Here is a 54558-nt window from a genome sequence, read left to right on the forward strand (position 1 = left end):
TAGGTGTTCTCAAAAAAAGCATAAGGATAGCTACCCTGCTGCCAGTAATACTTATCGCCCAGGCCCGGCACATCCTTATAGGTAGCAAAGTGCTGCATAGCGCCACCGGCACATACCACGCTGGTGGAATAATAGGTGGTGGTAGTGGTGCCATACCCGCCGCTGATACCATCCATCAAAGCCTTGCTGAACATATATTCAGGCAGGGCTGAGGGGGAGGCATCGGGGTTCACGTTCATTTCCTCAAATCCCTTATCACAGGCCTGTAATGCAAACACACCCATTACAGCAACATATATCAGTTTGTTTATTCTCCTTAACATATCTCTTGGTGTAAAGTGTGAAGAATTAGAATTTCACCATCAGGTTAAAACCATAGCTCCGGGTCCGGGGTACTGCAAAGGCTTCAAAGCCCTGCGCGTTACCGCTGGTATAGCTGGATTCAGGATCAAAGTTGTCTGTTTTCTTATAGATGGTCCATAGGTTACGTGCTACGAAAGACACATCTACAGACTGCATTTTCAGTTTCCAGATATGATCCAGCGGCACCTGGTAGCTTAATATTACCTGGCGCAGTTTTACAAAACTGCCATCCTGTATAAAGTGATCGGTGAAGTTTTTCCAGTTATCATAATACTGGCGCAGGTTAGCTACCGGTATGGTGTGCGGGTAAGGATTGCCGTTCTGGTCTACCCCATCCAGCTCCAAACCTTCATCCCTGCCGGGCAGCGTTTGTTTGTGCAAGCCAAAACGGGTGCCATATACATCCATAGTAGAAAACACCTTGTTACCAAACTTACCATCCACCAAAAATTCCAGCGACATACGTTTGTAGTTGAAGGTATTGGTAATACCCATGGTCAGCGGCGGTACGCCTTTACCCAATTCTACCAGGTCGCTCTTTACCTCGTACCCGTTAGGGCCGTAGATCTTTTGTCCTTTTTCATTCACCGCCATTTTATAACCCTTGATAATACCGTAAGGGCTGCCTACGGTGTTATGCACAAAGGCCCATCCGCCTACGCTGCTGGCCATTTGTATGGTGTTCAATCCTTCGGCCAGCTTTACTACCTCACTTTTATTATAGGCCACGTTATAGCTTACATTCCAGGAAAAATCCTTGCCTTTTACAGGAGTGCCGGTCAGTAACAGCTCAACGCCTTTGTTATCCAGCTCGCCCACATTCAGCAACGCATCATTATAACCGGATGCGCGGGAGATAGCGGTACGCACAATATCATTTGTTGTTTTACGGTCGTAGAATGTAAGGTCAATGCCTAAACGGTTGTTCAGGAACTGCGCTTCCAAACCTGCCTCATAGGTAGTAGAGGTTAATGGTTTCAGCGATGAATTGGTTACCAGGTTTACGTTATTGGAAGTGGTAACCTGCTGTACCGGCTGGCCCAGGTGGCCGCCCTGTACGCTGGTATAGGTTTGGTTCAGGATGTAAGGATCCGGTGTGGCGCCGCCCACCTGCGCCCAGGAGGCGCGGAGCTTGGCAAAGTTTACGAAAGAAGGCAGCTTCACGGCATCAGACAGTATAAAGCTGGTACCGATGGCCGGGTAAAAAATGCTGTTGTTGGCAGGGCTTAAAGTAGAGAACCAGTCGTTACGGCCGGTCAGGGTCAGGAAGATGATAGATTTGTAATCCAGGTCTACTGATCCGAACACGGAGTTGGTAGCGGTACGGTTACGTATAGGCTTTGTAGTTACTGTTGACAGGTTGGTGTAGCTGTAAAAGAACGGTATTACAAACTGCGCGCCGTCAATATCCGTTTCATCACTGCTGTATTTACGCTTGTTGCCGCCTGCCAGCACATTCAACCCAAAGTTGCGGATCTTGGCATTGTAGTTTAAGGTAAGCATGGCATTGGTTTCTGCTACGGATACTCTTTTGCCGCTGTAAATACCGCTGCCGGCTGTTCCCTGGGAGTATACGGTACCGGTAGGAATAATACCTACGAAATCATAGTTAAAGAAATCGCGGCTTACATTTCCTTTCACGAACAGGTTGGGCAAAATGTCGTAGCGGATGCTGGCCTGGCCTATAAAACGGTTCTTGGTATCGTTATTCTTAAACCGGTTAATTACAAAGTAAGAGTTGGACGCATAGGGCGTTTCATTCCACTGTGTCTCCCGGCCGGTTGAATCATATCCCGGGGCCAGGGAGCGGATGTCTACCGTATTGGCAACCATGTACACGGCCCAGTTAGGGTTACCGGGTGCATCACCGGCGCTGGGTCTATTCTTGGCATTTTCTACGTTATACTGTGCTACGGCTTCAATGCTGATCTTTTTACCCAGGAAGGCATTCACATTCAGGTTAGCGATCTTCTTATTAATGGAAGAATTAGGTAAAATGCTTTTGCTGTCGGTATTGGATAAAGAGAAACGGTAGTTGATAGCTTCTGTGCCGCCGTTAAATGCCAGTGTATTAATGAAGGTAGTACCGGTGTTATAGAAGTTCTTGATATTATCTTTTTGCGGAGAATAAGGATGTTGCTTACCATCAAACGCGGTGTATAGCTGGCCATCCATGGGAGCACCAAATGAATGGCGCCCCCAGTCAATGGCCTGCTGCTGCGTCGCCGGTTTCATTCTTCCATTTCCCTGGCCATATTCATATTGCCAGTCCGGAACAACGGAAGGGGTTTCCAGTGTAAGCGTGGTGTTATAGTCAACCCCTATACCTTTCCTTGCGCGACCTTTCTTTGTAGTAATCAGGATAACACCGTTGGCTGCACGGGAACCGTATAGCGCAGCGGCTGGTCCCCCTTTCAATACGCTCATGGTTTCTATATCATCCGGGTTAATGCCTCCAATACCATCGCCCCTGTCCACGTTCAAACCTCCGTCGCCGGTAGTTGGGCTGCCGCCGGGCGTGGTATTGTCTATAGGCATACCGTTGACCACATATAATGGTTGGTTATCGCCATTCAGTGAGCCGTTACCGCGTATGATCACGCGGCTGGAGCTACCCGGGCCACTGGCCAGGCTGGTAGCGTTCACCCCTGCTACCTTACCGCTCAAAGCATTGGCTACGTTAATTTCCCGCGCACGGGTAAATTCACTGCCGTTCACTTCTGTTACAGCAAAAGCCAATGCTTTCTTTTCTTTTCGTATGCCCAACGCCGTTACCACTACTTCGGAGAGTGATTTATTGGAATCCTGCATAGTTACCGTGATAGTGGCATTAGGGTCGGAAACAGTGATCTCCTGTTGTGCAAATCCTATGGAAGATATTATGAGCACCAGGGTAGCGCCTTTCTGGTTCTCCTTTAATGTGAGCACAAAGTTACCTTCACCATCCGCCATAGTTGCAGTGGAAGGATCACCTTTCACATAAATGGTAGCGCCGGGTATGGCACCGCTGTCTTTGGCAGACACAATGCGGCCCTTTATCTTATCTGCCCGCATATAAAGGCTTACCATACTATATAAGCTATCGGTGGCGCTTACCGGGTTGAAGATGGAAAATTGTTTGTTGTTAATACGTTTGTATTCGAGATGCTGATCTGACAGCAATTGTTTCAGCGCGGCTTCCGGATCCATTTTCTCTGTTTTGTCCAGCAGGGCTGCAGGAATGGTTTTTCCATCCAGCAGGCCTTCGCGGTATGCAATACGGATATTGTGGAATTTCCGGAGACGGTCCAGCCCTTCCTTTAAGGAAACGGTAGCCCGGTTAGTACCTCCTCCCTGGGAAGAGGACATGTGGAATAGATTAGATTGTCTGGATGCATACACTTTACCTATTTGTGTTTGTGCAATTACAGGAGTTCCCATACCAAACATGAGGGCATAGCAGAGTAGCCCCAAAAAGAGATTTTGGTCTGTTCGTTGCATGTCTTTTTTTTTAGCAGATATTCCCGCTATCTACCTAAATAAAACACCAGATGTTTTTCTGAAGATTTGTTCACTTTTACGTTTAACGTGGTAGAGATAACAGCCAGGAGCTCATCAACATTGGCCACATTGATCTCGCCTTCGATCTTCATGCGCCGGATGTTGTCGCCCTTTGTTTCAATAGTATAGCCATAGTTATCCTGGAGCGTTTCAATAATGTCCTCCAGTGCGGCATCGGTAAAGATTATTTCCTTTCTGGTCCAGTCCTTTAGCTTTTCTGGCCTTTCTAGCTTTTGGTTGCGCAGCAGCGATTGGCCGCCGTACTCTACGTAGTCGCCTGGTAACATCACAATAGCCGGCCTATTGGTTGTACCTGCGTAGTCTACTTTTATTTTACCTGTTACGAGTCCTATATTAGTTTTTCCGTGGCGGCTCTTCACATTAAAGGAAGTGCCTAATACTTCTATTGTTAAACCTTTGCTATGTACAAGAAATCTTTCGTGGGGGCGAATGTGCCCTGCATCTTTATTAATATGTGCTACATCAAAAAAAGCTTCTCCCTCTATCCACACTTCACGCGGTGCGCTGGTATCCCATTGGCGGGCATAGTGCAGGCTTGAGTTGGCATTTAATATTACTACGGAGTTATCCGGTAAGGTTATAGTACGCTTCTCTCCATACTCCGTGTCCACTACCTGTTTACGGTAAGTGTTCAGCAACAGCGTGCCGGTGGCTATAATTACCAGCATAGCAGCAGCTACTTTCATCCAGGGGCGCAGCCATTTTACTTTGGCAGGGGCAGCCGGCTGCTCCTGTATGGTTTGCGTGATCTGCTGCCAGAGCTGCGCTTTGCGGTCGGCCCCTGTTATTACCTCCTGCGTACGGTAGGTTTGTATGAACTGCAATGCCTGCCGGAAGTTATCCGCCTGCTGCGGGTATACAATTGTAAAAGAACTCCAGAACGTATCGGTGTCAGCATCTGTTGCTGCACCGGTTGCCCATTTGACAAATACATCATCATCCAGGAAATCCTGTAAAGTATATGTTATGTATTTGTCGCTATACATGTAATTAATGGGCGGTTTATTACTATTAGACAAAAAGAGGAAAAATTATCCCTCCGTTTTCAGGAAATTTTTAAAAAATATTTCTCCTTGTAGTAAAAGGCTGCACAGCAGGGCAAAAGAGCGCTTATTTAAAATTTGCTGCAGGCTGTCCAGGGCCTTATATAATAGCTTATAAGCGGAATTAGTGCTGATGCCCATTATGTCCGCTATCTCATCATAAGAGGCGCCTTCATAAAAACGGAGGAAAACTATTTCCTGCTGCCGGTCTGAGAGCTGGCTTACCATGGCAGCTACCTGCATGCGCAGCTCCTGTTCTTCCACCTTATGGGTTTGCTCCTGTTTAAAGGTTACGTGAAAACCATTGCTGCTGGCGGCGCCATCCAGGTTCACCACCTTTGCCTGGGATTGGATACGCCTGAACAATAAGGTGCGCAGGGATTTGTAGAGGTAATTTTTTACAGAGGCAGGCATACCAAGGTTCTGGCGGCTGGTCCATAGCTGCACAAACAGATCGTGGATGGCATCCTGCACCAGATCCGCATCTGCAGTGAACTTAGCTCCATAATTGTTTAACGGCGTATAAAAAGCTTCGTACAATGATGTATAAGCACTCCAATCGCCCTGTTTAAACGCGTTCCACCATATTAAATGGTTTTCACCTTGCATGCACCGGCTGTTAGATTTTAGTATGAATAAAGGAGGATGGGTTAATAATACAAAAAAAATCTAAATTAACACCATGTCTTCATACGCACTTATTACAGGAGCCAGCAGGGGAATAGGCCGTTCACTGGCGCAGCAGCTTGCTCAAAAACAATACAACCTGTTGCTGGTATCCCGCTCTGAGAGCGAGTTGCAGGCATTAGCAGCCAGCCTGGCCGGCCAGTATAAAGTAAGCGTTCATTACCTGGCTGCAGACCTTTCTGCGCCAGGCGCCGCACTGCAGGTATATGACTGGTGCATACAACATAAGTGGGACATCAGCCTGCTGATTAACAATGCCGGATATGGCATCTGGGGATATTTTGATGAACTGTCCCTGGATGAACAACGTAACATGCTGCAGCTGAACATGCAGGCGCCCCTGGAGCTAACCTATTATATGATCCCCCTGCTAAAACAACATCCGCAGGCTTATATACTGAATGTAAGCAGCACGGCTGCTTACCAGGCCGTACCCGGCATGACGCTGTACGCAGCCTCCAAATCCTTTATGCTGGGCTTTACCCGGGGATTACGGCACGAGCTGAAACGTACACACATCAGCGTAAGCTGCCTGTGCCCCGGGCCGGTGAACACCAATTTCCTGGAACGTGCGGGCATGCAGGATATTAAAACCATTAAAGCTGCTGCTGAAAAATATGGTATGCACCCCGACCAGGTAGCGAAGGCAGCCCTGAAAGGCCTGTTTGCAAAGAAAGCAGAGATCATACCCGGCGCGCTGAATATGCTGTCGGCCATCGGCACACGGCTGCTGCCCAAGGCATTGATAGAGCATATTGCGGCAGGGTTGTATAAGGATAAGTAACCTGGAATATAAAATGCAAAATGTAAAAGTTGGTGGAGCGTAACCGCTGCATTCACCTTTTACATTTTGCATTTGAGATTTAAAATTTTACATTTTTACATTTTTATGCCCACTGCACTACCACACAAAAATTTTTTCTGCAGTTGCGTTCTATTTCCGGATTAATCCCTATCTTTAGTCTACTAAATTGATGGACAAATAGCATTTATCATGTCTTCTGTACCCAACAACCGCTTTCTTACCTTCTGTGCCAGGATCCACTGCAGCACGGGTTGTTGTTGTTGTTGCTAATCTCCCTCCTATATTATTATCCTCATTACGCCGGCGCCTATACGCACCGGATGCAACAACCTGTCTTTTACATTTAAACGATCATTATCATGCACAACCAATATCCCGTGTTCACATTAAACGGAACACTCACTGACGAGCAACAGGCTTTTTTTGCCGCCAACGGTTTTATACATTTTAAGCAATTCCTCTCCCCTGCTGATGTGCAGGACATTATAAATGCAGCAGATGCCGTACAGCAAAAATGGATCAGCGAAGGCATAGAGAAAGTGAATGGCGTACCTATTAAATATGGTAAGGACCTGAACGGCCAATCCATTGTACAACGCTTTGCTTTTATTAACCAGCACTCCTCCATATTAGCGGACCTGCTGCGTGATCCGCGCTTAAACGCCCTGCTGGACCTGATTGGCCCCGGCTCACGCATAGGTACTGATGAAAAAGATGGGATGGTATTTAACCATTACGTAAACGGACCTTTGAGTAAATTCACGAAGATGGGCTGGCATACGGATGGTTTGCGCGACCTGTTTTATGGCACCCGCCTGAATCCCATGCTGAATGTAGGCATTCACCTGAGCACCCAGCAACGGGAAAACGGCGGCCTGCGTATTATACCGGGCACCCATCAGCAAAACCTCTTCAATTTCCTGTTCCGCAAGCTCTATTTCCTTGATCATAGCACTGACCCTGATGAGGTAGCTATTTTACCTACTGCCGGCGACCTTACTGTGCATGATGGGCGGTTATGGCATCGCGTAGCGCAGTCACAGCGCAGCGGGGAAGAAAGCCGCCGCCGCGTGATCTATGTACCTTTAATTGCCGGCAAATATGCGCCCAGGAATGAGTACAGCCCAACATTGTTTTACCAGCGCTTTGCGGGGTTGGTGAAGTAGGGCCGCCTGCGGTTGCGGGCTATGATCATTGTCTGCTGTGTTGAAATACCGCACGGATTGGAAATGGAATAGCTATAGATCAATGCCTATCATAAATAATGGTATATAAATTGTTGCTTAACGCTGTTTACAAATAGATAAACAGCAAGGAAACTATATCTGGTCCATGATCAATAGCCATATGATCTATGTTATGGACTATCGACTATTAAATGGTCAATAACCTAACGATTTACGCCATGGACCATCGGCTATAGACCATGCACTATTGTTAAAAAACTACTAAAACGCTTCCATACCCGCCCAAAAAGCAGTATTATTGAAAGCGTAAAAAGGCATGTGATTGATGAATTATCCGGGTAACAGTTCTTTTACACGATCCGTAAAAGGGAAGGTGGTGATTGCCTTCCTGGCGGGGTGTATTGCCCTGGGACTGGCCTGGGTAGTGAGCCGCACCGCTTTCCGTGAAATGCTGCGCACCGTAAAAAGCCTTTCCGAACCCAATGAAAAGCTGCGCATTGTAAACACCCTTTTCCGGGATATTACCCAGCTGGATCAGCTACAGAAAAGACAGGCATTGCTGAAAGCCAACTCCTACCAAAGCTTCCTGAACGAATCTAAAATGCTGCGCGTGGCTATGGATAGCCTGCAGCTGCTGTATGGCGATAACCCGGCCCAGCGCCAGCGCGTGGATTCCATGAAACACCTGCTGCTGGAAAGGGATAAGCTGTTCCTGAATTATTTACAGGTGCGGCAGGGGCTGGTAAACAATAATGATCTTACCAAACAGATCCAGACCCTTTCAGAGCTGATCCTGAACAGCGCACCACAGATAGACAGTACCGTGATCACTACGGAAAAAAAGATCTCCACCACCTTCATTTACCCCTCTGACTCTGCTGCAGCCGCCGCAGAAAAGGCAGAAGAAGAAGCTCCGCCTGTAAAAAGCGGATTTTTCAGCCGCCTGTTTGGCCGCAAAAAACCAGAAGCACCGCCGCCGTCAGAACAGGAAGCAGAAGTAGCGCCTACCTCCCAGGCCCCTACCCGCATGGTAAAGGAAGAGGTGAACGTGAAAATAGATACGCTGGCCCTGGCTAAACAGGACAGCATTATGTGGGAGGTGGAAAAGGCCATGCAGGATTATGAAAAGGAGCGCCGACTGCAAAGCAGCCGTTTTGTGAACCGGGAAATAGAGCTGGCCAATGCCAGTAATGTACTCACCAGCCAAATGCTCTCCATTCTGCAGGAAGTAGAAAAAGAAGTAGTAAAACAGGAGGAACAAAACAATTACCAGGCCCGCAACGTGGTAAGCACCAGCGTATGGCGTATCAGCATTATCATGTGTGTGTTCCTGCTGCTAATGGCTATACTGGTATACCTCATTCTTACAGATATTACTAAAAGTAACGCTTACCGGCAGCAGCTGGAAATTGCCAAGGAAGAAGCAGAATACCATGGCGCTGCCAAACAGCGCTTCCTGGCTAATATGAGCCCCGAGATCCGCACGCCGCTGCAGTCCATTATTGGTTATGCCGACCTGTTGCGGCAGCAGGACAAACCTTCCAAAAAACACCTGGAAGCTATTTTCCACTCCTCCGAGCACCTGTTGCATATTGTAAACGAGGTGCTGGATTACAGCCGCATTATATCCGGTAAGTTCACTTTTGAGCGCCGCGATTTTGACCTGCGCCAGCTGCTGGAAGAGGTAATGGCCGTGATACGCCCGCAGGCAGAAAAGAAGGCTTTGGCCCTGGTGTTAAACAACACGCTCCATAGCGGCGTTTTTGTGAACGGGGACCCTTTCCGCCTGAAACAGCTGCTCTATAACCTGATGGGCAATGCCGTTAAGTTCACAGACGAAGGGCAGGTAACACTTACCGTAGAGAGCGCGCCCTCTGCCGAGGATAATAGGCAGCTGCTCACCTTTACCGTGGCCGATACCGGTAAAGGCATTGCTGAAAAAGACGTGCAACGCATCTTTAACCAGTTTGAACAGGCTGGCGACAGCTCTCACCAGAACGGTACCGGCCTGGGGTTAAGTATTGTAAAAGCCTTAACAGAAGCGCAGAACGGCAGCATTGAAGTAACCAGCGAACCGGGGGTAGGCTCCCGCTTTGCCGTGCAGCTGCCCTTTGCAATGGCTGTCATGCATAATGCCCTGCCCAATACAGAAGCCGTACATTTCCATGGCCATTATGAAGGCAAGGTATGGGTGGTGGATGATGATCCGTTTATTTTGCATTTATGCGCCTCTATTTTTGAGAAACATGCCATTCCGCACATTTGCTTCCATTTGCCGGAAGCCATGCTGGAAATGCCCTGGGATGATGATGTAACACTGATACTGGCGGATATGCGTATGCCGGGCCTGAACGGGGCGGAACTCTGCCGCCGCCTGCGCCGGTATATTCCGGAAACCGTGAAGATCTACGCCCTTACCGCGCAGGCACTGCCGGAAGAAAGGGAAGCTGTGCTGCAGGAAGGCGGTTTTGACGGGCTGCTGATGAAACCTTTCCGGGAATCAGAACTATTATCCCTGTTAGATGAGCAGTACGTACCTGAAGCAGATAACGAGGATTATGAAAGCGAGGCGGAAGAGGATAATGAAATAGACCTGGCTGCACTGGAAAAGCTCACCTTTGGCGATAAGACCATGATCCAGAAAATACTGGAACGTTTTAGTAATGATAACCGTTATGACCTGGACCAGCTTTGTATGGCGGCAAAGGGTGAGGATATGGAGCAGGTGTCTTTACTGCTGCACCGCATGGCCGGCAGAACCGCGCAGATAGGCGCCGGTGAGCTGGCAGCCCGCTTCCGCATGCTGGAAATAGCCTTACAACAAAATACTGTATTACCGGGAGATGCAGTGGCGCAGGTAGATGAGCTGTCCGTAGGCATGAAAGCCTTATTGTACAAGGTAGATTCCCTGTTTATCCCTCAATCTGATACTTCTCCATCTTTTTATAAAGCGTCTTTCGATCAATATTAAGCAGCCGGGCGGCCTTGCTTTTATTGTTCTTTACCTGGCGCAGTATTTCCTTGATCAATTCTTTTTCATTCCCTTCATTCAGCGCCTTCAGGTCTGTGCTTTGGGTTTTAGGCATCTGGTTCACAGAAAAGGTCATTTCATCCGGCAGGCTTTCCATGCCCGCGGTTTCACTTTCCGTTAACAGCACCATGCGGCGTATCACGTTCTTTAGCTCCCGCAGGTTACCCGGCCAGTCGTACTGGCGGAACACCGTCATAGCGCCGGATGACAGGCGTTTGATCTGGCGGCCCAGCTCCTGGTTAGCCAGTTTTATAAAGTGCTGGGTAAATATTTCCAGGTCTTCTTCCCGTTCCCGCAGGGGCGGTACATCCATTTTAAATTCATTCAGGCGATGGTACAGGTCTTCCCGGAAATTGCCGTTGGCAGAGGGCAGGTCTTCATTGGTGGCGGTAATGATCCGCACATCCACCCGTATCTGCTGGGTGCTGCCAATGGGCTGTATCACGCGCTCCTGCAGGGCGCGCAGCAGCTCCACCTGCACTTCGTAGCTCAGGTTCCCTACCTCATCCAGGAAAAGAGTGCCGCCGTTAGCGGCCTCAAACAAACCTTTTTTGTTCTGCAATGCGCCGGTATAAGCGCCTTTTACATGTCCAAACAGCTCACTGGCGGCCAGCTCTTTGGAAAGGGCGCCGCAGTCCACTGCAATAAAAGGTTTATCGGCCCGCTTGCTCAGGCTGTGAATGGAGCGGGCTACATATTCCTTACCGGTACCGCTTTCTCCCAATATGATCACAGACATATCGGTAGGCGCTACCAGCTTAATGTATTCATATAGTTTTCTGGAAATTTCGCTATTACCCTCAATAAAACCGGATAACACATTTTGCTGCTGGGTGGCAGGGGCGGTAGTAGTGGTTTTACGGTTCAGCGCTTCGTTCAGCACCAGCAGCATCTCATCTGCATTCACAGGTTTGGTAATATAGTCAAAGGCGCCGGAGCGCATGGCCTGCACTGCGGTACGCACATCATTAAAGCTGGTCATAATGATGGCGGGTATATGCATGCCCCTTTCCTTGGTAGCATTCAACACTTCCAGTCCGTTCCCGTCCGTAAGCCGGTAATCCAGCAACAGCAGGTCATATTCTTTTTTTTCCAGTGATCTTATTCCGTTCTTTACGTTATACACTGCATCCACCTCATGGCCGTGTTTCTTGAGAAAACCTTCCAGGATCTGTGAAAATGTAGTGTCGTCCTCTACTAACAATATATTGGCCATGGCATCAGAATATATTTACGATTTTAGATTTACGATTTTAGACCTGGATTGATGCGAATAAGAATCGCGCTGATCAAATCTAAAATCGTAAATCTAAGATCTAAAATTGCTCGACTGTAATATTAGTTAACAATACCGGATAAAACAAAAATAGAGAAGTCCCCCCGTCCGGGGAGACTTCCCATTTTTATTCTACTGCATGTCCAGGGCTTTCTGATCAGGCAACCACCTTACCGTCTTTATCTAACTTTACGGTTTTGGCTTCTTCTCCTTTCTTCAGCTCAACTTCGTAATACTCCATACCTGTAGCGGGTTTTACCCAGAAAGCTTTGTCCGCTTTCCATTCTTTGTAATCATCAGAAGCCAGGGTTGCCTTTACTGCATCGGGTAACTCTTCTACCTTAACAGGTTTCTTTTCATCCTGCAGCTGCACTTTTGCAATTACAGGTTTGTGTGCGTTGGCATTTACGGTAACTGCGCCTGATAGTGCTACTACTACCAGTGAGAGCATCAAGTTTTTCATTGTTCAGTGTTTTTATAAAGTGGAGGAATTCTAAAGTCCAACTATATAATGTGAAAAACGTGCCATGCTTTTTAGCAAAGTTTAGCAACCCGCATCTCGTTGACAGTAAGCATTTTATGCGTATAGGATTGCGTACCCTCCACACATTACAGTTGAGGACGTATTCCCAAAGTTGAGTACAAAGTCAGCAGTTTTTTTACGCAATCTTTGCGTTCACAGCAACTTCCTGCACCAGCTGTATGCTCATGTGCAGCTTTACTTCATCTCCCAGTATCAGGCCACCGGCATCAGTGGTAGCGCTCCAGCGCAGGCCGTAGTCGGAGCGGTGCAGTCTTCCGTTCAGCTCAAAACCAGCTTTGGTTTGTCCCCATGCATCTTGTGTGGTGCCGTAATAAGTAACGGAAAGCTCAATGCTATGCGTTTGATCCCGTATGGTCAGGTCGCCGATCAGGCGGTAATGGTCATCGTCTACCTTCTTAACCTGTTTGGATTCAAAGAATATCCTGGGAAATTGTGCGCCGTCGAAGAAATCGGCAGTCCTCAGGTGTTCGTCACGCTGGTCATTGTTGGTTGTTACACTGTTAACATCCGCCTCAAAGGTAATGCGTGCATCATGAAAGTCCGCGCTGTTGGTATGTAAGGTGCCTTCAAAGTTGGTAAAGTGGCCGCTTACGTTTGTGATCATCAGGTGTTTTACTTTAAATCCTACCTCGCTGTGTGATGCATCGATTTTCCAGGTTGTCATAATTGTAATGTTTTTTAAATCCTAGGTTCCTGAAAGTATACGTTCAGGATTCCCGTTCCGTTTTCCATGTATAAAAATAATTGTTAGCCCCTTCAAATGCTGTGGACAAATTGCCGGAAATAGTGCACTTTTTTAACATTTGTAATAATTTAGTACACATTTAACATTTCGTTAAAACTTACCTTTAAAACCGGCTGCCCACGGGGCTTTAAAGCGGCTTTTTTACAGGCAGCCTCCAATAGAACTAACGTGTTAAGTGCAGAATTGCTTATTTTCCGTTCCCAAACGGAACCGCATGAAGATATTATTGGTTGAAGACGAGCCGAATGTGGTATCGCTTATTAAACGGGGGCTGGCAGATAACGGGCATGAGATCAGTGTAGCCATGGACGGTTGGTCCGGTTTACAAATGACCAGCGACCATGATTTTGACCTGATCATACTGGATATTATGCTGCCTGGCATTAACGGGGTAGAGATCTGCCGCAGCATACGCAAACAAAATGAGCAGGTGCCTATTATGATGCTGACCGCATTGGGCACCACGGAAAATATTGTAACAGGGCTGGATAGCGGGGCAGACGATAACCTGGTGAAACCCTTTAAGCTGGCGGAGCTGAGCGCACGCGTACGCACACTTACGCGCCGCTCAAAAAATACGCAGGCCCCCAGCAGCCTGCTGCAGATTGCCGACCTGGAGCTGGATACCGTTTCCAAAACCGTGCGCCGTAATAATAAACCCCTGAACCTTACTGCTACCGAATACCGGCTGCTGGAGTTCCTGCTGAAGAACCAGCGCCGCGTACTGTCCCGCATAGAAATACTGGAACACGTATGGGATATTGATTTTAACCTGGGCACCAATGTAGTAGATGTATATGTGAACTACCTCCGTAAAAAAATTGATAAAACCGGTTCCTCCAAACTGATACACACCGTGGTGGGCATGGGTTATGTAATGCGCGAACAACATGAGAATACAGAATAAGATAACCATCCTCTTTACGGCTATTACCGCCGCTATTATGCTGCTGTTAAGCCTTTTCGTCTATTATTTTGCTGCCCGCAGCACCGCGCAGAATTTTTACCACCGCCTGGAAGTACGCGCCAAAATAGTGGCGCAGGCCATCCTGGAAGATAATAAAAGCAACACGCACATTTATTACCGTGTAAAGGAGGAGCAGCTGGAGAACCTGCCCTTTGAAAAAGATTATGCTATAAAGCTGCAGCCCCGTACCGGTGAGCTGATGGAAAGATCCCCGGTGAACTTACCTGCTGATTTTTACAAAAGGGCATTTACCAACGGCAGTGCGCGGTTTGTGCGCGACAGCGTGCTGTATGCCGGCTTATACCTGGGTAAGGATGCGGATTTTATGGTGATCACCGCTGCGCAGGATGTGTATGGCAAGGAAGAATTACAGAACCTGAAACAGGCATTGCTCATTGGTTTCCTGGTGTTCTCCGTACTGGTATTCACCATGGGGAAAGTATTCAGCCGGCAGATCTTTCAGCCCGTGCGGGATATTATACATAATGTACAACGCATCAGCGCCAATAACCTGCACCTGCGTTTAAATACCGGCAACGGGAAAGATGAGATCGCGGAGCTGGCCATTACTTTTAATGATATGCTGGGCCGCCTGGAAGCTATTTTTGAAACACAGAATAATTTTATCAGCAACGCCTCCCACGAGTTCAGAACGCCGCTCACTATTATTTCCGGGGAAGCAGAGCTGGGCATGCAAAAAACCGGCGCCTCTTTGGAGCAGGTTGCCTCCTTTACGCTTATTTTACAGGAAGCTGCCCGGCTAAACCAGCTGGTAAGCAGCCTGCTAAGCCTTGCCCAAACAGGGTTTGACGGGAAAAAGCTGCCCTGGGAAAAAATACGGCTGGATGAGCTGTTATGGTCTGTGAAAACCACGGCCAACCAGATCTATCCTGACAATAAAATAACGCTGGATTTTAATAACCTGCCGGAAGAGGCGGATCATTTAAGCACGCTGGGTAACCTGCCCTTATTGCAGATGGCGCTGAGCAATGTAGTATTGAATGCCTGCAAATATTCCAGCAATCAACCGGTAGCCATACAGCTGGAAGCCACTAAAAAGGTGCTGATCATAACGGTAACAGACCAGGGTATTGGCATTCCCTCCGCAGAGCTGGGGCAGGTGTTTGTGCCTTTTTTCCGCGCTTCTAATACAAGCAGCTTTGAAGGCCATGGTATCGGGCTGCCGCTTACGCTTAATATTATCCGCCTGCACAAAGGCTCTATTGACATACAAGCCCGCGAACAATCAGGCACCGTGGTAAAAATTTACCTGCCGGTAATAACCTGAGCATTATTCTGTACGCAAACTTTTTACAGGATTCATTAATGCCGCTTTAATTGCCTGGTAGCTCACGGTCAGGAAAGTAATGAACAACGTGGCGGCAGCAGCTGCAGGGAAGATCCACCAGGGAATAGTAGTACGGTAGGCGTATTGCTGCAGCCAGCCTGTCATGGCATAATAAGCTACGGGGCAGGCAATGGCCAGGGCAATGATCACCAGCCTTACAAAATCAGTTGACAATAAGCCCCACAGGCTGAATAAGGTAGCTCCCAGCACTTTGCGCACGCCAATTTCTTTGATGCGCTGCTCTGCCATAAAAGAGGCCATCCCAAACAATCCCAGACAGCTGATCAGAATAGCAAGGATAGAAAATATACTGGCCAGCTTACCAAAACGCTGTTCATCTCCAAACTTATTTGCATAGTCCTGGTCTACAAACTGGTAGTCGAACGGGTGGGTAGGATTGTTCCTTTTAAACACGGCTTCTATTTTAGCCAGCGCAGCCTGCGTGCTTATTTTAGGATTTATTTTTACGATCATGCGTGTGCCCGCGCCGCCACGCAGCATATGATAAACAGCCGGGCGTACCGGTGCATAGGGCGATTCTGCAATGACATCTTTTATTACCCCGATAATATGATACGGCTCATTGTCCCAGGTTACGATCTTCCCTACCGGGTCTTTTAAACCCATGAACTTTACCGCAGCTTCATTGATCACAAAGGCGGTGGAATCCGTAGCAAAACTGCGGGAGAAATCCCGGCCCGCTACCACCTGCCAGCCAACAGTTTTCCCATAATCATAAGATACATCTTCACTGGGAAAATCCAGCGCCATACCCGGGTCTTTCCCCTCCCAGTTAAAACCGCTGTTGGTGTTCCATACAGAAGTTATAGGACTCCAGCACTCCGCCATATTTTCCACTGCGCCGGTTTGCAGCAGCTCATTACGCACCACATCAAACCGTTCGTGAATGGCCGGGGTGTACATAGGCAGCGTTACCAGCCCGTTACGGTCGTAACCAATAGGGCGGTTCTGCGCAAACTGTATTTGCCGGAATACGATAACAGTAACGATGATCAATATAACAGATACGGTGAACTGCAGCACCACCAATACTTTACGGGGCATGGCCGCATAACGGCCCACGCGGAAAGTACCCTTCAATACTTTTACCGGCCGGAAAGCCGATAAATAAAATGCCGGGTAGCTGCCGGCTATTAACCCGGTGATAAGGCTAAAACCTAAACAAATGGCCCAGAATACAGGGCTGCCCCATAAGATGGACATTTGTTTATTGGCTACCTCATTAAACAAAGGCAGTAACAACGCTACCAGCAGCAAAGCCGCCAGCAGGGCTAACATTACCATTAACAGGGATTCACTGAAGAACTGCCAGATCAGCTGGCTGCGTTGTGAGCCAATGGCTTTACGAATGCCTACTTCCTTAGCCCGTTTCTGAGAACGGGCAGTGCTCAGGTTCATAAAATTAATACAGGCCAGCAGTAAGATAAATACCCCGCTGATCCCAAATAACCATACATACTTTATGAAACCACCCACATTTACCCCATTCTTAAACTCCGCATACAAATGCCAGCGCGACATAGGATGCAGGAACAGCTGGGGATGAAAGGAGCGTTCATCTTTATGGATATTTTTCAGCTTTACATCTTTGATCTTGGCCGATACTTTTTCCATAGTAGTGTGCTCCGCTATCTGCACAATAGCCCGGTAAGAGTTGGAGCGCCAGGGGTTATCCCGCTTATCCAGCTCTTCCAGCCGGGCATATAAGGCCCAGGGCATTATAAAATTCACATTTGAAAACGTGGAATTGCGCGGCATATCCTTATATACACCAGTTACTACCGCAGCTGTTTTGTTGTCGATCAACAGTGTTTTATTAAGCGGGTCCTCATTTCCAAAACAGGCTTTGGCCTGGGATGCTGATAGCAGGATAGTGGCGGGATCCGTTAATTTATAGTTGCCTTCCTGCATTTTCAGGGTTAACATTTCAGGCAGGTCCGGCTCACAATAAACCCCCACCCCGCTTAACCGTTTTTCTCCGACTGCCAGCACATGCGTTTGATCCCAGGTGCACATTGCTGCGTATTTAATATCGGCGCTGTAATCCTTACGTAAGGCGGCTGCCAGGGGAAAAGGCTGGTTCATACCGGTGCCAATTTCCCCGTTATTGTACACATTCTGCTGCACCATCGCAAGGTGCTTATAGTTGGGAAATTGTTTATCAAACTGCCATTCATCTACTATCCAAAGCCCTATCAGCATAGCAATAGCCATACCTGCGGCCAGGCCGGTGATATTGATGGCGGAATACATTTTGCTTTTGCGCAGGTTGCGCCAGGCAATCTTAATGTAGTTTTTTAGCATAACGGTGAAGGTTACGGATTACGCACTAACAACATACCAACCCTTAAATAACTGTTAGTCAATTGCTTTCATCTCTCCAACTGTTCATTTTTGAACATAGACCGTTCATTTTCAACTACTGACCCCGCTTTCTAATCCCTTTCTAATCTCACCCTCATGGTATTTTAATACGCCTCTTAGGCCGTCCTAACCCCCGTGTTGTTGCTTTGCACTATCAATTAACAACAAAAAAATATCGTGTATGAAAAATATTTTGATCCCTACAGATTTCAGCGTACGCTCCCTGGATATGGTAAAGGAAGCTATTAATAATGTGCAGCTTCATGAGCCCATGAACATTTTACTGGTGCACTTCTTTAAAATGTCTGATAACATGCAGGAGCTGATGATGCTGTCACGCCGCATGAAGGATTATGAGCATATCAGTGAAGAGTACCGGAATATCATTTCACAGCTGCAAAAAAATTACCCGGCCCGTATTAACAGCATCCGGGTGGAATGCTTCTACGGCAGCACGGTTGCGGTTTTCAAGAATTTCCTTTTCGGCAACGGCATTTCTGTAATTGCGTATGATGAGCATTACCGTTTTATAAAAGTGAACCGGAACAGCATTGACCCGCTGAACATCATAAAAAAATCGGGCTGCGTCTTATTGCCGCTGAACACAGGCAGCCGTGAGGAAAACCTGCGGATCAAAATACTGCGCCCTGCCGCTACTGCCTGATAAATCTTCACCCAATAAAACTGTGCTATATGCTACTGAAAGAGAATATTCCCTTTGCATACGTGTTCGGGAAAATAAAATATGAGCTGATATGGATATCTGCATATGCCATTGCCATTGCCGTTGTGCATCATAATTTTAATATTATCAACATATCAATTCCAATTGCTATTCCTGCCATATTAGGCACTGTTATTTCCCTGTTGCTGGGCTTCCGCTCTAACCAGGCCTATGAGCGCTGGTGGGAGGCGCGTATTATCTGGGGGGCCATCGTAAATGATTCCCGCACGCTTACGCGGCAGCTGCTCACCTTTACTGCTTTTGAGGGGGAAACACCAGAGGAAGTGATCAGCTTCCGCGAAAGATTTGTACGGCGGCAAATTGCCTGGTGTTATGCGCTGGGCCAATCACTGCGCAAGCTGCAGCCGATGCATGGGCTGGACCGGCTTATATCCCAGCGGGAGCTGGACTACATTAGCCGCTACGATAATAAACCCGTGGCCCTGCTGGAGCTGCATGCCCGCGACCTGGACTATGCGCTGAAACAAGGATGGATAAACCGCTACCAGCAAATAGAGCTGGACCGCACCTTTACCCGCCTGTGCGATTCCATGGGTAAAGGTGAGCGCATTAAGAACACCATTTTCCCGGCTACCTACAGCCTGTACATTCACCTGACGCTGAACCTGTTCATTTTACTGCTGCCGTTTGGGCTGATAGAGTTCTTCGGCATTATTGAAGTACCGCTGGTAGTAGCTATTGCATCCTCTTTCCTGCTGATCGAAAAAATGGCCATTCACCTGCAGGATCCTTTTGAGAACAAACCTACAGATACGCCGGTAACCGCTATTGCGCGTACCATTGAGCGGGATCTTAAACAGATCCTGCAGGACTGGCAGGTACCCGAAAGCCAGCCTGCAGAAAAATTTTACATTCTATAGATCTATATTGCGAATCAATCCAATATGCGTCATCAGCCTCCGGGCGGTGGCGCATTTTTATTTAAAAAACAGATAACATTCCCGTTAGTATACCTGCAGTAAAACACTGTATTTTACGTTGTGTAATCAAAACCCTGTAATCAGTAACCATACAATAATCTATTGAAACAACCCGGGAGCAATCTCCCTGTCGAAACACTTTTGAAAACCATCTAAACCGTTTAATTCATGAAGATCCAAGCGCGCTATGCCATTTTACTGGCCATGCTATTTGCTGCCTGTAGCAAAGAGCCTGTTACACCACCTTTACAGCCCATGACCGCTAACACCGCTAACAGCGCGGCTAACGTGGTAACCCTTTCTGAAACTTTTGAATCCGGCACCAAAGGCGCCTATGCTTCCGGTAATGTTACGCTGAGCAGCGGCTCCTGGAATATGAACGATGCGCTGATCGGCAACCTGGCGGCAGATGCTAAAAGCGGCGCCCAATCCGTACGCATCCGCAACACCGGTTCCATTACCATGAACTTTGACGCCAGCGGCGGCGCCAACACCATTAGCATCAGCCACGCGGTATATGGCAGTGACGGCAGCAGCACCTGGCAGCTGTGGATCTCCACCAATGGGGGCAGCAGCTATACGCAGGCAGGCAGCACCATTACCAGCTCATCCACCTCACTGCAAACAGCCAGCTTCACAGTGAGCGTGAGCGGCAGCTTCCGGCTGTCCATCCGCAAGGCATCCGGTGGCAGCAACCGTATTAATATTGATAATATTTCCGTGAGCTCCGGCAGTGGCGGAGGTGGTGGCGGCACCACTCCCGGCGATAATGATAATATGCTGCTGGGCAATCCCAGCGGTGCTGTAGCCAATACCTTCATTCCGGCCAATTACCTGATGGTAAAAACCTACTACACATTATCGTATAACCGTGACCGTGGCGGCCCCAACTGGGTAAGCTGGCACCTGGCCAGCTCCGATATGGGCAGCGCTGACCGGCAGGATGATTTCCGGGCGGACAATACTCTGCCCTCCGGCTGGTACCAGGCAGGCAGCAGCAGCTTTTCCGGCAGTGGTTTTGACCGCGGGCATAACTGTCCTTCTGCAGACCGTACCTCTTCTGTAAGCGCTAATTCCTCCACCTTCCTTATGAGCAACATGATACCGCAGGCGCCTAATAATAACCAGCAAACCTGGAATAATTTAGAAGGTTACGGCCGCAGCCTGGTATCGTCCGGTAATGAGGTGTACATTATTATGGGCAGCTATGGCGTGGGTGGTACGGGCAGCAATGGTACAGCCACTACTATTGATAATGGCCATGTTACCGTACCCTCTAATGTGTGGAAAGTGCTGGTAGTGATCCCTAACGGCTCCGGTGACCTGGCCCGCATTAGCAGCAGCACCCGGGTGATTGCCGTAAATACGCCCAATGTTAACACGGTTAGCAGCGACTGGAAACAGTACCGCACTTCTGTAGATGCTATTGAAAATGCTACAGGGTATGATCTGTTGTCGAATGTACCGGCAGCCGTGCAGCAGGTGATAGAGGCGAAGGTGGATAACCAATAGAGAATTACGAATTGTGTTTAGCGTGAAAGCCCGGAGAGCCGTAGTTACTCCGAACTATGGCTCTTTGCTGTTTGAAATTCTGTTGGGTTATTTTGCTAATTTTTTTAGTAAATTGCCGGTATGGAACAGCCGCCTATTTATACCATTGGTCATGGGCGCAGGTTAATTGAAGATTTCATTTACCTGCTGCAGGCGCCGGGTATTCAATACCTGGTGGATGTGCGTTCTATTCCTTTTTCCCGGTTCAACCCGCAATATAACCAGCCGGCCCTGCAAGCGGCGCTGGCAACCGGGGGCATCCGTTACGTTTATATGGGCGATACCTTGGGCGGCCGCCCTGCAGACCCGGCCCTTTATGAACCCAACGGCCGGGTGGATTATACGCTGGTAAGTGCTTCACAGCCCTTCCGGCGTGGTATTGCGCGTTTAAAAAAGGCGTATGAGCAGCAGGTTGTATTAGCCATTATGTGCAGTGAAAGCGATCCCTGCCAGTGTCACCGAAGTAAATTAGTAGGCGAGGTGCTGGTAAAGGAAAATGTACGGCTGCAGCATATTGATGAACAGGGGCAAATGAAGGAGCATGAGGCCGTAATACTTGAAATGAGCAAAGGCTGGGGCAGGCGGGATCTGTTTAAATAGATCTTCTTGTATAATTGATCCACCCTTCGGCTATTATTAAATGCAATGTGAACCCTATCCAGAATGCGGTACCAAAAAACTGCTGCGGCGCCAGGCCTGAGAATGCAAAGAACAATCCCACAATGGGCCGTATGGTGCTCACCGCCAGTCCAATAGCAAAAGCCCTTAACATCCACTCCCGGTGCGGGGCCACCCGCCTTTTTACAATATGCACCATTGCCATGGTTAAGGCTATTAAAAAAAATATGGAAAACAAAACAGTGGCGGCGCCTTCATTCACACCACCTATTGGTACCAGGAAAGACATGATGAACGCAGAGATCCCAATCATGTAACCACACACTATAAATACCCAGCCACTCCGGCGGTGAAAACGGGGATATTTTTCACGGATGCTTTTTACAAACTGCAAGGGCCCCAGGATCAGGAATAAGGCGCCGGGCAATATGTGCAGGAAAGTAATAACCGCATGTTTTGCAAAACCCGTATCAAACGGAGCGCCACCGGCGGGGTTCACAGAAGCGATCACGCCGGCCATTGTCAACGTTCTGCGCAGCACCATTGCAACGCCGATCAGCACCAGCAGTATCACCACCAGCCATATAAACCGGGGCGTTTGTTTTGTGGTAAAATGGTATGCCATAGTATAAAAGTAGCGGCGCTGCATACCCAATAGCGCAGTAGTAGACCACAGCGGCATATGCTGCGACAAGATCCATAGTTATAACGATGGTATTTCCCATTCACAGCAATCTTTCCTATTTTAACAGTACACACGTCATAAAAGCAAAACCGATGAAAAAATTTATTGCCCCGCTGCTGTTAGCCGTTATAGCACTGATCTGCTTCAGCTTCAAAAAGCAGCCGCCTGCTGCCAAACCTAATGTGATCATTATTTTCATGGACGATATGGGTTATGGCGACCTGGAATGTTATGCCGGCACACCCTGGCATACGCCTAACATTAACAAGCTGGCCGCACAGGGCATGCGGTTCACCTATTTCTACGTGGCGCAGGCCGTTTGCTCCGCATCGCGGGCCGCTTTAATGACCGGCTGTTACTCCAACCGGGTAGGCATACACGGAGCGCTGGCGCCTAACAGCCCTATTGCCTTAGACACCAGCGAGCAAACCATAGCAGAAGTATTAAAACAACAGGGCTACCGTACCGGCATGGTGGGCAAATGGCACCTGGGCAGCAAACAGCCCTTTTTACCTTTGCAGCAAGGGTTTGATGAGTACCTGGGCCTGCCCTACTCCAATGATATGTGGCCGGTGCACTATGATGGCGTGCCTTATACAGATACCTCTACCATCGGGCGTGCAAAGGCAAAATATCCGCCACTGCCGCTCATAGAAGGTAATAATCCCGTTAAGATCATTAAAACGCTGGATGATCAATCCACCTTAACCACTACGTATACGGAAAGGGCCTGCAGCTTTATTAAGAAAAACAAGCAGCATCCTTTTTTCCTGTACCTGGCGCACAGCATGGTGCATGTACCCATTGCCGTATCCGGCAAATACGCCGGCAAAAGCCAGGATGGCCTGTTTGGGGATATGATGATGGAAGTGGATTGGTCTGTAGGGCAGATCATGAAAACGCTGGATGAAACAGGTTTAAGCAAGAACACACTGGTTATTTTCACCAGCGATAACGGCCCCTGGTTATCTTATGGCAACCATGCCGGTAATACCGGCGGCCTGCGGGAAGGCAAGGGCACTTCTTTTGTAGGCGGTATCCGCGTACCCTGTATTATGCGCTGGCCGGGGCAGATACCGGCCGGCACGGTGTGCAATAAAATGGCGGCCACCATTGACCTGCTGCCTACCATTGCGCATTTTTGCGGTGCCCCGTTACCCAGGAAAAAAATTGACGGGGTAGATATTCAAACCCTGTTATTCAATACACCCGGCGCCAACCCGCGTAATGAGCTGGCCGTATATTATGAGCGGAACAGCCTGGAAGCCATCCGCAAAGGCCCGTGGAAGCTTGTATTACCGCATAAGGGACGTACTTACAAATTAAACCTGCCGGGTTACGACGGCTTTCCCGGCGCGCAGCCCAATATAGATATACCGGAAGCGCTGTATGATATGCGCCGCGATCCCGGTGAAACCCTGGATGTAAAAGAACAGTTCCCCCAAGTGGTGGCGGAGCTAAAAACACTGGCCGGTAAGTACCGCCAGGATTTAGGCGATGAACTTACCGGCCAGCAGGGCACCGGACGCCGTGCCCCGGCTAAAGTTGAATGATTAATGTTGTTTACTGCGTTTACGCTCCACATCCGGCAGCAACCAGGTGAGCAGGCCAATTAAAGGCAGCCATGCACACAGGTGGAACACGTGATTAATGCTGGTATGATCCGCCAGGCGGCCCAGCACTGCGGAGCCAATACCCGCCATACCAAAGGCCAGCCCAAAGAACAAACCGGCTATCATGCCCACTTTACCGGGCACCAGCTCCTGCGCATATACCAGTATGGCGGAAAATGCAGAGGAGAGTATAACGCCAATGAATACACTGAGTACGGCGGTCCACAACAAGTTTGCATGAGGCAGCAGTAACGTAAAGGGCGCTACACCTAAAATAGAGATCCAGATCACATATTTACGGCCAATACGGTCACCTACCGGCCCGCCGATAAAGGTACCGGCTGCAATGGCAAACAGGAATATGAACAGGTACACCTGCGCGGTGCCCACGGGCAGCTTAAACTTATCTATCAGGTAAAAAGTATAGTAGTTGGTCATGCTGGCCATGTAAAAGTATTTGGAGAAAATAAGCACCAGCAATATCACCAGCGCAAACGCGATCCTGCTGTTAGGCAGCTTCACTGCCGTGCCTTCCACTACCTTACGTTTAGGTTTGGTCCGGTGTTTATTCTGTTTGTACCAGGCAGCTATATTCAGCATTACCACAATAGCTATTAAGGCTGCCAGCGAAAACCAGATCACGTTAAACTGCCCGTAAGGCACAATGATCAGGGCTGCCAGCAAGGGACCTAAAGAGCTGCCGGCATTACCTCCCAGCTGGAACAGGGATTGCGCCATACCATGCCGCCCGCCGGAAGCCATATACGCCAGCCGGGACGATTCCGGGTGAAACACCGCAGAGCCCATGCCTACCAGCCCTACGGACAGCAGCACCAGGTAAAAGCTGTGCGCCATAGACAAACACACCAGCCCCGTTAAGGTAAAACCCATGCCAATAGCCAGGGAATAAGGTTGCGGATGCTTATCCGTATACAGGCCTACCAGCGGCTGTAAAATGGAGGCTGTCATCTGGAAGGTGAGCGTGATCAGCCCGATCTGTGTAAAGTTGATCTTCAGGGAATCCTTTACCACCGGGTAAATGGCGGGTATCAGGGATTGAATAGTGTCATTTAACAGGTGAGAAAAACTAAGCGCCAGCAGGATGGAGAAAACCGTTTTTTCTGCTGCGTCTTTTGCCGCATCGGGCATGGTTACCGTAGTGTCTTTTAATTCCGCTTCCATATATATAATCTGTTAGTACGATGAGCTATCATTGATCTAAATGTGCTGAATAGGCCGTGATGCGTGCCACCAGCTCCCAGGCCTGTTCCGGCTTCTGGTCTATGATGCTTTGCAGCAGCGCATGGTGCAGGTCGTGCGTGTCTATAAAGGCCTGCGTGTTTTTATGAATGCGCACAAAATGATTTTTCATGTGCTGGGCCATAGTGCTATACAGATCGGCCAGTATGCCGTTGTTGGCGGCAGCCGCAATGCTGCGGTGAAATTCAATATCTGCCTGTATGCTTTCTGCTACTTTATTTTCCTTGGCATACGCCAGCCGCTGGTCCAGGAAACCCTGGATCCTTTCAATGTCCGCTGCCGTACGGTGCAGGGCGGCCTTTTGCGCGATCTTTAGCTCCAGCAGCTGCCGTACTTCGTTCAGGTCATTGAACTCCGCCCGTTTCAGGCGCTGGGATAAAGGTTCCGTAATACCGGAAGCAGCTTCCACAAAGGTGCCCAGGCCCTGGCGCACCCGTACCATGCCTGCATTTACCAGTATACGCACCGCTTCACGGATGGTGGAGCGGCCTACGCCAAATTCCTGCATGAGCGCAGGTTCAGTGGGCAGCTTCTCGTCGGGTTTGTATTGCCCCAGGGAAATCTGTTGCTGCAGACGTTGTGCTACTTCGTCTGCCAGGCTGTGCCGGTTAATTCTTTCAGTTTTAATCATCAGATGATATGATGATTCAAAGGTACGCAATGATGTTTGTTCTGTCAAGAGGGATGGAGAATGTTTTTCAGGCTTGATTAATTCATGGTGATTGGAGAGGAGATTGGATCAGAGGTTGGGTTTGAGGTTGAAGCTGACTATGGACCATTTTTCACTATCTTTGCACCCTCATTAAAAACCGGATGAAAGCATTTAACTTTTTTATTCTATACCGTTTACCCATTGGGATCGTGTTATTATTGGGTGGTTTAGCCATGGGTTTTACCGTTGGCTGGTGGGAAGCCACTATTTTCCTGGTACTGGCAGTAATATGCCTGGTAACACATTTCATGTTTGGCCCTATGCGCCTGGTGCAGGAAGCGGTAGAAGCAGGTAACGTGGAAAAGGCCATGGGCCTGATGAATAAAGTAGCTTTCCCCAAATTGCTGTATAAGCCTATCCGCTCTGTATATTATTTTATGCAAAGTAACCTGGCTATGTACGACCAGGACCTGGATAAGGCAGAAGCTACCATCCGCAAGAGTATTGCAACCGGCAGCCCTATGAAGGAGTATGAGGGTATGCAATATTTTCAGCTGGGCACCATTGCCTACCAGAAAAACGATCTGAAAACAGCGGATCAGAACCTGAAGAAAGCCGTAAGAATGGGCTTACCGGATAAGGAGAACACGGCTGCGGCCCTGTTAACCCTGGCCTCTATAGCCATGAGCCGCCGCGATTTTAAATCCGCCAAGGATTTCTTCCGCCGCGCCAAGGCCCAGAAGCCTACCACCGCGCAGATCGTGGGCCAGATAAAAGAAATGGATAAATATATTTCCCGGATGCCGGGATAATGTGCAGATATGCAAATATGCAGATGTGCAAATGGTTTTGAGCGAAGCTCCCATTTGCACATTTTTTTTTGCCCCGCATTAACCACACCTTAACGGCATATACCAGCACAATTCCCCTCATTAGCACATCGTATTCGCATATCTGCACATTATTTAGTAGGTTTGCCCCGCATATGGTTCCCAGTGTAATAGCTGGGATTAAAATGGGTATCCGGTGTAAATCCGGAACTATCCCCGTAGCTGTAATCCTGCATTCGATAACGAATCATTAAATTTTCCAGGCAAAGAAAGCCACTGTTCCGGTAACACGGAATGGGAAGGCAGCCCGGAAAGCAGGAAAGTCAGAAGACCTGCCAGGTGTAATTCATCATTCGGCGCTTTCGGGTGAAAAGCCGGGAATGTATGCACCTGCATACGGTGCCTGTATTCTTTCCTTTTTCATATTTCCCCGCAGCGCGCATATTGTATCATTTTTAAAAGTTTATTGACAGTCATTATGCGCAGGAAATTTTACACCTTTTTTCCGGCTATTGCCCTCCTGGCGGCCAGTACCACGGCTTTTGCACAGGACTCTTCCCGTACCAACCAGCTCAACGAAATTGTAGTTACCGCCACCCGCTTTAGCCAAAAAGCAGGCGAAACCGGTAAGGTAGTAACGGTGCTTACATCTGAGTACCTGCAACGCAACAGCGGCAAAACGCTGTCCTCCATCCTCAACACCCAGGCCGGCCTGGTGGTGAATGGTGCGGACAATGCGCCGGGTACTAACCCGGACGTATACACGCGGGGGGCCAGCACCGGTAATACGCTCTTCTTAATAGATAACATCCCTGTGAGTGACGCCTCCCAGATCTCCAATGCTTTTGACCTTAACTTCATCCCGGTAAGCCAGATAGAGCGTATTGAAATACTGCGTGGCAGCCAGTCTACACTCTATGGCTCCGACGCCGTAGCGGGAGTGATCAACATTATCACCAAAAAACCAGGTAATAATAACCTGGGCATCAGCGCCAATGGCTCCTACGGCAGCTATAAAACCCGGCAGGGCGGCGCAGGGCTGAATGGCAGCATCGGCAAATTCTCTTACCTGGCCGGTTACCAGTACACCAGGACCGACGGTTTTTCCAGCGCCTATGACAGCACGGGCAAAGGCAATTTTGATAACGACGGATTTAAACGCAACAGCGTATTTACCAAAATCGGGCTGCAGGCCACAGAGCGCTGGCGCCTGCAATACATGCTGAACTGGAACGATTATCATACTGACCTGGATGCCGGTGGGTTCAACGATGATAAGGATTACACCATGCACAACAAATACATGCTGCACGCCCTCAGCAGCCATGTAGATCTTAAAAAGGGCAGCTGGAACCTGGTGTACAGCTTTCAGCGGAACACGCGTAACCTGCTGGACGATACATTGTATGTACCCAATGGCGGTTACTCCATCAACGACTTTAGCTCCAACACCCACCAGGTAGAAACCTATGTGAACTGGGACCTTACCAAACAGCTGCAGCTGATCACCGGTGCGGATTTCCGCTCGTCCAACACAGATCAGAGCACGCGGTATATCAGTGAGTTTTTTAAAGATTCTTCCAAACTTTCCGGCGACAGCGCACATATGCGGCAGTTCAGCTACTACGCATCCCTGCTGCTGCATAATATGGGCGGCTTTAACCTGGAAGTAGGCGGCCGTTATAACAACCATAATATTTACGGCAGCAACGGCACCTTTTCTATAAACCCCTCTTACCTGATCAATGATCAGCATAAAGTGTTCATCAACATTTCTTCTGCCTACAAAGTGCCCACCTTGTACCAGCTGTATTCCATTTATGGCAATAAGGATCTGAAACCGGAATCTACCATCAACTACGAAGCCGGCTACCAGGGCGCCTTGTGCGGCAATAAGCTGAATATGCGCGTGGTAGGGTTCTACCGTCATACCAAAAACCTGATCAGCTTTTACAGCTTAAACGATCCTCCGTATGGCCAGTACCGTAATGCCAACAAGCAGGATGCTTATGGTGGTGAAGCAGAACTTACCTGGCGCATTATTGGCGGGCTAACCCTGAATGTGAACTATACTTACGTAAATGGTAAAATAAAAGAGCAGGATACCGATACCAGCTATTACAACCTTTACCGCCGGCCCAAACACGCGCTGAATGCGGAGCTGGGCTACCAGCTAACACCCGGGCTGTATGTGAGCGCACAATATAAATATATTAGCCGCCGCCTGGACCCCGCCTATATGGCTCCTCCTTTCGTGTTAGGCGATTATTACACCCTGGGCGCCTATACGGAGTATAAGCTGGATTCTGTCCTGAAGATCTATGCAGATTTCAGAAATATTACCGATCAACAATACTTTGATGTTAGAGGATATAACACCAGGAAGTTTAACTTTACGACCGGCCTCGTATTCAATATCAACTAATGTGTATGCGTGCTAATGTGCTGGTTTATTTCGGATTAAATACCAGCACATCAGCACATTAAATAATTAAGATTATGTCACTGAAAAAGATCGATCCCCGCTTCAGCTTATTGCTGCTGTTTGTACTGGCAGCCGGCCTTTTACGGATCTTAGGAGAAGGAAAAATAACACCTTTCTCTAACATTACTCCCATTGGAGCAATGGCCCTGTTCGGCGGCGCTTATTTCACCGGCAGGTGGAAAGCTTACCTGTTCCCCCTGCTAACACTTTTTGTGACCGATATCATTATTCAACAGGTGTTCTACCCGGAATTTTCGCAGGGCGGCCTGCTGTACCAGGGCTGGATCTGGACTTATGCAGGTTTTGCTGTTATGGTGCTGGCCGGGCAGCTGATCATTAAAAAAGTGAATGTGCCCAACCTCATGATGGCATCTGTAGCTGCTGCAGTGGCTCATTGGCTGATCACTGATTTTGGCGTGTGGCTGGGCGGCTGTACCGATCCTACTACCGGTAAGCTGTATACGAAAGATATGGCCGGCCTGCTGAAATGTTATGCCATGGCAGTGCCGTATATGAAAGCGATGTTCTTTGGTAACCTGGCCTACGGCGCCATTTTCTTTGGCGCGTTTGAGCTGATACAACGAAAGAGCAGCCTCCGGGTAATTACGAATGATCAATTGCAAATTACGAATGAGTAATACTTCATTCAGGTAATTTTAGCGTGGCATTTATAACATTCATGAATGTTATTGAGTATTAAAATAAAAGGATTACAAATCAGGTAGCTGTAAAGCATGCGTTAATCATAAACACTCTCTTTACCGCCATCTGATTCCTGATTATCCATTATCATTTCAGTGAACTACAACTCCGCAGCACCCAATTCGGAATTGACAATTCGTAATTAAAATGATCTATCTCGTCACCGGCGGCGCCCGTTCAGGAAAAAGCCGTTATGCACAGCAGCTGGCCTTATCACTGGCTTCCAACCCGGTGTATGTGGCCACCGCCAAAGTGTGGGATGGGGATTTTGAGCAGCGCATCCGCCGCCACCAGCAAGACAGAGGGCCCGAGTGGACCAGCTTTGAAGAACAGTTGCAGGTAAGCAAGCTGCCGCTGGAAGGCCGTGTAGCCGTAATTGATTGCGTAACCTTATGGCTTACTAATTTTTTTGTTCAGCATAAACAGGATGTGGACGCTTGCCTGCAGGGACTACAACAGGAAATACAGCTGCTGATGCAAAAGCAGGATGCCACCCTGATCATTGTAACTAACGAAATAGGCATGGGCGTACACGCAGAAACAGCCATCGGCCGCCAATTCACCGATCTGCAGGGCTGGGCCAACCAGTACATTGCACAACAGGCGCAAAAAGTAGTATTGATGGTATCGGGAATACCCCTAACAATTAAATAATATGCAAATGTGCAGATGTGCAAATGATCGCACTCGTTCAATTCCATCTGCACATCTGCATATAAGCACATTTGCACATGACAAACATAACTCCCCTTTCCCGCGCGCTGGCAGCGGCGCTGCAGGATAAAATAGATCAGAAGACCAAACCACCGGGCTCCCTGGGACGCCTGGAGCAGATTGCCTTACAGGCTGGTCTTATACAGCAAACCTTATCACCTGTAATTAACAAACCTACTATTGCCATATTTGCAGGCGATCATGGCATTGCGGCTGAAGGCCGGGTAAATCCTTATCCGCAGGCTGTTACTGCGCAAATGGTCTATAATTTCCTGCAAGGCGGTGCAGCTATTAATACCCTGTGCCAGCAGCTGCAGGTGGACCTGGTGATCGTGGATGCAGGTGTGAACCATTCTTTTGCCTCCCATCCAATGCTGAATGACTGCAAGATCGCTTATGGCACGCGCAACTACCTGCATGAACCGGCCATGAGCAGGGAACAGTGTACAGAAGCCATGGACGCAGGTGCAGAAATAGTGCAATACATACAAAGCCAGGGGTGTAATACCATTGGCTTTGGTGAAATGGGGATCGGTAATACTTCCTCCGCTTCCCTGCTCATGAGCTGTTTTACCGGCCTCCCTATTACAGATTGTGTAGGCGCAGGTACCGGCAGCTCCAGCCAGCAGATCCTGCAAAAAACAGTGTTGCTGCAGGAAGCATTAAACCGGCATGGGGTACCTGAAGATCCGGAGCAGGTGCTGGCCACCTACGGCGGATTTGAAATAGCAATGTTATGCGGCGCCATTTTGCAGGCGGCCGCGCTAAATATGATAGTGGTGATAGACGGGTTTATTGTAACCGCGGCATTAATGGCTGCACAGCGTTTACAGCCCGCAGTAACAGATTATTGCGTATTTGCGCATTGCTCCAATGAAAAAGGACACCTCGCTATGTTACAGCATTTACAGGCCACTCCCCTGCTGCACCTGGATATGCGCCTGGGCGAAGGTACCGGCGCCGCCATGGCCATGCCGCTGATACAATGCGCCGCTGCGTTCCTGGAAAATATGGCCAGCTTTGAAGATGCGCAGGTTTCTAATAAATCTGAAATCTAAAATGGAACAATGGTATTTACTCCGCACCGCTATCATGTTCTACACGCGTATACCGGTAGGTAATATTCCGCATGGCCTGGACCGCCTGAGCAGGGCTACCCGTTACCTGCCGCTGATCGGCTGGCTGGTGGGTGTTACCATGGCGCTGGTGCTGTATACCCTAAACCTTATTGCACCCTGGCCTGTAACCATTATACTAAGCCTTGTTACCGGCATCTGGATGACAGGCGCTTGTCATGAAGATGGTTTTGCCGACATGTGCGATGGGTTCGGCGGCGGCTGGACCCAGGAAAAGATATTGCTGATCATGAAAGACAGCCGCATTGGCACCTATGGCATGTTAGGGCTGCTGCTGTTAATGCTGATGAAGTTTTACTGCTTATTTGCCCTCTCCCCTTCCTTAGCCGCCATTGCTATTGTGGTGGCACATGCGCTGAGCCGTTTTACCGCGGTTACTATTATCTACACACATCCCTATGTACGGGAAAATGAGGATAGCAAAGCCAAGCCCGTATCCAAAGGCATTAAGGGCTGGGAGCTTTTTGTGGCAGGGTGTTTTGGCCTGTTGCCGTTGCTGCTGGCTACCGTATTGCTGCACCACTACCTGTGGCTGTTATGCCTGCCGGCTGTATGGCTGGCACGTTTCTATATGGCCCGCCTCATGCGTAAGTGGATAGGCGGTTACACCGGCGACTGCCTGGGCGCCGTACAGCAACTGTCAGAAACAGTTGTATATTTGTGCTTTTGCTTAGTGGAATGGAAATATACCTGATACGGCATACAACGCCGGCTATAGAACGAGGCACCTGTTACGGTTTTGCAGACCTGGATGTGGCCAGTACTTTTACAGAAGAAGCAACGCGTGTTAAACAGCTGCTGCCCGGCAAACCGTTTGTCGTGTATGCCAGCCCGTTACAACGCTGCAGCAAGCTGGCGCATTTTTTATTTGGCGATAACCTTACTAAGGACGACCGTCTGAAAGAGCTCAACTTCGGCGACTGGGAAATGAAACGCTGGGACGACCTGGGGCCCGATGCCCTGCAGGCCTGGATGGATAATTATGTATATGCCCGCGTACCAGGCGGGGAAAGCTATGAGGACCTGTTTAACCGCAGCGTGGAAATTTTCAAAGAAGTAATAGCTAAAAACCAGGATGCTGTGCTGGTTACCCACAGTGGCGTGATCCGTGCACTACTGGCTTATGTAACCAATACTCCCCTGGAAAATTCTTTTGAGCTGCGCGTAGAATACGGGCGTTTAGCACGTTTGCGGGTAACAGACGGAAAAATGGAGCTATTAGGAGTGAACGAATGAGGAAGGCCGCATGCTCCGGTACTTCTTTCTGAAATACAGGTAAGAGCCTATCATCATGATCACTCCCAGCACAGACAGGCTCCAGACTGTATTCATAAAGAACTGGCCCCAGGAAATATGCCAGCTGCTGAAGTTCTTCACCAGCAGTATGCTTACGCTGCCTATATACCCAAAGGAATCTGCCACGTAGATCAGGAAACCTACATTGCTCACATATTTGAACGTGGCTATCAGCCTCTCAAAAAAGATACAGTTAAAGGGAATATAACCCATGTATAATCCCAGGCCGGTAAGCGTCATCCATACAATAGGGCTGATATATTGCTGCATGAATAACAGGGAGCTTACCGCTGCTATAATAAACCCTGCGATCACGATCAGGTAGTTCAGCATAAATGCCTTGTAATTATCCTTCACAAATACCAGCATGCCCATAATACCCAGTATGGCCAGGGATACCGGCACTTCTGTCTGGGTAAAAATAGCCGGGTCTTTGCCCATGCCCAGCTCTTCCCAGATGTTGGCGGCAAAGTTATCCCGCATATCACGCAGCATGGTAAGTATTACATAGCTGATAATACATAATACCAGCCCGGGTAAGAACTCCTGCAGCAGCTGACGGCGCTGCTGTTTGTGCATAGGCTCCCGGCGGGTACGCAAAGCCTCATCTGTAGCGGTAGGCGGCGGTATTTGTTCCAGCAGTATTACAAAAATGATCATGGGCAGCATGAACAAAAGGCCTGTTACAAAAGGCATCCATAACTCTGTAACATGCCAGTCCACCATCACCATTTTACCGGCTGATTTTACAAACCCGGAAGAAAAAATAAAGCTGATGGATAACACCGCACCCATAAACTCCGTGCTGCGCCTGCCTTCCAGGTAACCGAATACCAGCCCCCAGATCATGCCCAGCGGGAAACCGTTCAGGAATAAAAAGAGGATGTTAAAAGGGGCCGGCACTACTGCAAACAGCAATAGTGCCAGCCAGGAGAATAGTATCAGGACAACAATGCTGCGGGCTCTCTTAGTGCTTTGCATTTCTGCAATAAAGCGGATACCGTAAATTTTGCTGGCCGCATAACCCATTGTCTGGGCTATTACCAGCCATATTTTGTAGTCAACGCCTAAAAAGCTGATCCCATCAAACAAGGCTACTGCAAAAGGTTTGCGGAAAGCGTACATGCAGGAGTAGGTACCAAATGATACCAGGGCCGCATACAGCGAAAACGTAAACTGGTCGGTGCGTTTGAGCCGTTGTTGGACCCAGGGTAGGTTTAGCATTGATATAATGTACAATAATTATGTTACTGGTTCATTAAATGATGCAGCGCCATCTGCTTAAATCGCTGCAGGTCCGGCAAGGGCTGATCCGTTGCTTTAGCCTGGTCGTCCCAGGTGCGCAGGCGCACCATGTCTGCAAACAGCGGGTCGGCTTCAAAGGCGGCAGCTTCCGTTTCCGTCATAGGCCCTCCCTGGTAGGCCAGCGTTTGTTTGCTGGCTTCTGAGAGCTGCGCATAGTAGGTTGGATATTTAAACGTGAGATAACGCTTGGCATCCACATGCGAGCCTACCAGCCGGATGAGCGCATCCGAAAAGCCATGCTGCTTCAGGAAAATGCCGCCCCATTTTTCATGGTCCTGCACACCGTAACCGCCCATGGAGGCTGTGCCTTCCATTTCGCACAGGTGGCCAATATCATGAAAAAAAGCTGCCAGTATCACTTCTTCACGGCTGCCTGCCTGCTCCGCCAGCAGGGCGGCCTGGCACATATGCTCCAGCTGGGATACCGGTTCGCCTATGTAGTCGGCTGCCCCGTATTTTTCATACAGGCTAAAGATGGTACTAACAGTTTGCTCTGCTTGTTGTAATAACATGTGTGATTATTTTACCAGCCACATTACGGCATTTATATCATCCGTAGTAGTGCCAAATTGTTTCTGTAAGGTAGCGGACCAGTTGCCGGCATTGGCATTGCGGTGGTTATCCGGGTACTTGAACCGCAGGGGTATCTTACCGCTGTTGCCGGTACCGGAGCCGGTGCTGAATGCCGGGATACCTGTTCTGCGCCAGTTCAGGTAACCTTCCCAATCCGTGTTTTCAAAAAAGGCCAGGTACTTTTGCGTAATGATCTGTTGAAGCCCGTCCGTATTATCGCCTTTGTACTTTACCGTGGCCTGCGCATAATAATCCGTTTCAAAGTTAAACGGTATTTCATAACGTACAGTCTTATACGTTTTTACGAAAGTACCTGCTTCCGGTATACCATAAAAACCCATGGAGGCCTGGATGCCCTTTTTATACCAGGCTTCGGCTGAGCCGGTCACCCATTTACGGTTAATGGCTTCTGCAATGTTAAAACACATTTCCGGATAACCAATGATAATGCCCGGTTCTGCCGCGTAATTGGCATAATAGCGGCTGCGGCTGCGCAGGGAGTATACCGCAGTGTCTACGCTGGACATTTTAGACGACATATCTGTCAGGTTCTCACCGGAAGGTGCCCCCACATAAGCAGTAATATCTGCCGGTGTTTTCTTTAACCTGTTCAGCTGCTCCGTGGCCGGTTCCGCAGTAATAAAAGCGCGCGGATCGCGCAGGCTTACCAGGGTATTCAGGTAGGTGGCCGACATGTTATAACGCGTGGCGTCAAAGCCCAGGTTATCCGGGTTCACCGGGTATTTATTGATGTTATTGTAAATGAACTGCAGGTTCTGATCCATCCCTTCCAGCAACGGATACTTGGTGGGGTTGGAGAGAATGGCGCTAAACTGCTGCTGGATCTTCAGCTCTGTATCTGCTTCTTTTTTACTCAGCGCAATCAGCACCCGCAAATGAAATGCATTCACTGCGCGCTGCCAGAAATCCAGCTTGTTATTATAATAAAAGTCATTGCGCAGGGTTTGTCCTTCGGAGGTATTTACTTTATCCGGGTTGTTGATCAGTGAATCCAGGCCGCTGTTAGCTTGCTCCAGCCAGGAAAGGATCTGTATAAATACCGTGCGCTGCTCATCGTATTTAGGCGTAAGGTTCTCTTTCCCCTGCAGGGCTTCTGTCATGGGCAGATCGCCTACCAGGTTAGTCATACGGTAAAAGAAATAAGCCCGGAAGAATTTACCCAGTGCGGCATAGGGGTTCAGGGTATTACCACCCAGGCGAATAGCTTCCTGCTCCATCTGCTGTACATTTTCCAGGCTGCCATAACCATCCAGCTTAGCGCCGCCCCAGTCATACCGCTGGTTGCCATAGTAGTTATAGTTGCAGCAGTCAAACTGGTTCCAGCGCATTACATCGCTCCAGGGCCTGATGGCATTCATATCGGAAAGTATGCTGCCCAATGGCAGGCTGGGTGGTACCTGCGCGGGTTTGTTGCTGTTCATTTCATCGTCGCTGAACTGTTTGTTACAGGCGCTCATTGCAGCGCCTAATACAACCGTGATCGCTAATATCTTAAGTGTTCTCATGAGTGTTGGTTTGAGGAGGCGTTAAAAAGTAACATTCACATTAAATCCATATCTGCGCGTAGTGGGCGTTTGCAGGGTTGATGTTCCCTGGTCACCGGCATACTGCTCAATGTCAATGTCCTTATTTTTGGCAAAGTATAAGAGGTTACGGCCTACAAAGGAAATATTTGCCTGCCGGATGAAAGTGCGGCCCAGTATGCTTTGCGGCAGGCTATAGCCGATCACTACTTCACGCAGCTTGGCAAAGGTTTTACTGATAATATTGGCTTCGTTGGTATTGTAATAGATGCTGATGTAGTCCTGCAGATAGGTTTTAGTGGTGTTAGGCGCAAACTGCATGTCCTTGTAGTTGGTTACATTGCCGTTATTATCATAGCTGATACCGGCGCCATTACTAATCACCACACCCTGGCCGGTCCATGATTTTACGCCTTTGTAATCCTGGTAGCGGGCATCGCCCATGGCGCCTTCCACGGTTTTAATATTACGGCCGCCACGGAATGTTTGCTGCTGAATATAATCGATCATGTTACCACCTACACGCCCGTCAAACTGGAAGCTGAAATTAAATTGTTTGTAGCGGAACACGTTATTAATACCCCAGGTCCAGTCAGGATTGGTATAACCAAGGAACTGCCCTACAGGGTTCACAATGGGGCGGCCGTCGCCGGCGTCGTTAATGATCTGCCCATCCGGTGTTTTTACAAAAGCGGTTCCATAAAATCCATCCACACGGTCACCGGGTTTAAAGAAAACATTCAGGGTATTTACACCCGGGTAAAAGTCTACATACTTTTCTCTGAAGGTGCTCCAGTTCACCATCACATCCCAGTTCAAGCCGGTGTTGCTGCGCAGCGGTGAGCCAGTGAGGGACGCTTCCCAACCGTTCTTGCGGGTGGTTACCCCATTCACCAGGTATTTGTCATAACCGGCTGCGTCTGTTACCTGCAGCTCATAAATACGCGGACCGTTCTTAGTAGTGAACCAGGTAACATCCAGGCCTATACGGTTATGCAGGAAACGGATATCCATACCGGCTTCATAAGCGGTGCTGGAAAAGGGTTTCAGTCCGGGATTGGTAATGGTGCGGGTGTAGGATGCGCCGGCCTGGTTCTGGTACACGGTAGATACGCTGTAACCCGGTGAATTCTGGAAGGTGGGCCCGCCATAGGACGCATAATACTGTGCACCATACCCCAACGGATACACGCCCTGAGGGGTAGTGCCAATAGTATCCTGTGTAAGACCGCCTTTTACGTTGGCATAGGAGCCGCGGAACTTCAGGAATGAAATAATCTCCGGCAGCTGCACATAATCGGAAACCACGGTGCTTAAGGATGCAGAGGGATAGAAATACAGGTTGTTACCGGAGGGCAGGGTAGATAATTTATCGTACCGGCCCGTGAGCGACAGCGTGGCGTATTTACCATAGGTCAGATCCACATAACCGTAAGCGCTCAGCACCAGCATGTCTGAACGGAAGGTGTTGGCATACAAAGGATCGCGGGAGTTGGCAAAGCTATACCAGCCCGGTGCATTTAAATAATTGGTACTAACAAAGCTGGAGTTGTATTTAAAGCTGCGGGCATTACCGCCAAGGGAGGCGCGTAAGTCCAGCTTATTAAAAGTATTGTGGTAGGTGAGCAATACATCCGTATTGTTCTCAAAGAGAGAGCGGCGGTCTTCCCGGTAATCGCCCTTACCTTCCTCACGGCCATAGGGGTGGGCGGAGTAAGGCATTTTTTCTGTACGCAGCAGGTCGTAGGTGCTTACCTGGGTACGGCCCAGCAGCTCCAGGTGATCATTCAGCTGGTAGGTTAATTTCATATAGCCGTTCACGTCTGTTTTATAATGGCCACGCAGCCATTCCTTTACCGTGAACCAGGGGTTGTGGTAACGCTGGTATTCCGCGTAAATAGACTGTACGCCTTCTTTACCTGGCTGCCAGTAGTTACGCATATCATCTATATTCCAGTCGGCGCCGCCCCAGATCTCCATGTTATAAATAAGGCTGTTGGGGCCATAGTTCACATCCGGGAAATTATCCGTGTACTGGCGGTTGTAGTTCAGGTAAGATTCCAGGCGCAGGCGGGAGGAAAAGTTATACCCTGCAGACACGTTGAAGTTAGTGATGTTCAGGTGTGTGTTAGGTATAATACCCTGCTGGAAGGAATGGGACAGGGAGAAACGCAGGTCTGCCTTATCTGTTTTGGCAGATATGGAAAGGTTATTGGTGCTCAGGATGCCGGTACGTATAAAACGTTTCAGGTTATCCTTACCGCGGGCTACCCAGGGCGTGCCCTTACGCTGGCCGGTAGCGGGATCAATAGGGCTGTCATACTGTGGTATCAGCTGCCCTTCAAACTTAGGTCCCCAAATGTCATAGTCGCCGTCATTGGTGCCACCGCCTTTACCGTCTACAAATGCATAACGGCCATGATCTCCGGGGCCATATTCATCCTGCACTTCGGGAATGGCAATAAATCCCTTATCGAACATGGTGCTGGAATTAAAGTCAATGGAGAAACCGCGTTTGTCTCTGGATCCTCTTTTAGTAGTGATCATAATAGCGCCGTTCAGGCCACGGGAGCCATACAGGGCCGATGCGGTAGCTCCTTTTAATACAGTATAACTTTCAATATCATCCGGGGATATATTCCAGGTATCGGAGTTAATAGGTACACCATCTACTACATACAGGTTAATGCTGCTGCCACGCAATAGTACCTGCGGGGAGGCCAGCATTTCTGCAGATGCGCCTACGGTAAGGCCGGCCACTTTGCCTACCAGACCATTGATAGGGTTAGGCTCACGGGCTTTTACCAGGTCATCGCCTTTTATTTCCTGCACGGCATACCCCAGGCGTTTTACTTCTTTTCGTATGCCCAGTGCCGTTACTACTACTTCGTCCAGGGCTTTTTTGTCGGAGTGTAAGGTAATAAGCAGGTTTTGCTGTCCTTTCACAGCTATTTCAGCCGGGGCAAAGCCAATGTAGGTGATCTGCAGGGTATCACCCGGCTGCGTAGGGATGGTGAATTGTCCCTTGGCGTCTGTAAGCGCGCCGCGGGTAGCACCTTTTGCTTTAATGGTGGCGCCGGGTACCGGCTGTTGGTCTTCTGCGGAAGTTACCTGCCCGCTTACGGACTGTTGCGCCCATGCGGTGGCACCGGCAGATAACAGGAACAGCACAAGACATAGCCTTTTACAATGCTTAAGTAAAGAATGTTGCATGATAATGGATAGATTTTTGGTTTAGATGAGCCAGTTTTTCAATAGTTCTCTAAAGGGCCTAATTACCATGCAAATGTTGCAGAAGAATGTAACCTAATTGTTAAGTAATACTAAAATAATTATTAAATGTGCAGATATGCAAATATGCAGATGTGCAAATAGATTGGGTAGGTCTGGGGATTAAAGGATGTATAGCTGGATTGAATTAGTTTAGGGGGCAAGGGCTGGCATTTCATCTGCACATTTGCATATCCGCACATCTGCACATTAATTCTCTCCTTCCTGGAAAAAGTACACTACCAGTATCTTTGCATCTCCTTCCCCGATGTTGGCGGGTTTGTGGCCCAGGCGGCCGTCAAAGAAAAGGGAATCCCCTTCATTCAGAATATGTTTTTCGTTCTCTATCTGGTATTCCACTGTGCCCTGTAAAATGTATTTGTATTCGTAGGCATCTGTTTTCACCATCTGGTTGCGGCGGGCGCCCGTCTTCAGCTCCAGGACCACAATATCCACGGGAGTGTTCTTCACATTTTTGGTAAGCACGCGCTTGTACAGGAATCCCCGGGCAGTTTCCTTTTCAAAAGCCTGGTAATCGGCCTGCTGTTTAATGATCACACGGCTGTTTTGCTGCGGCTGTCCTATCTCGTTAAAAAACTCGTTCATGTCCAGGTTCAGCGAGCGTATGATGTTAATGAGCACCAGCAGGGACGGAACGGTACGGTTATTTTCTATCTGGGAGATCAGCCCTTTGCTCACCGCGGCTTTATCGGCCAGCTCCTGGATAGTAATGCCTTTAGCTTTCCTCTTCTCTTTTATTTTATTGCTGATCTGGATAATAATGTCTTCCGTCATATACTACTTGATTATCATATAATAGGGTGGCCGATCTGACAAAGAAAGTGAAACAAGCGCCAAATAGCAAACTTTTTAACAAGCTTATAACCATTCATATAATAAATTATATTTGTATAAATATGTCAGCCAAATGTTCAGTCTAGACCAGATCCTAACCATCGCGTTCACCCTTTTTGCTGTTATAGATATGGTGGGCTCTATCCCGGTGCTCATTTCCCTGAAAGAAAAACTTGGACATATAGACTCCGGCAAAGCCACGCTGGCATCGGGTCTCCTGATGGTAGGATTCTTATTTGTTGGCGAGCCTTTCCTGAAATTGATGAGCGTTGACGTACACTCTTTTGCCGTGGCAGGTTCTATCGTGATCTTTGTAATTGGGCTGGAAATGATCCTGGGCATTGAGTTCTTTAAGAGCACAGATGCTGATAATAAAACCGGCAGCGTGGTGCCTATTGCATTTCCGCTCATAGCCGGTTCCGGTACGCTCACTACTATTATGTCGCTGAAAGCCAACTTTGGCCAGTATAATATACTGGCAGGTATTATCCTGAACCTGGCTATCATTTACCTGGTGCTGCGTTCCCTGAGCTGGATAGAACGTATACTGGGCAAGGCCGGGCTGATGGTGGTACGTAAATTCTTTGGGGTGATCCTGCTGGCCATTGCCGTGAAGATCTTCAAAAGTAATGTGAACCTGTAGAAATAAGCATTTTGTATTTCAGGGTTAAAAACCTTAGTTTTGCCTTCCCTTTCTAATCTGTGTTAGAATTGGCCTCGTAGTACAATGGATAGTATAAGAGTTTCCGAAGCTCCAGATCCAGGTTCGATTCCTGGCGAGGCCACAGAAAAAGTAAAAGGCGCTCAAAAGTGAGCGCCTTTTACTTTTTCAACCGGTCCTTACTTATTAAGTAAGGCAGGCAGTATATACGTTGTCATCATCTTAGCCACCTGCGGATGTGCATAGGCCGCTCCATAAGCACTGGCAGTGATCACTACCACCCAGGGCTGATCAGGAAAAATGAAAATGCTGTTTCCGCCATTACCTGCACAATAAAAAGCATTCAGCTGTTTACCGCCTACATTAAATTGTTTGTTCCAGAAAAGATAACCGTAGTATTCTTCCTTTCTGCCAGGAATAACTTTATGCTTCGTGAACGTTTTAGCTACCCATTCCCTTGTCAGGATCTGCCGGCCGTTCCATTTTCCTTCATTCTTATACAATTGGCCATACTTCGCAAAATCCAGTGCCCGCAGCCGGATCCCGCCTGCTGTATTTGGCACATGCTGCGGTGTATAGCTCCATTCATACTTAGTAATTCCAAGTGGTTTAAACAATTTCAGATCCGCATATTTTTCTAATCCGCCCGGAACGGTTTTGTTTAAGATGTCGCCAAGCACCACCACTCCTGCAGTAAAATAATGCCATTCAGTTTTAGGCCTTGTAAGGTTCACCGATAAGTCTAATGCAAACTTCACCCAGTTGTTAGTAGGATACATATTCTCCTCATTACCCGGGGAGTTGGTGCCGTCATCTCCATCGAAAACCGAACTCATTGTCAGCAGGTCTTTTATTGAAACATCCTCTTTTTCTACGGCATAGTTTTTAAAACGGTGCAGATCATAAAACTCTTTCAACTGCTGTTCTTCCCCTTTCAGATAACCCTCCTGTATAGCAATACCGGTTACGGTTGATGCAAATGACTTCCCAACAGAGCGGGGATCATGCAAGGTATACCGGTCATCGCCATTGAAATATTCTTCTATCAATATTTTCCCTTTGCTAAGCACCACTACGCCGTTAATGTGTTTAAAAACACCCTCTTCTATATTCGCCTTCATTTCTTTAATCCTGGTGCTGTCAAACTTTTCTTTGGAAATATCCAGGCCGGGATATAGGCTAACAGCATGCAGCTGAACTTTAGCAATATTTATTGCAGGCTTCCGGTATACGTTAAGCGTTACATCTCCCTCCGCAATGATCTCACCCACCTTAACTTCAGCCGCCAGCTGGATATAGGGCCTGATCTGCATGTGCAGCAGGTGTTTGCCATCTGTTAGCGCACTGTCGCCCCCATGAGCTAAAAATCTTCCCCAATAGTACTGGCTCCAAAATCCACCCTCATGCTCATTGTCTATTAAAGGTTTGCTTATGAGTGTGGCGGTATCCTGCACTGCCTTCAAGGGAGCGCCCGGGTACAGGTTACTTTCATACACAAGGCGCCCGTCTACAAATAAAGCAAACTGGTAGTTGCCGGCCTTTACCAGGCTATCTGCCGTCAGATCCGGCGCCAGGCCATGTAAATAGTTGGTTATGGAATTATTCATGAACACCATCATGAAAAGGTTGCTTTTGTTTGTAAGGGTATACTCCTTCAGCACATCTTTTTGCTGCAACGCCGATGGGGGAATGTTTTGCGCGGTGAACAAGATCTTCCCCAAATTAGCCCGGTGCATATCTGATGTGATGCCCTGGTTGGCAACAAGATCCTTCTGCTGAGCATAAAGCCCCGTAATAAAAAGCTGGAGAAAAATAAAAACAGGTAGACGTTTCATGTATTGGGTGCTTTGATACGTCAAAAATACCTGTAAGCAAACCATTAAAATAGAATAAAATTAACGTGTGCCGTTTTTTAACAGGAGCTTTCTATACTGGAGCGGCGTAAACTGGTGATTGGCTCTGAAGCAGCGGATAAAATGGCTTTGGTCGGCAAAACCACATTCAACAGCTATCTCAGTAAGGGATTTATTTTTGTCGGGGAAGAGCGCGAGTGCTTTTTGCACCTTAATTATTCTAACATAATCACCCAGCGTAGTTTTAAAGTATTTGGGAAACTGCCGCGACAAATGAACCGGGTGTAAGTTTGCGAGTGCTGCCAGACCGGTCAGGCTCCAGTTTTCCGGCGTTGCATGCAGCGCTTCCTTTACCCGCCCAACCCATGCCGGGGGTTGCTTATCATACCGGGGCTTTCCAGGTACCAGGCCGCTCAGCAGCTGCACCAGCAAAACATCGATGGCTAACTGGCTGCTGCCGTTGTATAATTTTGTTTCCTTAAACACATTATACATCAGGGCCTTCAGGGAAGGGTCCTGGATCCGGATGCTGCCTTCCAGCAGGCCAACCGGAAGATCAAAAAAAGAATACCATGTTGGCGCAATTTCAACATGAAACCCGCGGGTAAACACTTTTGAGCCTACGTTGTAATGCGGATCCTGCCAGTTTTGATATAGAAGGCTGCCGGCTGCACATTCGTGAACGTGCTTTTTATTTCCATCCAGCACCATCCCTTCCAGGAGAAAGGTGAAGTAAGCATTCTCATGATAATGCCAGTCAACCCGGTCATGGGTATAATCGGCATCATTCAAAATGATCCCATTTAGATGGAGCGTTTCATTCGCCTTTCCATAAAATTGCCCTGGCCGGGAACAGTTCATAAATGTAAATTAAGCTCTTACTTTATTTCTTCCGGTTTTAATTTGGGCAGGGAAGCCCACCACTTGCCCAGCTTATCTTTCAGCTCCTTCACTACCTCCGGCTGCGTTGCTGCAACATCTGTGGTTTCATTTTTATCCTTCACAATATTATAGAGCTGCGCATCCGTTCCGTCGCTGTTCATGAGGAACTTCCATTCGCCTGACCGTATCGCCAGGTTAGGACTTTTATCCCTTTCTTTCGGATATTTAAAAGCAAGGTTGTTCCGGCCATACTCCCAATACAGATCCATGTCCCTGGCAGATGCTTTTCCGAAGAATACTTTACTCCGGTCCTTGCCATCACCTTTGTAATCGTTTGGCAGGTTTACACCGGCAATATTGCTTAAGGAAGGCAGCAGGTCTGTGGCGCTTAGCACTGAAGTTTCATCGGTTGTTCCTGCGGGCACATGACCCGGCCAGCTGATAATAAAAGGCATCCTGATGCCGCCTTCGTATAACGACAATTTAGAACCTCTTAAACCGGCGGCTCTGCTACCTCTGAAACTTGGCAACGGTCCGTTATCACTGGTAAAGATCACGATGGTATTTTTGTCCAGGCCCATACTTTTCAACCCATCCAGCAATCTGCCGATCTGCACATCATATTCTTTTAACACCAGCTTAAAGGCGGCTTCTTCCTCGGGGTTCATGGGAAATTTGCCGGTATATTCTGTTTCCGTCCTTGGCACCCATGGCGTGTGAACATCATCGGGCCAGAGGTTTACAAAACAGGGCTGGCCTTTGTGCCGCTTCATAAAATCCAATGTTCTGTCAACAAAGTATTTGGTTCTATCCCACCTTTTTATGCTATCCTTATCAGACCAGATCCAGTTAGTAGCTGTAATTAAGGGATCAGGGTCCGGGCTTTCATAGGTGCTGTTGTGCTCATCAAATCCATAGTTTTCAAATCCCGGCGCATTGTGCACATCCCGGCCACCGCCCATATGCCATTTTCCGAAATGCCCGGTCACATAACCGGCGTTCTTAAAGAAGCGGGCCATGGAAGGTGCATGAGGGTCCAGGTAATCGGCCTGCTCTGCGTTCCTGTTATGTTTTTTATTATCCAGGTAGGTTGAAAAATTCCATCTTGCCGGATACATGCCGGTTAAAAGCCCGGTCCTTGAAGGGGAGCAGATAGGCGCGGCGCTGTAATAATGCGTTAGCTTTATGCCGCTTTTTGCAATCCTGTTGATGTTAGGCGTGGGAACAAAATTACCGCCGAAACATCCTACATCACTATATCCCATATCATCTGTAAGAATAATAATGATGTTCGGCTTTTCAACAACAGGTGCGCTTTCAATGGGCGCACATCTTATTACCAGCCATCCCAAAAGTGGCAGGCATAATATCAGTGCCAAATACAAAGATCTGCTAAGCATCGGTTTTCCGTTCTTAATTCCTGGCATGGTCTAAAATTTTTAGATACCGTTAATTTAAAAAATAAAAACTTGCCATACCACAAATAATGTACTATCGAATTTACAGACGGCGATGCGCTGATCATTAAAATACATTAATTACCAGTGAAATTAATTACCTTATAATGTATGAAAGAAAACCTCATTGCTTTTCTTACTACCAGCAGCCTGGTTACTCCTGAAAAAGCAGCCGAAATTGCCGGCCACTTTACCTTCCGGGAGATCCCTAAAAATGCGTTCTTTCTGGAAGAAGGTAAAATTGCCAATAACTACCTTTTTTTAGAAAAGGGTTTTATGCGCGTTTTTGCCTATGATATGGATGGCAATGATGTGACCACCGGTTTTGCTGCACCCCGGCAGGTTGTGCTGGAAGTATCGTCCTTTTTTAACCGCACCCGCTCCCAGGAAAACATACAGGCCCTTACAGATTGCGAAGGCTGGGGCCTTACCTATGATGAATTAAACCAGCTCTTTCACGCCCGGCCTGAGTTCCGGGAGTTCGGACGGCATGTACTGGTAAATGCTTTTACTACACTTAAAACACGCATGCTGTCCATGATCACAGAAACAGCAGAACAGCGGTACACAGGATTATTAAATACCAACCCGGCTATTTTTCAGCATGCTCCGCTAAAAAACATTGCCTCTTACCTGGGCATCACGGATACTTCTCTTAGCCGCATCCGGAAGGAATTTTCAAAAAAGTAGCTGTAATGAATTCTTGCCATTTGGCAAGCCGGGAAAAAGAATGTTGTGTTTTCTTTGCAGTAGAAATTTACACACATGGAAAACATTCCTTTTTATATTCCCCTGCTTTTTGCCGGTACTACAGCCTTTGCTGTTTACCTGTTTTACACGGCTGCTAACCATTCAAAAAAAGTGCTGGCAGCTATTACAGGATGGTTATTATTACAGGCAGTCATTGGGCTTACCGGTTTTTATACAGTTACTAATAGCCGCCCGCCGCATTTCCTGTTCCTTACTTTTCCGCCGCTGTTGTTCATACTATCCCTGTTCATTACCCGCAAAGGCCGCCAGTGGCTGGATTCATTGAACATTAAAATATTAACCCTGCTACATATTGTGCGCATACCGGTTGAGATAGTGTTGTTCTTATTATTCACCTATAAAACTATTCCTTCATTAATGACCTTTGAAGGCCGCAACTTTGATATTATTTCCGGCTTAAGCGCCCCGCTTATATACCTGCTCTGTTTTTCAAAACACAAAACGCGAAGACCAGCGCTCCTGGTATGGAACCTGGTATGCCTGGGCTTATTAATTAATATAGTGACCATTGCAGTGCTCTCTGCACCATTACCTTTTCAGCAGCTATCGTTTGAGCAACCCAACAGGGCGATCCTCTATTTCCCTTATATATGGTTACCAGGCTTTGTTGTACCTGTTGTATTGTTGTCACACCTGGCTGTTATGCGGCAGCTATTGTATAAACAAGCAGTTATACCTGATCTTGCATAAATAAAAAGGGGCCGTCTCATTATTCACCCAATGCCATCTCCGCCTTCATTAATTCCTTTAAACCATTTTCCCATTGTACCCGGTGCCGTTGCTCATGCGCAATAAAAAAACGGAAAGCATCTCCCAGCTTGAATATAAGCATTTTGCTTAATGAAGTTGGCACCCGCAACCTGTTCAAATCAGCCGCGCGCGCTATCTGCAGCAAGTTTAACAAGGTATGCTGGTCCGTTATAAATTGCGCCAGGGCAGCCTTACCATCTGCCTGCTCCGCCGGGATAGCATTTTTCATGGTCTTCATTTTATTTTTTACCGTATGTGCATCTGCGGGTTTCATCATGCTGGTAAAGTAATTCCCTAACCAGCCCGGCTTAAACGTATTATTCACAATGGTCTGATGCTGGTGTAACTTTTCTTCCATTGCTTTTAAATAAAAGCGGGAGTAGAAATTAAGGTGTTCCAATACCTGTGCCACGCTCCATTTACCGGGAGCAGGGCTTGCCTGTAAAAGCGCTGCCGGCAAATGTTGCAGCTTGTTAGCTTCCAGGATCAATTGGCGGGTGTCTGCCATTAGCGTATCCAGCAGCACCTGGCTGTTTATTGCTTTCATGGTAAAATATTTATGCAAACATGCAGCGCAATTTTTACAGGAATATTGGTATTTACCATGATTTATATTTTTATGCTGCCCATTAGCTTGCTGAAATTCGTAGCATCCATGCCCAGGTAAGAGGCCAGGTATTTATGGGGCACCAGGTTTAGGATATGCGGGCTTCTTTTTAGTAATGCCCTAAATTTTTCCTCGTTGCTAAAGCATAACAGCTCTACCTGGCGGAATAATAAGCCTTTCATGATAAAAGATGTCAGGGTCAGGATCATTTCCTGTATAACGGGATAAGTTTTCATTAACTGATAAACTTCTTCATAAGGAATCCTTAGGAAGCGGCTGGCCGTGAGGGTTTCCATAAAATATTCAGAAGGTGTTTGCGTCAGGAAGCTGTCTGCCACCCCACTGAAAGAAGGTGCATAGGTGAAAACAATTGTAGCTTCCCGGTTGTCGTTGGTAAGGTAAAAGGCGCGCTGCACACCTTCCAGCACAAAGTACAGATACCGTTCTTTTTCCCCGGCAGCAGTCAGCATGGTCTTACGCTTTACAGTAAGCGGCTTCCATCCCGTGACCAGGGCCTGCAGCGCATCATCAGGCAGTGGATGTATGTGCATGATATATTGCCGCAACGCTTCTTGTTCCACCATATTACCCTATTATTTGATCATCCCACAAACAATCACCTGCCGCTCCCTTCATCTGCTTAAAATATTCCAGCCCCCATTTTTCCATGTTAATGATCACGGGTAACAATGACTGTCCTATCTCCGTCAGCGTATATTCCACCCGCGGCGGGATCTCCGCATAGGCTTTTCTTTGTACAATACCATCTTCTTCCAGCTCCCGCAGCTGGCTGGTCAGCGTAGCGGGGGTTATGCCGGGCAACGCACGTCCCAGCTCGCCAAACCGTTTTTCTCCATTCCGCAGCTGAAATAACAGCAATAGTTTCCACTTACCGCTCAGCACCCCGATAGTAGCCTGCACCGGACAGGATTTTTTTTCACCCGCTGCATTTTCTTCCTGCTGATTATCAGGAATAGTATCATTTTTCATAGTAGCTATACTGTTTAGAAGTACTTGATTTACACAATCTACCATTTTTACTTTGCTCCCAAAATAACTATTTAACTATGAAAGTGATCCTCATTGGCGCTACCGGCATACTTGGCAAAAACATACTGGCGGCGCTGAAACAATATGCACACCTGGAAGTGGTAACCGTGGCCCGCAAGGGCGGTGCAGACCTGATTGCAGACATTTCCTCCCTTTCCGCTATCAAAGAAATGTATGCTGCGGTGGGTAAATTTGATGCCGTGATCTGCGCGGCCGGCGATGCGTATATTGGCCCGTTTGATACTATGACGGAAGAAAATATGTACACCGGTATTAAAGGAAAAATGATGGGGCAGATCAACCTGGTGATGGCTGGTAAAGACCTGATCAGTGATAAAGGCTCCTTTACCCTTACCTCCGGTTTTATTTCCGACGATCCGGTAAAAGGCACTATCAATTATGCCATGGTTAATGGCGCTATTGACAACTTTGTGCAGGCCGCTACTATTGAGCTGGAAAGAGGCATCCGTATTAATGCCGTGAGCCCGGGCTGGGTAGTTGAAAATTATGATGGCAACATGCATACCCCCACTATAGGACAGTACCCTGTGCCCATAGATAAGGTAGTGCATGCTTATTATAAAAGTGCTTTTGGTTACCTCAGTGGGCAGGTATTCCGCGTATGGGAGCCTTCTACGCAGTATGTGCGGAAGTAAAAAAAGTCCCGCCATAAAGCGGGACTTTTACAGTATATAAATCAACATGGCTTTAATATTATTCCGTCCACAAAGTGCCGGTAGCATAAGTTCTGGCGCGGCCGGAGATAAATACACGCTCACCAGCATCTACACAATATAATTTTCCCAGTCTTTCAGATACCTGCAAAGCGTTCATTTCTTTTTTGCCCAGCTGCTCACTCCAATAAGGGATCAGTGAGCAATGTGCAGAACCGGTTACCGGGTCTTCAAAAATAGAGGCCTGGCTGGTAAAGAAGCGGGACACGAAATCACAATCATCCCCTTTAGCGGTAATAATAACGCCACCGGGGTCCAGGTTAATCTGATTTAGCAGCTGCCGGTTAATGCGGATGTTCCTCACCTCCTGCTCATGATCGTATACCAGCACATAGTCCCTGGCCTTTAACACTGCACGTGGCTGCTGACTGAGTGATTGTGCAATAATCTCCGGCAACGGCGCCGGTACAGGTTTACGGGAGGGGAAGTCCAGCGTGTACAGATCTTTTTCTACCCGCACCTGCAGTATGCCGCTCCTAGAGGTGAATACGATCGTATCCTCCGCATAATTCAAAATAGTTTTAAGCGCATGCGCGCTGGCCAGCGTAGCATGGCCGCAAAGATCCATTTCTATATCCGGCGTAAACCAGCGCAGCTCAAACTGTTTACCATTGGGTACAAAATAAGCGGTTTCAGATACCGCATTTTCTTTGGCGATCTTCAATAACAGCTCATCATCCGGCCAGGCAGCCAAAGGCACTACACAGGCAGGATTGCCGCCAAACAGCTGGTCGGTAAAAGCGTCTATCTGGTAAAGTGGTAACTGCATGTTATTGGTTTATAGCATAAGTGCCTTTAATTACGGTTACGGCTTCACCGGCCAGTATGGTACGGTCGCCTTCCAGTCTTATTTTCAGCACACCGCCCCTGGCAGATGCCTGGTAGGCCAGCATAGTGGTTTTACCCAGCTTCTGTGCCCAGTAAGGCGCCAGGCAGCAATGTGCAGCGCCGGTAACCGGGTCTTCATTGATGCCTATAATAGGTGCAAAAAAGCGGGATATAAAATCAAATTCAGACGTATTATTTGCCTTTGCAGTAACGATCACTTTGGGATATTTAGCCAGCCGGGAAAAATCAGGATTAACGGCCAGCACCTCCTCTTCTGTAGCCAGTTCTACCAGGTAGCGGTTAAATACCTCTATCGTTTGCACCGGGTTCACCTGCAAAATATCCCTGATCTCTTCCGGCAGCTGTACGGTCTGCCCGGTTATAGCAGGAAAGTTCAGCTCAATCCAGCCATCCTGCTGCCGCGCTGTTAACACCCCACTTGCTGTGTTAAATGTAATGGTATCAGCAGCGGGCGCCAGCCCTTCCCGGAATAGTGTATGCGCGGTAGCCAGGGTAGCGTGGCCGCACAAAGGGACTTCTACCACCGGGGTAAACCAGCGCAGGTTAAACTGTCCGTTCTCAGGCGTAACAAAAGCCGTTTCCGACAGGTTGTTTTCCGCAGCTATCTGCTGCATCAGCTCTGGTGTAACGGTATCATCTACTATACATACGGCAGCAGGGTTTCCCCCGAAGGGCTTACCTGTAAAAGCATCTACCTGGTAAAAAGGAATATCCATGGCGGTGTTTTTAACATTGCAAAATTCAGCAAAATCTCATTACCATAACAGGTTCAGTTTTGTAAATTCTGACCAGATCAGATGAGCGGGGAACATTTTGTAATTTTGAAAGGTTTTATGCAGGAAGAAAAACAACAACACACATCAGAACAGGGTACCAGGGATAGTATTACCTGGACCTTTGACGATATTCGTATAGGGCATGCTGTGTCTAAATTCAATTGCCTTACCAGCTTCCAGGGCGCCAGCGATGCGGATGTAGTACGCTTTCACTTTGGGCTGAAGGGGGATTACAGCTTTACCTATAAACAATTAAATCAAACCTATGACCTTATTGGCGGGCATCATAATATTATGTACTCCAAAGGGTTTGATATTGAAGTGAAAAATAAAAGCCTGGTCCTGGAAACCTTTGGCATCCAGTTCCCCAAAGCCCTGTTTGTGCAGTTCACGCAAAACGCTAATGAACCGCTGCAACGTTTTGCCGCCAGTATTATGGAAGATAAGAACGTAATGCTATCTAATAACTGGGGCACCATTGATGCGCCCATCCAGCAGGTATTACAGCAGATCATCCATTGCAAATACGGGGGCGATCTTAAAAAACTATTCCTGCTTTCCAAAAGTATAGAGCTGCTGGTATTGTGCGCGGAATCTTATATTACCGCCAACCGGCAAAAAGATATTTTCCTGAAGAATAAGGCTGACCAGGAAAAGATCATTGCAGTGCGGGACCTGATCAATGAACGGGTGCACTGCCCACCCAACCTGTCGGAAATTGCCAAAACCGTGGGGCTGAATGAGTATAAGCTGAAACGCGGTTTCAAGGAAACCTTTAATACCACCGTATTCGGTTACCTTACCGAACAGCGCCTGCAGCTGGCGCACCAGTACCTGCGGGATACACAGAAAACTGCCGCAGAAATATCCTTTGAGCTGGGATACGCTACCCCACAGCATTTCAACAACGCATTTAAAAAGAAATTCGGCTTCACTCCTTTTTCCGTTAGAAATAATCCATAAAACGCAACCACCCCCTAAGCTAATCTTACTAATATTGTGGCGTTAACGGTACCGGACACCTGATCAATCATCATTTAAAAATTACAAACAATGAGCACGCCATTAATCGTACAAAACACTATTGATATTAAGGCCCCGGCCGCCAAAGTATGGGACGCGCTGGTAAATCCTGCACAAACTAAAAAATACATGTTCGGCTGTGAAACCGTTTCCGACTGGAAAATTGGCAGCGAGCTATTATGGAAAGGCGTTTTTGACGGCATTGAAATAGTGGCTGTAAAAGGTAAGATCGCAGACCTGCAGCCGGGAAAATTCCTGGCCTACACCACCATTGATCCCAATGGCAGCTATGCCGATGCACCGGAAAACTATTTAACGGTAACCTATACACTGAGCGAAAATAACGGCGTTACCAACTTTACCGTTACCCAGGGCGATTACTCCCAGGTGGCAGACGGACAAAAAAGATATGAGGATACCGTAGCCGGCGGTGGCTGGGAATCTATACTGGTGGAGATTAAGAAGCTGGTGGAAGGAAATTAGGAATGTAAAATCATAAATTTTAAATCTTAAATGTAAAAGTGAATGCATTAATATCCGCTGCATTCACTTTTACATTTTTCATTTATGATTTTACAATTTTCATTTTACAACTTCCACGTATTCCATATCATCCAGCCGGGCAATAATACCCCATCCGTAAAAATCATTGGACAATCCTACCAGCAGCTCATTTTCCCCGGCTTTCAGCGGCAGTGTAAAAGACGCATTTTCTATGGAGCAGCGGCCTTCCGGCGCTTTCATAATGGGCCGTGCATACAGGTTCTTATCAACAAATAACGGTTGGCCGTTAATAAATACCCAGATCTCATCACTGAAACCCAGGTTTACTACACGCTTTTGTTCGGTGGCTGCTTTCAGCTTTACTTTTAACCAAACCACCCGGCGGCTTTCACTGAGGCCAAAACGGCGGGTCAGGTTCACCAAACCGCGACGCTCTGCTGTAATGGTTTCCCAAACCGTTTCCTTAGGCGGTAAGGCGCCGGCAAATAATTCCTGTCCATTGGGCAGGGGCTGCGGCTGACTTACGGACCATTCCCGCAAATAACGGGGATCATGGGCAACGGGGTCTATACCTTCCGCAGGTAACAGCCCCGCTACTTCATTGGGGGTAACCACCAGGTTGGCAATAGCTGTTTTACCGTCAAATGCCAGCCCGCCCTGCGTGGTATTGCCTTCCAGCCGGGGTACTTCCATTACCGGGCGGCTCATATCATTAACATAGATCAGCATTTGCACACCGGACACCACCAGCTTTATATGGTTCCACTCCTTCTTTTTGTAGGCAGCAGGTCCCTGGTAATACGGCAGCATATCCCACAGGTTCACGCCCTGTATAATAGGTGCATATTGAATGGACCATAACACACCGGTTTTTTCGCCACCATTTACCCGCAAATAAAAGTATTCACCCTCCTTATCGTCCTGCCTTCTGAAATAAATACCGGTAAACATGCTGCTATCCGCTGGCGCCATATCAAACTCAATGGTGCCGTTGGTAAAATTGAAACCGTTTAATACTACCGGGGGTTTATTGGCCAGGATTTGCAGCGCGGGTACACCGTTGTATTCAGCAAAACTGACGGTTCCGGGTTTAAAGGTCCAGCGGTCGGCGGTTAGGGGGATCTTTACAGCAGCGGGTTTCTTTTGAGCAAGCACCCCTGATTGAACATGCAGGCATAACAGGAGGAGAAAGGCTTTTCCCATAGCGTTATTTTTTTCTGTTTTAAAATGAATAAAAATTGAACGCCCTAAAGGTGAAAGCAAAAGTTAAAAAGCCCGTTTCAAAACCGGTGCAAGTTAAGCGCAAGTTGATGCAAGGGTACAAACAATTGAAAATCAACAATCTATTATTTATTCAATAAAAGCTCTGTTAGCTCCTGCAAAGGCCGTTTATTTACTGCAGGTACGGAAATATTAGCCAGGTGCTGCAGCGCTACTTGCTGTAAACGCTCTTTTTCCCTGAGCACCCATTCACCGGTTTTACAATTTTTGTAGAGCTGTGCCAGGCCGGGCATGGCATCCGTAACCGGTAAGCTAAGCAATGCCAGCAGCTGGCTGCGTTGTTCAGGCGTACTCCATTCATAGGTTTTTAATAAAAGGCTGGTTTTTCTGTGCCGGGTTAAATTTTCAGATGGCTCGCTAAAAGCCTCCTGGTGGTCTTCCTGCAGCTGCAGGGCAATACCTATGTTTTTCCCGAATATGTAAATATGTTCCTGGTCGGTAATACCGGCGCCGCCTATAATAGCGCCCATTTGCAGGCTTACGGCCAGCAGGGCGGCATTTTTCAGGATCACTTTATGCAGGTAATCATTATAAGTGAGCACATTCTGTATAATCCGGACTAAACTGAACCACTAATTCCGGATCAAAGTGAACCAGTTATTCCAGACCAAAGTGAACCACCCTGGCGGCAGTGTTTATTCATTTGGCAGATTGGATTCCGGAG

General features: G+C 48.0%; 49 protein-coding genes, 1 tRNA gene and 1 riboswitch (1 of these 51 cut by a window edge). Of the genes, 24 read left to right on the top strand and 26 right to left on the bottom strand.

Annotation, left to right across the window (positions count from 1 at the left end; all coding sequences use genetic code 11):
* From KVT36_RS22755 to KVT36_RS22770, 4 genes are all read right to left on the bottom strand, one after another.
* A protein-coding gene (locus KVT36_RS22755) for a SusD/RagB family nutrient-binding outer membrane lipoprotein (protein ID WP_217605746.1) crosses the window boundary here: on the bottom strand, positions 1-323 show its 5' end (the start). The gene continues 1234 nt to the left of window position 1, outside the view; only the first 323 of its 1557 coding nucleotides appear in the window; it begins with the start codon at positions 321-323; its stop codon lies off the left edge, out of view.
* A 25-nt stretch (positions 324-348) separates the two neighbouring features.
* Positions 349-3711 (bottom strand): SusC/RagA family TonB-linked outer membrane protein, encoded by a 3363-nt coding sequence (locus tag KVT36_RS22760; RefSeq protein WP_254640154.1) that lies wholly within the window; start codon positions 3709-3711, stop codon positions 349-351.
* Positions 3712-3869: 158 nt separating this feature from the next.
* A complete protein-coding gene (locus tag KVT36_RS22765; protein ID WP_217605748.1) occupies positions 3870-4910 on the bottom strand; it encodes a FecR family protein in 1041 nt (346 codons plus the stop codon).
* 45 nt (positions 4911-4955) lie between these two features.
* Entirely contained in the window at positions 4956-5576 is a 621-nt protein-coding gene (locus KVT36_RS22770; protein WP_089907893.1) for an RNA polymerase sigma factor, read from the bottom strand.
* A 73-nt stretch (positions 5577-5649) separates the two neighbouring features.
* Between KVT36_RS22770 and KVT36_RS22775 the strand changes: the two genes are divergently transcribed.
* The 3 genes from KVT36_RS22775 to KVT36_RS22785 all read left to right on the top strand — a co-directional run bounded on the left by KVT36_RS22775 (position 5650) and on the right by KVT36_RS22785 (position 10617).
* On the top strand, positions 5650-6438 hold the full coding sequence (locus KVT36_RS22775; protein WP_217605749.1) for an SDR family oxidoreductase: 789 nt from the start codon (positions 5650-5652) through the stop codon (positions 6436-6438).
* A 380-nt stretch (positions 6439-6818) separates the two neighbouring features.
* Positions 6819-7625 carry a phytanoyl-CoA dioxygenase family protein gene (locus tag KVT36_RS22780; RefSeq protein ID WP_217605750.1) on the top strand — a complete coding sequence of 269 codons (807 nt, stop codon included), beginning with the start codon at positions 6819-6821 and terminating at the stop codon, positions 7623-7625.
* 346 nt (positions 7626-7971) lie between these two features.
* Entirely contained in the window at positions 7972-10617 is a 2646-nt protein-coding gene (locus KVT36_RS22785) for an ATP-binding protein (protein ID WP_254640157.1), read from the top strand.
* Here the strand turns inward: KVT36_RS22785 and KVT36_RS22790 are convergent.
* The 3 genes from KVT36_RS22790 to KVT36_RS22800 form a co-directional block, all read right to left on the bottom strand.
* Positions 10559-11893, bottom strand: a complete 1335-nt coding sequence (locus KVT36_RS22790; RefSeq protein WP_217605752.1) for a sigma-54 dependent transcriptional regulator — start codon at positions 11891-11893, stop codon at positions 10559-10561. The genes KVT36_RS22785 and KVT36_RS22790 overlap by 59 nt on opposite strands.
* Before the next feature lie 217 nt (positions 11894-12110).
* Entirely contained in the window at positions 12111-12416 is a 306-nt protein-coding gene (locus KVT36_RS22795; protein WP_217605753.1) for a hypothetical protein, read from the bottom strand.
* A gap of 196 nt (positions 12417-12612) precedes the next feature.
* Positions 12613-13161: a YceI family protein gene (locus KVT36_RS22800; protein WP_217605754.1), complete on the bottom strand. Its 549-nt coding sequence runs from the start codon at positions 13159-13161 to the stop codon at positions 12613-12615.
* A gap of 295 nt (positions 13162-13456) precedes the next feature.
* Between KVT36_RS22800 and KVT36_RS22805 the strand changes: the two genes are divergently transcribed.
* Together KVT36_RS22805 and KVT36_RS22810 are read left to right on the top strand one after the other, a co-directional pair.
* Entirely contained in the window at positions 13457-14149 is a 693-nt protein-coding gene (locus KVT36_RS22805; protein WP_217605755.1) for a response regulator transcription factor, read from the top strand.
* Positions 14133-15497 (top strand): sensor histidine kinase, encoded by a 1365-nt coding sequence (locus tag KVT36_RS22810; RefSeq protein ID WP_217605756.1) that lies wholly within the window; start codon positions 14133-14135, stop codon positions 15495-15497. Before KVT36_RS22805 ends, KVT36_RS22810 begins: the two co-directional genes overlap by 17 nt.
* Positions 15498-15500: 3 nt before the next feature.
* Here KVT36_RS22810 and KVT36_RS22815 read toward each other — a convergent pair whose 3' ends face one another.
* Positions 15501-17882, bottom strand: coding sequence for an ABC transporter permease (locus tag KVT36_RS22815; RefSeq protein ID WP_217605757.1), 2382 nt, complete (start codon positions 17880-17882; stop codon positions 15501-15503).
* Between the two features lie 241 nt (positions 17883-18123).
* Here KVT36_RS22815 and KVT36_RS22820 point away from each other — a divergent pair, with 241 nt between their 5' ends.
* The 4 genes from KVT36_RS22820 (at position 18124) to KVT36_RS22835 (ending at position 21758) form a co-directional block, all read left to right on the top strand.
* Positions 18124-18606, top strand: a complete 483-nt coding sequence (locus tag KVT36_RS22820) for a hypothetical protein (protein ID WP_217605758.1) — start codon at positions 18124-18126, stop codon at positions 18604-18606.
* Between the two features lie 29 nt (positions 18607-18635).
* Entirely contained in the window at positions 18636-19547 is a 912-nt protein-coding gene (locus KVT36_RS22825) for a bestrophin family protein (protein WP_217605759.1), read from the top strand.
* 228 nt (positions 19548-19775) lie between these two features.
* Positions 19776-21119, top strand: coding sequence for a DNA/RNA non-specific endonuclease (locus KVT36_RS22830; protein ID WP_217605760.1), 1344 nt, complete (start codon positions 19776-19778; stop codon positions 21117-21119).
* Between the two features lie 120 nt (positions 21120-21239).
* Positions 21240-21758, top strand: a complete 519-nt coding sequence (locus KVT36_RS22835) for a DUF488 family protein (RefSeq protein ID WP_217605761.1) — start codon at positions 21240-21242, stop codon at positions 21756-21758.
* Here the strand turns inward: KVT36_RS22835 and KVT36_RS22840 are convergent.
* A complete protein-coding gene (locus KVT36_RS22840; protein ID WP_217605762.1) occupies positions 21751-22470 on the bottom strand; it encodes a DUF2306 domain-containing protein in 720 nt (239 codons plus the stop codon). The two genes, KVT36_RS22835 and KVT36_RS22840, sit on opposite strands and share 8 nt — an antisense overlap.
* Before the next feature lie 83 nt (positions 22471-22553).
* Here KVT36_RS22840 and KVT36_RS22845 point away from each other — a divergent pair, with 83 nt between their 5' ends.
* A complete protein-coding gene (locus tag KVT36_RS22845; RefSeq protein ID WP_217605763.1) occupies positions 22554-24014 on the top strand; it encodes a sulfatase in 1461 nt (486 codons plus the stop codon).
* On the opposite strand, the gene KVT36_RS22850 is transcribed toward KVT36_RS22845, so the two are convergent.
* Together KVT36_RS22850 and KVT36_RS22855 are read right to left on the bottom strand one after the other, a co-directional pair.
* Positions 24015-25256: an MFS transporter gene (locus KVT36_RS22850; protein ID WP_305858635.1), complete on the bottom strand. Its 1242-nt coding sequence runs from the start codon at positions 25254-25256 to the stop codon at positions 24015-24017.
* Between the two features lie 28 nt (positions 25257-25284).
* A complete protein-coding gene (locus tag KVT36_RS22855; RefSeq protein WP_217605764.1) occupies positions 25285-25965 on the bottom strand; it encodes a FadR/GntR family transcriptional regulator in 681 nt (226 codons plus the stop codon).
* A gap of 182 nt (positions 25966-26147) precedes the next feature.
* Between KVT36_RS22855 and KVT36_RS22860 the strand changes: the two genes are divergently transcribed.
* From KVT36_RS22860 to cobC, 7 genes are all read left to right on the top strand, one after another.
* Positions 26148-26798 carry a lipopolysaccharide assembly protein LapB gene (locus KVT36_RS22860; protein WP_217605765.1) on the top strand — a complete coding sequence of 217 codons (651 nt, stop codon included), beginning with the start codon at positions 26148-26150 and terminating at the stop codon, positions 26796-26798.
* 157 nt (positions 26799-26955) lie between these two features.
* A riboswitch (cobalamin riboswitch) is annotated at positions 26956-27171 on the top strand.
* A 123-nt stretch (positions 27172-27294) separates the two neighbouring features.
* Positions 27295-29241, top strand: coding sequence for a TonB-dependent siderophore receptor (locus KVT36_RS22865; RefSeq protein ID WP_217605766.1), 1947 nt, complete (start codon positions 27295-27297; stop codon positions 29239-29241).
* Between the two features lie 74 nt (positions 29242-29315).
* On the top strand, positions 29316-29939 hold the full coding sequence (locus KVT36_RS22870) for a DUF6580 family putative transport protein (RefSeq protein ID WP_217605767.1): 624 nt from the start codon (positions 29316-29318) through the stop codon (positions 29937-29939).
* A gap of 211 nt (positions 29940-30150) precedes the next feature.
* A complete protein-coding gene (cobU, locus tag KVT36_RS22875) occupies positions 30151-30657 on the top strand; it encodes a bifunctional adenosylcobinamide kinase/adenosylcobinamide-phosphate guanylyltransferase (protein WP_217605768.1) in 507 nt (168 codons plus the stop codon).
* Positions 30658-30734: 77 nt separating this feature from the next.
* Positions 30735-31775, top strand: coding sequence for a nicotinate-nucleotide--dimethylbenzimidazole phosphoribosyltransferase (gene cobT / locus KVT36_RS22880; RefSeq protein WP_217605769.1), 1041 nt, complete (start codon positions 30735-30737; stop codon positions 31773-31775).
* Position 31776: 1 nt separating this feature from the next.
* Entirely contained in the window at positions 31777-32547 is a 771-nt protein-coding gene (gene cobS, locus KVT36_RS22885) for an adenosylcobinamide-GDP ribazoletransferase (RefSeq protein WP_217605770.1), read from the top strand.
* A complete protein-coding gene (cobC, locus tag KVT36_RS22890; protein WP_217605771.1) occupies positions 32532-33089 on the top strand; it encodes an alpha-ribazole phosphatase in 558 nt (185 codons plus the stop codon). Before cobS ends, cobC begins: the two co-directional genes overlap by 16 nt.
* Here cobC and KVT36_RS22895 read toward each other — a convergent pair.
* From KVT36_RS22895 to KVT36_RS22915, 5 genes are all read right to left on the bottom strand, one after another.
* Positions 33072-34373, bottom strand: a complete 1302-nt coding sequence (locus tag KVT36_RS22895; protein ID WP_217605772.1) for a DUF5690 family protein — start codon at positions 34371-34373, stop codon at positions 33072-33074. The two genes, cobC and KVT36_RS22895, sit on opposite strands and share 18 nt — an antisense overlap.
* A gap of 23 nt (positions 34374-34396) precedes the next feature.
* Positions 34397-34966 (bottom strand): phosphonate degradation HD-domain oxygenase, encoded by a 570-nt coding sequence (locus KVT36_RS22900; protein WP_217605773.1) that lies wholly within the window; start codon positions 34964-34966, stop codon positions 34397-34399.
* Between the two features lie 6 nt (positions 34967-34972).
* On the bottom strand, positions 34973-36553 hold the full coding sequence (locus KVT36_RS22905; RefSeq protein WP_217605774.1) for a SusD/RagB family nutrient-binding outer membrane lipoprotein: 1581 nt from the start codon (positions 36551-36553) through the stop codon (positions 34973-34975).
* 21 nt (positions 36554-36574) lie between these two features.
* Positions 36575-39784 (bottom strand): SusC/RagA family TonB-linked outer membrane protein, encoded by a 3210-nt coding sequence (locus KVT36_RS22910; RefSeq protein WP_217605775.1) that lies wholly within the window; start codon positions 39782-39784, stop codon positions 36575-36577.
* Between the two features lie 267 nt (positions 39785-40051).
* Positions 40052-40636 (bottom strand): helix-turn-helix domain-containing protein, encoded by a 585-nt coding sequence (locus KVT36_RS22915; protein ID WP_217605776.1) that lies wholly within the window; start codon positions 40634-40636, stop codon positions 40052-40054.
* Positions 40637-40769: 133 nt separating this feature from the next.
* Between KVT36_RS22915 and KVT36_RS22920 the strand changes: the two genes are divergently transcribed.
* Together KVT36_RS22920 and KVT36_RS22925 are read left to right on the top strand one after the other, a co-directional pair.
* Positions 40770-41339, top strand: a complete 570-nt coding sequence (locus tag KVT36_RS22920; protein ID WP_217605777.1) for a MarC family protein — start codon at positions 40770-40772, stop codon at positions 41337-41339.
* A 70-nt stretch (positions 41340-41409) separates the two neighbouring features.
* Positions 41410-41481 (top strand) — tRNA-Arg (locus KVT36_RS22925).
* A 55-nt stretch (positions 41482-41536) separates the two neighbouring features.
* Here the strand turns inward: KVT36_RS22925 and KVT36_RS22930 are convergent.
* The 3 genes from KVT36_RS22930 to KVT36_RS22940 all read right to left on the bottom strand — a co-directional run bounded on the left by KVT36_RS22930 (position 41537) and on the right by KVT36_RS22940 (position 45471).
* Positions 41537-43192 carry a serine hydrolase gene (locus KVT36_RS22930; RefSeq protein WP_217605778.1) on the bottom strand — a complete coding sequence of 552 codons (1656 nt, stop codon included), beginning with the start codon at positions 43190-43192 and terminating at the stop codon, positions 41537-41539.
* 60 nt (positions 43193-43252) lie between these two features.
* Complete coding sequence (locus tag KVT36_RS22935; RefSeq protein WP_217605779.1) at positions 43253-44002, bottom strand: helix-turn-helix transcriptional regulator; 750 nt, start codon at positions 44000-44002, stop codon at positions 43253-43255.
* 86 nt (positions 44003-44088) lie between these two features.
* Complete coding sequence (locus KVT36_RS22940; protein WP_254640155.1) at positions 44089-45471, bottom strand: sulfatase-like hydrolase/transferase; 1383 nt, start codon at positions 45469-45471, stop codon at positions 44089-44091.
* A gap of 189 nt (positions 45472-45660) precedes the next feature.
* Here KVT36_RS22940 and KVT36_RS22945 point away from each other — a divergent pair, with 189 nt between their 5' ends.
* Positions 45661-46239 carry a Crp/Fnr family transcriptional regulator gene (locus KVT36_RS22945; RefSeq protein WP_217605780.1) on the top strand — a complete coding sequence of 193 codons (579 nt, stop codon included), beginning with the start codon at positions 45661-45663 and terminating at the stop codon, positions 46237-46239.
* A 75-nt stretch (positions 46240-46314) separates the two neighbouring features.
* Positions 46315-47010, top strand: a complete 696-nt coding sequence (locus KVT36_RS22950; protein ID WP_217605781.1) for a hypothetical protein — start codon at positions 46315-46317, stop codon at positions 47008-47010.
* A 19-nt stretch (positions 47011-47029) separates the two neighbouring features.
* Here KVT36_RS22950 and KVT36_RS22955 read toward each other — a convergent pair whose 3' ends face one another.
* The 3 genes from KVT36_RS22955 to KVT36_RS22965 form a co-directional block, all read right to left on the bottom strand.
* Complete coding sequence (locus tag KVT36_RS22955; protein WP_217605782.1) at positions 47030-47617, bottom strand: DinB family protein; 588 nt, start codon at positions 47615-47617, stop codon at positions 47030-47032.
* Between the two features lie 62 nt (positions 47618-47679).
* The gene (locus KVT36_RS22960) at positions 47680-48261 is read right to left on the bottom strand and encodes a Crp/Fnr family transcriptional regulator (protein WP_217605783.1); all 582 of its coding nucleotides are present in this window, start codon (positions 48259-48261) and stop codon (positions 47680-47682) included.
* A gap of 1 nt (position 48262) precedes the next feature.
* Complete coding sequence (locus KVT36_RS22965) at positions 48263-48667, bottom strand: helix-turn-helix domain-containing protein (RefSeq protein WP_217605784.1); 405 nt, start codon at positions 48665-48667, stop codon at positions 48263-48265.
* Between the two features lie 77 nt (positions 48668-48744).
* On the opposite strand from KVT36_RS22965, the gene KVT36_RS22970 reads away from it, so the two are divergent.
* The gene (locus KVT36_RS22970) at positions 48745-49383 is read left to right on the top strand and encodes a short chain dehydrogenase (RefSeq protein WP_217605785.1); all 639 of its coding nucleotides are present in this window, start codon (positions 48745-48747) and stop codon (positions 49381-49383) included.
* 58 nt (positions 49384-49441) lie between these two features.
* Here KVT36_RS22970 and KVT36_RS22975 read toward each other — a convergent pair whose 3' ends face one another.
* Positions 49442-50230, bottom strand: a complete 789-nt coding sequence (locus tag KVT36_RS22975; protein ID WP_217605786.1) for a PhzF family phenazine biosynthesis protein — start codon at positions 50228-50230, stop codon at positions 49442-49444.
* Between the two features lies 1 nt (position 50231).
* On the bottom strand, positions 50232-51026 hold the full coding sequence (locus tag KVT36_RS22980; protein ID WP_217605787.1) for a PhzF family phenazine biosynthesis protein: 795 nt from the start codon (positions 51024-51026) through the stop codon (positions 50232-50234).
* An 81-nt stretch (positions 51027-51107) separates the two neighbouring features.
* Here KVT36_RS22980 and KVT36_RS22985 point away from each other — a divergent pair, with 81 nt between their 5' ends.
* Both KVT36_RS22985 and KVT36_RS22990 read left to right on the top strand, forming a co-directional pair.
* Positions 51108-52049 (top strand): AraC family transcriptional regulator, encoded by a 942-nt coding sequence (locus KVT36_RS22985; protein ID WP_217605788.1) that lies wholly within the window; start codon positions 51108-51110, stop codon positions 52047-52049.
* Between the two features lie 90 nt (positions 52050-52139).
* Positions 52140-52592, top strand: coding sequence for an SRPBCC domain-containing protein (locus tag KVT36_RS22990; RefSeq protein WP_217605789.1), 453 nt, complete (start codon positions 52140-52142; stop codon positions 52590-52592).
* Positions 52593-52691: 99 nt separating this feature from the next.
* Here the strand turns inward: KVT36_RS22990 and KVT36_RS22995 are convergent, their stop codons facing one another.
* Positions 52692-53816 (bottom strand): LamG domain-containing protein, encoded by a 1125-nt coding sequence (locus tag KVT36_RS22995; protein WP_217605790.1) that lies wholly within the window; start codon positions 53814-53816, stop codon positions 52692-52694.
* Positions 53817-53959: 143 nt separating this feature from the next.
* Positions 53960-54436: a polyprenyl synthetase family protein gene (locus KVT36_RS23000; protein WP_217605791.1), complete on the bottom strand. Its 477-nt coding sequence runs from the start codon at positions 54434-54436 to the stop codon at positions 53960-53962.
* Between the last annotated feature and the right edge of the window lie 122 nt (positions 54437-54558).

This window comes from Chitinophaga sp. GbtcB8 (assembly GCF_019091455.1).
GTDB lineage: Bacteria > Bacteroidota > Bacteroidia > Chitinophagales > Chitinophagaceae > Chitinophaga.

Bases quoted from the DNA above. Each gene is read 5' to 3' on its own strand.
- KVT36_RS22760 (WP_254640154.1), bottom strand. From the start codon at position 3,711: ATGTCCTCTTCCCAGGGAGGAGGTACTAACCGGGCTACCGTTTCCTTA.
- KVT36_RS22765 (WP_217605748.1), bottom strand. From the start codon at position 4,910: ATGTATAGCGACAAATACATAACATATACTTTACAGGATTTCCTGGAT.
- KVT36_RS22770 (WP_089907893.1), bottom strand. From the start codon at position 5,576: ATGCAAGGTGAAAACCATTTAATATGGTGGAACGCGTTTAAACAGGGC.
- KVT36_RS22775 (WP_217605749.1), top strand. From the start codon at position 5,650: ATGTCTTCATACGCACTTATTACAGGAGCCAGCAGGGGAATAGGCCGT.
- KVT36_RS22780 (WP_217605750.1), top strand. From the start codon at position 6,819: ATGCACAACCAATATCCCGTGTTCACATTAAACGGAACACTCACTGAC.
- KVT36_RS22785 (WP_254640157.1), top strand. From the start codon at position 7,972: ATGAATTATCCGGGTAACAGTTCTTTTACACGATCCGTAAAAGGGAAG.
- KVT36_RS22790 (WP_217605752.1), bottom strand. From the start codon at position 11,893: ATGGCCAATATATTGTTAGTAGAGGACGACACTACATTTTCACAGATC.
- KVT36_RS22795 (WP_217605753.1), bottom strand. From the start codon at position 12,416: ATGAAAAACTTGATGCTCTCACTGGTAGTAGTAGCACTATCAGGCGCA.
- KVT36_RS22800 (WP_217605754.1), bottom strand. From the start codon at position 13,161: ATGACAACCTGGAAAATCGATGCATCACACAGCGAGGTAGGATTTAAA.
- KVT36_RS22805 (WP_217605755.1), top strand. From the start codon at position 13,457: ATGAAGATATTATTGGTTGAAGACGAGCCGAATGTGGTATCGCTTATT.
- KVT36_RS22810 (WP_217605756.1), top strand. From the start codon at position 14,133: ATGAGAATACAGAATAAGATAACCATCCTCTTTACGGCTATTACCGCC.
- KVT36_RS22815 (WP_217605757.1), bottom strand. From the start codon at position 17,882: ATGCTAAAAAACTACATTAAGATTGCCTGGCGCAACCTGCGCAAAAGC.
- KVT36_RS22820 (WP_217605758.1), top strand. From the start codon at position 18,124: ATGAAAAATATTTTGATCCCTACAGATTTCAGCGTACGCTCCCTGGAT.
- KVT36_RS22825 (WP_217605759.1), top strand. From the start codon at position 18,636: ATGCTACTGAAAGAGAATATTCCCTTTGCATACGTGTTCGGGAAAATA.
- KVT36_RS22830 (WP_217605760.1), top strand. From the start codon at position 19,776: ATGAAGATCCAAGCGCGCTATGCCATTTTACTGGCCATGCTATTTGCT.
- KVT36_RS22835 (WP_217605761.1), top strand. From the start codon at position 21,240: ATGGAACAGCCGCCTATTTATACCATTGGTCATGGGCGCAGGTTAATT.
- KVT36_RS22845 (WP_217605763.1), top strand. From the start codon at position 22,554: ATGAAAAAATTTATTGCCCCGCTGCTGTTAGCCGTTATAGCACTGATC.
- KVT36_RS22850 (WP_305858635.1), bottom strand. From the start codon at position 25,256: ATGGAAGCGGAATTAAAAGACACTACGGTAACCATGCCCGATGCGGCA.
- KVT36_RS22855 (WP_217605764.1), bottom strand. From the start codon at position 25,965: ATGATTAAAACTGAAAGAATTAACCGGCACAGCCTGGCAGACGAAGTA.
- KVT36_RS22860 (WP_217605765.1), top strand. From the start codon at position 26,148: ATGAAAGCATTTAACTTTTTTATTCTATACCGTTTACCCATTGGGATC.
- KVT36_RS22865 (WP_217605766.1), top strand. From the start codon at position 27,295: ATGCGCAGGAAATTTTACACCTTTTTTCCGGCTATTGCCCTCCTGGCG.
- KVT36_RS22870 (WP_217605767.1), top strand. From the start codon at position 29,316: ATGTCACTGAAAAAGATCGATCCCCGCTTCAGCTTATTGCTGCTGTTT.
- cobU (WP_217605768.1), top strand. From the start codon at position 30,151: ATGATCTATCTCGTCACCGGCGGCGCCCGTTCAGGAAAAAGCCGTTAT.
- cobT (WP_217605769.1), top strand. From the start codon at position 30,735: ATGACAAACATAACTCCCCTTTCCCGCGCGCTGGCAGCGGCGCTGCAG.
- cobS (WP_217605770.1), top strand. From the start codon at position 31,777: ATGGAACAATGGTATTTACTCCGCACCGCTATCATGTTCTACACGCGT.
- cobC (WP_217605771.1), top strand. From the start codon at position 32,532: ATGGAAATATACCTGATACGGCATACAACGCCGGCTATAGAACGAGGC.
- KVT36_RS22895 (WP_217605772.1), bottom strand. From the start codon at position 34,373: ATGCTAAACCTACCCTGGGTCCAACAACGGCTCAAACGCACCGACCAG.
- KVT36_RS22900 (WP_217605773.1), bottom strand. From the start codon at position 34,966: ATGTTATTACAACAAGCAGAGCAAACTGTTAGTACCATCTTTAGCCTG.
- KVT36_RS22905 (WP_217605774.1), bottom strand. From the start codon at position 36,553: ATGAGAACACTTAAGATATTAGCGATCACGGTTGTATTAGGCGCTGCA.
- KVT36_RS22910 (WP_217605775.1), bottom strand. From the start codon at position 39,784: ATGCAACATTCTTTACTTAAGCATTGTAAAAGGCTATGTCTTGTGCTG.
- KVT36_RS22915 (WP_217605776.1), bottom strand. From the start codon at position 40,636: ATGACGGAAGACATTATTATCCAGATCAGCAATAAAATAAAAGAGAAG.
- KVT36_RS22920 (WP_217605777.1), top strand. From the start codon at position 40,770: ATGTTCAGTCTAGACCAGATCCTAACCATCGCGTTCACCCTTTTTGCT.
- KVT36_RS22930 (WP_217605778.1), bottom strand. From the start codon at position 43,192: ATGAAACGTCTACCTGTTTTTATTTTTCTCCAGCTTTTTATTACGGGG.
- KVT36_RS22945 (WP_217605780.1), top strand. From the start codon at position 45,661: ATGAAAGAAAACCTCATTGCTTTTCTTACTACCAGCAGCCTGGTTACT.
- KVT36_RS22950 (WP_217605781.1), top strand. From the start codon at position 46,315: ATGGAAAACATTCCTTTTTATATTCCCCTGCTTTTTGCCGGTACTACA.
- KVT36_RS22955 (WP_217605782.1), bottom strand. From the start codon at position 47,617: ATGAAAGCAATAAACAGCCAGGTGCTGCTGGATACGCTAATGGCAGAC.
- KVT36_RS22960 (WP_217605783.1), bottom strand. From the start codon at position 48,261: ATGGTGGAACAAGAAGCGTTGCGGCAATATATCATGCACATACATCCA.
- KVT36_RS22965 (WP_217605784.1), bottom strand. From the start codon at position 48,667: ATGAAAAATGATACTATTCCTGATAATCAGCAGGAAGAAAATGCAGCG.
- KVT36_RS22970 (WP_217605785.1), top strand. From the start codon at position 48,745: ATGAAAGTGATCCTCATTGGCGCTACCGGCATACTTGGCAAAAACATA.
- KVT36_RS22975 (WP_217605786.1), bottom strand. From the start codon at position 50,230: ATGCAGTTACCACTTTACCAGATAGACGCTTTTACCGACCAGCTGTTT.
- KVT36_RS22980 (WP_217605787.1), bottom strand. From the start codon at position 51,026: ATGGATATTCCTTTTTACCAGGTAGATGCTTTTACAGGTAAGCCCTTC.
- KVT36_RS22985 (WP_217605788.1), top strand. From the start codon at position 51,108: ATGAGCGGGGAACATTTTGTAATTTTGAAAGGTTTTATGCAGGAAGAA.
- KVT36_RS22990 (WP_217605789.1), top strand. From the start codon at position 52,140: ATGAGCACGCCATTAATCGTACAAAACACTATTGATATTAAGGCCCCG.
- KVT36_RS22995 (WP_217605790.1), bottom strand. From the start codon at position 53,816: ATGGGAAAAGCCTTTCTCCTCCTGTTATGCCTGCATGTTCAATCAGGG.